The following is a 43,927-nucleotide window of genomic DNA, read 5'->3' as shown; positions in this document are numbered from 1 at the left end:
TTCGAGGCCGAACGGCAACGGCCCGGCACCATTGCCCACGCCGCCGACAGCGAGGGCCGACTGCTATATGCCAGCCCTGGTTCCCCCTTCCGTGACCGCTGGCGTGGTCGGGCGGTCAGCCAATGACGAACCGGCGACTCTCCGCCTTGATGACCGCTGCCGAACGCGACATTGAAGCCGCGCGACGGTTGCTTCCCGAAATGCCCGACCAGGCTATCTTCCATGCCCAGCAGGCGGCCGAGAAGATGACGCGGGCGGTCTGCGAAGGCGAAGGGCTTGCCGTCGGCCGCACACACAATATCGGACAGGCCGCCGGTTCCCTTCCCGACGGCCATGTTTTCAAGGAAGATCTGTTGGGCCTGGATAGCCTTTCAGCGGCGGCCACGGCGTGGCGCTACCCCAGCCCCGGCGGCTGGTTCCCGGCCATGCCCGATCCGGGCGACGTCGAGGCGGCACTGGCCGACATCGAGGCGCTGCTGCCCGAGATCCGCGACTGGCTGTCCGAACGATAATCGCGGGAGGTCATCGTCGTGACATTGCCCTCGCCTTCCGCCATTGACGAACCCGCCCTGCGCTTGACGCCCCACGGACACCTGCTGCTGGACTCCGGCGGCGCCCCGCTGGCTACGGCTTTTGCACGCGGAGCCGGTCACGGCTTGCTGCATCTGGGAGCCGGAACTACCAAGGCGTTGCCGCCGCCCCTGTTGTGGTGGCGCGATTTTGTCCGCCGCGCCGTGTCGGCCTTGTGCCATCAGGCCTCCACCGATATTCCGCCTCCGACCGAGGCCGAACTGGCGACCCTGGCGCTCACCGCGCCGATGATGAAAGGGGCCGAATACCTGACCCCCTCGGTGCTACGCGCCCTGTGGGATGAGATTGTGGCGGCGGTGGCGAGCTCTGCTGGCTCGGACTTGCAGGCCTTTCTGTCTTCCTTGAACCCGACCTGGAACACGGTGGGACGGGTCCATTTCAATCTGGCGGAGAACCGCCGCGACCCCGACTTTCCCTTCGCCTTCATGGCGACCTACACCACCGAGCTGGCGGCCAGCGGCCAGGCGCGCCATGTGCCGTTGGGTCAAGCGCTGCAAGATTATGCCGCAGACCGCCCCCGATTACTGAACCTGCTGCTCCCGGTAAGCCGCGCCAGCCAGTCCTGCCCCTGGCTGAAGGCGATGGTCGAGGACGGAGAAATCTACCATCCCTTGCGCTGGACGCCGTCCGACGCCGCCCGATTCATGGGCAGCGTGCCCGATCTCGACGCCGCCGGGGTGATCGTGCGCATGCCGGCGGGATGGGCCGCCGCCCGACCGCCGCGGCCCAAGGTCACCGCCGCCATCGGCAGCCGTCAGCCCTCGGCGCTGGGCCTGGACGGGTTGCTGGACTTCCGCATGGAAGTGACCCTGAACGGCGAGACGCTGTCGGCCGAGGACATGGATATTTTGCTGGCCGGAACCGACTCGCTGGTGCTGTTGCGCGGCCAATGGGTGGAGATCGACCGCGACCGTCTGGACCGCGAGATGCGACGTTTCCAGGACGCCGATGCCATGGCCGAACGTGACGGACTGACCTTCGCCGAGGCCATGCGCCTGCTGGCCGGCGCCGCGATCGCCGAAGACAGCCCCGACGAGGCCGCCCGCCAATGGTCGCAAGTCATTGCAGGCCCGTGGCTGGCCGAGACCCTGATGGCGTTGCGCGATCCCGCCGCCATCACCGATCCCGCCCCCATGCTGAAGGCGACCCTGCGGCCCTATCAGAAGGTCGGCGTCCACTGGCTGCACCTGCTGACCGGGTTGGGGCTGGGCGCCTGCCTGGCCGACGACATGGGCCTGGGCAAGACCATCCAGGTGCTGGCGCTGCTGCTGACGCATCGGGACAAAGGCCCCTCCCTGCTGGTGGCTCCGGCCTCGCTGCTGGCTAATTGGGCAGCGGAGATCGACCGCTTCGCGCCCGACCTGCGTGCCTTGATCGTTCATCCTTCGGCGATGCCGGCGGACCAGATCAAGCAGATGGATGGCTTCGATGACGTCGATCTGGTCATCACCTCCTATGGCACGCTGTTGCGCTTGCCGGTGCTGACCGCCACCGACTGGACGTTCCTAGTGCTGGACGAGGCCCAGGCCATCAAGAACCCCAAGGCCAAACAGACCAAGGCGGTCAAATCCATCAACGCCGCGGCGCGCATCGCGCTGACCGGCACGCCGGTGGAAAACCACCTAGGCGATCTGTGGTCGATCTTCGACGTCATCAATCCTGGCCTGCTGGGCAGCGCCAAGCAGTTCTCCAGTTACGCCAAGGTCCTGGCCGCGCGCGAACACAACGCATTTGGCCCGCTGCGCGAGTTGGTGCGGCCCTACATCCTGCGCCGCATGAAGACTGACAAATCCGTGATCGCCGACCTGCCCGACAAGACCGAAATCAAGGCTCATTGCCTGCTAAGCCGCAAACAGGCGGCGCTGTACGCCCAGACGGTGGAGGATCTAGCCGAAGCACTGAATAATGCCTCGGGCATTCAGCGCAAGGGGCTGGTGCTGGCCACCATGATGCGGCTCAAGCAGATCTGTAATCACCCCTCGCAATGGCTGAATGATGGGGATTGGGCCGAAGACGACAGCGGCAAATGGTCACGCCTGCGCGAAATCGCCGAGGTGGTGGCTGCCCGCCAGGACAAAATGCTGGTGTTCACCCAGTTCCGCGAGGTGACGGCGCCGCTGGAGGCCTTTCTGTCCGGCATTTTTGGCCGGCGCGGGCTGGTACTGCATGGAGACACGCCGGTCAAGGAGCGCAAGTCCCTGGTCCAGGCATTTCAGGAAGATGAGACTGTTCCGTTTTTTGTGCTGTCGCTGAAGGCTGGCGGGTCCGGCCTGACCCTGACCGCCGCCTCGCATGTGGTGCATTTCGACCGCTGGTGGAATCCGGCGGTGGAAAACCAGGCCACCGACCGCGCCTACCGCATCGGCCAGAAGCGCAACGTTCTGGTCCATAAATTCGTCTGCGCCGGCACCGTCGAGGAAAAGATTGACGCCATGATCGAGGCCAAGAAATCCTTGTCCGAGGATTTGTTGAGCGGATCGGCCGAGATCAACCTGACCGAGATGAAGGATGACGACCTGCTGCGCCTCGTCGCTCTTGATCTTGCCGCCGTCGCGAAGGAGTGACACGCATGGTGCGATGGGCGCCCTATGTCCCGGTGGCCGAACGGCGCAAGAAGGCCGAACGGGAAATGGTCAAGCGGCGCAAGGCCGGCCAGGCGGTGTCGCCGGTGGTCATCACCGGCCGCACCATCGCCTCCTCCGCCTGGGGCAAGGCATGGTGCGACACCATGGAGAGCTTCGGCGATTACGACAGCCGCCTGCCGCGCGGGCGTAGCTATGTCCGCAACGGGTCGGTGGTCGACCTTCAAATCACTGCCGGCAAGGTCACCGCCCAGGTCGCGGGATCGTCCCTCTATGCGGTGACCGTGACCATCCACCCCCTGCCCAAGAGCCATTGGCAAATTCTGCGCAAGGACTGCGCCGACAGCATCGACTCGCTGGTCGATCTGCTGCAGGGGAAACTGTCCAAGCCGGTGATGGAACGATTGTGCCGCCCGGGCACCGGCCTGTTTCCCAAATCCTCGGAAATCAAGTTCTCCTGCTCTTGCCCCGATTGGGCCTCCATGTGCAAGCATGTGGCGGCGACGCTCTACGGCATCGGCGCCCGCCTCGACCACCAGCCCGAACTGCTGTTCGCCCTGCGCGGCGTCGATCACCACGAGCTGATCACCGATTTCGGCCAAGGGGGCCCGCTGGCCAAGGCGCCTCCATCCTCGGCCAACATCCTGGAGACCGACGACGTGGCCGCCCTGTTCGGCTTGGACATGGTCGCCTCACCGGCTCCGCCCATGGAGACCCCGTCCCAGCCGAAGCCCGCTGCCCGCAAGAAGAAATCCGCGCCCGCAAAGGCCGATATGGAGCTGACCGCAGATGGCTATGTGAAGTGGTGGAAGGATTGAAGTCGGCTAAATTCTGTATCGCAATCGTGTTCCAGGGGCATCACAGGTACGCTTATTAGCTGTATTTCCTGGACGATCAGCATTTTGTCAAATTACCTGAAGGTCGTATCCCGGCAAAGTCGCAGAAACGCTGAAATTGCGGCGGCGGGCCTTCGACCGGGAACCGAGGAGGGTTCATAGAACTGCGAAAAATGTCGGATTTCTGCGGGATTGATCGAAAATGCATCCACCGGAAACCCGTATACCATCCGCAGTTCGCCATCATCACCGGCATAATCGAATTCCGCTCCAAGGAATCCGTGAAAGCACTCGATGCTCGGCTTCGACAGGGGCACCGCGGATGGCGGCACAAAAGGAACCTCGACCCGGACCAGGGTTATCCAGGCGTTCGCTACGTCATGCTCCATATTCGTCTTCGGTGGCGAAATGGCGCCAGCAGCGGCGGGACGGCGTGTTGACGCGCTGAGGGCGAACGAATTCCGCCGCCTTCGACCCGGAACACCGCACCCAGCCCGGCCTGCCGCTGAAGCCGGGCAAATGCGCCACCATGACCCACGACAACAAGCGGAACGGCACCACCACCTTGTTCGCGGCCCTGAATATCCTCGACGGCACTGTGATTGGTCGTGGCATGCCCAAGCACAAGCGCCTGCCTGCACCATCTGAATGAATCAGTGCACTAGATTCTTGCCCGTCGAACCAGTTCGGCGACGACGCGTTCGGCGCATTCATCTGGCGATAGGATGGCGGTATCCAGCCTTAGTTCAGGGGCCTCCGGTGCCTCGTAGGGCGAATCGATTCCGGTGAAATTGGGCAATGATCCCGCCCGCGCCTTGCGGTACAGCCCCTTGGGATCTCGCTGCTCGCACACTTCCAGCGGCGTGCTCAGATGGATTTCCAGAAACTCGCCGCCTTCCAGCAGTTCTCTGGCCGTGTGGCGTTCGCTGCGAAACGGCGAAATGAAGGCGGTCAGGACGATCAGCCCCGCGTCTACGAACATCCTGGCGCATTCACCAATACGGCGAATGTTTTCCACCCGGTCGGCGGTGGTGAAACCCAGATCCTTGTTCAGTCCGTGGCGGATATTGTCGCCATCCAGAAGATAGGTGTGGCGTCCCAGGGCCTGCAGCTGCTTTTCCACCAGATTGGCGAGAGTGGACTTGCCCGAACCAGATAGGCCGGTGAACCACAGCACACATGGCTTTTGTCCCTTTAACCGAGCACGAGCGGCTTTATTGACCTCCACATGCTGCCAATGGATGTTCTGGGCGCGGCGCAGGGGGAAGGAAATCATGCCGCCTCCCACGGTCTGGTTGGTCACGCGGTCGATCAGAATGAAGGCACCGGTTTCCCGGTTTTCGCCATAGGCATCGAAGGGAATGGCCGCATCGAGCGCCAGATTGCAAAATCCCACTTCGTTGAGAGCCAGAACTTTGGCCGCAACCTGTTCCAGGGTGTTGACGTTGACCTTGTGCTTGATCTCAGTCACCTGTGCAGAAAACTGACGGGTGCCCAGACGTAACAGATAAGACCGCCCCGGCAGCAGCGGCTCTTCCCCCATCCACACTACATGGGCGGCGAATTGATCCGCCGTATGCGGGCGTTGGTGGGCGGCGACAAGCATGTCGCCCCGGCTGACATCGATCTGGTCTTCCAGCACGATAGTGACGGCCTGCCGGGCCTCGGCTCGCTCCAGATCGCCATCCATAGTAACAATGCGCGCCACAGCACTAGTCCATCCTGCGGGAACCACCGTCACGCGATCGCCCAGCGCCACAGCCCCCGACACCACCGTGCCCGAAAAGCCTCGAAAATCCTGATCAGGACGATTGATCCACTGCACTGGCAGGCGGAACGGCGCGGCCACGGCAAGGTCCTCGACCTGGGTAGTTTCCAAAATCTCCAGCAGTGACGGTCCGGTATACCAGGGCATGAACTGGGAGCGGAAAATGACGTTGTCGCCCCTCAGCGCCGAGACCGGCACGAAAACAGGATCGGGGATGCCCATCCGCGCGGCCATAGCACGGTATTCGGTGGCGATGGCTTCGAATACCCCCTGGCGATAATCTTGCAGGTCCATCTTGTTGACGGCCACCACCACACGGTGGATGCCCAGCAGGGAAACCAGGAAGGAATGGCGCCGTGTCTGGGGCAGCATCCCCTTGCGGGCGTCCACCAGAATGACGGCCAAGTTGGAGGTCGAGGCCCCGGTAACCATGTTGCGGGTGTATTGCTCGTGCCCGGGGCAGTCGGCAACAATGAATTTGCGCAGAGGCGTGGCGAAGAAGCGATAAGCCACATCGATGGTGACGCCCTGCTCGCGCTCGGCTTGCAGTCCGTCCACCAGCAAGGCCAAGTCTAAATCCTTGCCGGTGGTGCCAAAGGCGCGGGAGGCTCCGGCTAGGTCCGTCAATTGATCGTCCAGCAACGCCTTGGAATCGTAGAGCAGCCGTCCGATCAGGGTGCTTTTGCCGTCATCTACACTGCCGCAGGTGATAAAGCGCAGGATATCCTTGGCCTCGTGCCGGCGCAGGACCTCCAGGGTCTCGGCGGCCTCCATCAGAAATAGCCCTCACGCTTCTTGGCTTCCATGGCTGCGGCCTGATCGTGGTCGATCAGTCGTCCCTGGCGCTCCGATGTGCGGGCGGCCAGCATCTCTCCAATGATTTCGGGGAGGGTTTGCGCATGGCTCTCCATGGCCCCGGTCAGCGGATAGCAGCCCAAAGTGCGGAAGCGGACCCAGCGCATTTCCGGCGTCTCGCCCGGCATCAGCGGCAGGCGTTCATCATCGGCCATGATCAGCATGCCGTCGCGCCGGACGACTGAGCGCGGCTTGGCGAAGTACAGCGGTACTACCGGAATGTTCTGGGTGTATATGTATTGCCAGATATCCAGTTCCGTCCAGTTGGACAGAGGAAAGACGCGAATACTTTCGCCCGGACCGACGCGGCCGTTATACAAGGACCATAATTCTGGCCGCTGATTCTTGGGGTCCCAGGCATGGCTGGCCGAGCGGAACGAGAAGATGCGCTCCTTGGCCCGGCTGCGTTCCTCATCCCGCCGTGCACCGCCGAAAGCGGCGTCGAAACCGAACTTATCCAAAGCCTGTTTCAGGGCTTGGGTCTTCATCACGTCAGTATGCACCGCCGATCCGTGGCTGAACGGGCCGATACCGCGCGCAACGCCATCCTGATTCACGTGCACGATCAGTTCCAGCCCCAATTCAGCCGCCCGGCGATCACGGAACTGGATCATCTCGCGGAACTTCCAGGTGCTGTCCACGTGCAGCAGCGGAAACGGTGGCTTTGACGGATAAAACGCCTTCAGGGCCAGGTGCAGCATCACCGCGCTGTCCTTGCCGATGGAATACAGCATCACCGGGTTGCGGCACTGGCCCACAACCTCGCGCATGATATGGATGCTTTCTGCCTCGAGGCGCTGAAGGTGTGTCAGGGGCATCGCAGGTCCCGCGATGCTTCCGCGCGCCTGAGACCTGCAAAATCCACTTCGGTCCTGATTTGCTCGTCGGCCAAGTTCAGCTTCTCACGGTAATTGCGCGGGTGAGCCTGTACCTCGTTAGTATATTTGGCCCCGTGACGTGTCAAAAGGAAACTGGCCGAAGGCCCTTGCGGGTCGGAGCCTCCTGATGACCGTCTTTGGGCACGGGTCTTTCGACGACATATGGGGGGGAGCGGCGCGGCTTACGGGTGCCGGGCGGCTTTTTCGGGGTCTGAGGCGGCCGCGTCGTCATTTCTGGCCTTGAGCCTGCCGGTCGCGCGGGACCGCAGGCGTTCTGCCTCCTCGTGGTTGCCGAGGGTCTCCTCGGCGCGGGCCAGATTTTCGAACCATTGCGGATGGGTATTGAGCAGTTCGAGCGAGCGCCGCATTTCCTTGCAGGCTTCCTCCGGTTTCTGCTGGGCGAATAGCGCCGCCCCGAGGAAATGCCTTGCGGCGGCGTGGGCCGGACGTGCATTCAGCAATGTGCGGAATGCCGTTTCAGCTTCGGCCGGACGATTGGCCTGGAGGTGTTCCATGGCCCCGAGAAAAAGTCCGGAAGGCAGCTTTGGCAGCGGTAGCGGAACGGGGAGCGGCGGAACCTCGGCCAGGGTCGCTTCGAGGGGGGCCAGGTATTCCGCGTAATTCTTCCACTTCGCCTTGGAGCTGGTATAGACAGGCTGCCTGACCTGCCAGACGCTGGCGGTCCGGACCGCGCGATCCAGGTTCTGGAAGTCCAGGATATTCTTTTCCCAGGGCAGATCGAGGAATGTGATGATCTTGCGCGCCCAGCCCTCGACGTCCTCGACAAGGGAGTCGTAATCCACCTCGAGAATCTCGCCCGGAAAAACCTTGTGCCAATGATCCATGAGCCGCTGGTGATCGACCAGCTGTTCGCCGATCCAGGACAGGTCATAGGCGAATCCCATGCCGCCAAACTTGGCCGAGTAGTCGATGAAGTAGTTGGACATGGCGACATCTCGCGGCTCGCGCTTGAGATGCAGGATCTTTGCATTGGGGAAAAGAAGCTTGATCAGCCCGATATGTTCGAAATTGTGGGGCAGCTTGTCGACGATGCGTTCGGCGTCGGGAGAGTAGGCGCGCAACTCGGTGAGATGCTTCTCGGCGAATCGCTTCGATTCGTCGAGGCCGAGATCGTCGATGCACTCGGGATATTCACGCCGACTTCCCAGCTTGGCTTCCCAGGCATTCAGCTTCTGGATCAGTTCGGGGATGAGGGAAAGTTCGCCGGCGCCGAACACCTTGCTGTGGCTGCCGAGAATCTGCTCCACCAGGGTCGTTCCGGAACGGGGCATTCCGAGAATGAATGTCGGGAGCGGACTTGGGCTGCCGAATCCCTCGCGGCTGCGCATGAACTCCTTGGAGAACCGCGCCATCTCCCGTTCGACCTGATGGTGGTGCACTTCGGGGCGATACCTCAGCCGTTCCTTCGAAGCGGTGTTGGCCGCGGATGCGAATTTCCATGCCTGCGCATAGTCCTTCTTGCGCTCCCACGCCATGGCCAGGGTGAAGAGCATGTGCGCCTGTACCGGACCTTCGAGGGACGGGCGAAGCGCGGCCTTCTCGAGCTGCTCGAGAACGGCGGGGTCGTCGGGGACCTCGCGCGCCTGGATTAACTGGCTCCACGCCTGGAGGGGGGCGATCGCCTTAAGGCGCTCGAACTGCGAAAGCGCCTCGTCGACGCGGCCAAGCTGCATCAGCAATTGCCCGAGGCCGTTGAGCGCCGGAACGCAGTTGGGAAGGAGTTCGAGCGCCTCGCGATAGGCGCTTTCGGCCTCCTTATGCTTCTCCTCATTGGCCAGCACATGGGCGTGTGTGGCCAGTGAAAGCGCATGGGCGGGGCCGCCACGTTCGCGAGTCATTTCGAGCGCCTTGTCGGCGGCATCCCGTCCGCTCTTGCCGCTCTGCCGCCGCGCCTCCAGCATCGCGCGGCGCCGCCACAGCGAGGCACGGTCGGGCGCCTCCTTCAGTGCCAGATCGAGGTAGTGGCCGGCTTCGCCGAAGCGTCCCCTGACCTGCGCCACCTCGGCCGCCAATTCGAGTAGGGATGGGGTTGCAGGAGTCTCGTCGAGTGCCTCGCGTAAGATCCGCCAGGCATCATCGTGACGGCCCTGATAGCTGAGAAGGTTGACCAGGGCCTCGACCGCATCGGGACTGTTGCCGCCAACGGTCTGGCGGAGCAGGGCTTCCGCCTCGGAATGTTGCCCCATCCGGGTCAATAGCCCTGCCCTGGTCAGGCTATAGATGGCCTCTTCCTTGTCGGGCAGGGGCGCGGCCTTGTCGAGCGCCACGAGGGCCGCTTCCAATTGTCCGCTCTCGATCCGCGCCTTGGCGAGGTTGAGCCACGCACCGCCCGAGTTCGGCAGTAATTCCACGGCCTTTTCCACATAGGAGAGGGCATCGGTCACGCGCCCGATGGCCAGCAGGCAGGCCCCCAGCCGAGCATTGACCAGAGGGTGCTCAGGGGCCCGTGCGGCTGCGGCGGAAAGAAAGGCTATGGCGTTGGGGGCGACCTCGAGCCGGAACCAGGCGCTGCCTGCCGCCAGCAGGATCTCGGCCTTGCCGATTTTGGCCGGTTCCGGGATTTCGCGGAGCGCCGCCATGGCCTTTTCACGCTCATCGGCAAGGGCGGCGGCTAGGGCAAGCAAGGCCAGCGCGGCGACCCTGGCCGCCGGAACCTGACTTAGCGATTCCGCTTCGGCCATGGCTCCCGCTAGGTCGTTGCTGGAAATCCTCATATTGATGGCGTGCAGTCTTTGATCGAGCGTCTTTGGCGCGATGGCCGAATTTCCGTTCTGCATCATGAAGTTACCGCGAAAGCGTGATGGGACATTGGCGCCTCGACTCTCTACTGATGATCTCGAACGGAAGGTGGTCAACATACATCGGCCTCGGCTTGAGCATGGCCGCCGAACTTGTGGGTAATTGAAAGGCTCACCGGATGCTTACATGGAAACCGAACGGACGAGCGTATTTGCTCTATTGCGAGTCATTGGCCGCCATTGGGGGCCGGTCACGGAGAACAGGTCAGTCGCGAGAATCAACGGGATAATTATCTCTCGGTAAGAGGTCGCACACCGCTGCCGACGAAAGGTTCGAGCAGCAGCGCCATCACCGAGCGCTCTCCTGTGATAATGGCAGACATAACCTGGACGCCTGGGCGCAAGGCATAGCTGTCATTGCCCCGACGGAAGGCGAGCTCCTTGGGGGCGAGGCGGACGATATAGTAGCTCATGCCACCGGCTGCGCCCCCCTGCGCCGGAGCGCCGGTCTTCTCGTCGGACAGGGAATCGGGACTGATATGCACAACAGTGGCTGCTATCGTCGAATAGCCGTTGCCGCCGCTGGCGATCGACAGCCGCGCCTTCGCCCCGATCCCGACATAGCCGATCTCTGAAATCGGCAGCTTGGCCTCGACCAACAACGCCTCACCTTCCGGCACCAACGTCGCGATGGTGCCGCCCGGCGGAACGACTGCGCCCTTGTTCTTGAAAAACAGGGTCAGAATGGTGCCGGAGACGGACGTGCGCACCAGGGTGCGATCATGAGAATCTGCCGGCTTGCGCAGGCGCTCGCGCACCGAAGCAAGCTCGGTGTTCGTATCGAGAAGGTCCTTGCGCAACCCCACATCCTCTTCGTGGCGGAAAGCGTCGAACGCTGCCTCCCCTTCCTCAAACGCCTTGACCGCACGCTGCTCGTTGGCAATGGTGCCTTTCCTGTCGGATTCGATCTGAGATTGCTCTTTCTTTAACTGCAGGTGTTCGTACTCGTTGCTCAGGTCCTGTTTAAGGAGGTCCTCGCTGATCTTGACCTGCTGCCCGATAATTTGGCTGCGCTTCTGCAAGCCGGCCAGTCGCTCCCTCGCCTCGAGAATCTCGGCGCGGCGCTGGGCGGCCTTGGATTCGTGAGTCTGCACCATCGCGTTATAACGGCTTCGGTAGGCATTGAAGGCCGAGCGACCGTCACGAGCGGAATCCGGGAAGCTTTGCTCGAGTTCCGCAGGCAGTTTGAGCTCGGCCTGTCTTTCCAGATTTGCCATTAGCCGCAATGACTTAATTTCCAGGCTTGCTGCCCGTGAACGAAGATCACTGGCATCGGCATCCGAAGCCACATCCTCGAGTTCGACCAGGGCCTTGCCCGCTTCGACCTGCTGCCCCTCGACGACTTCGATGGAGCGGATGATGCCGCCCTCGAGATGCTGGATCTTCTTGAGTTGTCCCGCCGGAATCACCTGACCTTGAGCATAGCTGGCGACGTCGAGTTGGAACAGCGAGGCCCAGAGGATGAAAGTCAGCACGGTGCCAACCATGGACCACAGCAGCGGAGCGCGATTCCACGCCTCCATCATCACCACATAGCCGCGCAGGGACCTGACCCGGTCCAACACGTCAACTATCCACCGAGTGTTCATGGCGTTACCCCTGCTTCAGGCGGGGTCCGATTGGGTCGAACGACGCTCGGCACGGGCTTCTTGGACATATCCACCACCACGTCGGCGGCACGCAGAATGAACCCCTCGTTGCTGGCGATGACTAAAGTGCGCTTCTCGGTGAGTAAGCGGTTGAGCAACTTGGCGACGGCAGCCTGACCGGCCTGGTCCAGGCCCTCCGTCGGGTCGTCGAGGAAAACCACGCGCGCATCGCCCAGCACAGCGCGGAGCAGCACGAAACGGCGCCGCAACCCCGTTGCCAAGCCGGTCTCGTGGCTGGCGATGGGGCGGTCCAGACCCGCAGGATCGCTGGCCAGAAAGCTTTCCAGTCCGATCTCGCGGATGAGTTCGAGAACCGTTTCGTCGGCGATGTCGCGGTCCAGCAGCAGGTTTTCCCGCAATGTACCGTCGAAGAAAACGGCATCCTGTGGTGCGTAACCGATCTGCGAGCGCCACCATCCCTGCGAAATTTGACGCAGTTCGATGCCGTCGGCTCGTATCAGGCCGCGCCCGGGAGAAAGCAGGCCGAGCATTAGCTTGATCAGTGTGGATTTGCCCGAACCGTTCGGACCGGTCAGGACCAGCACTTGGTGCGGCGGCAAATCAATGTTCAGGCTTTCGAACAGGGGCACGGGCTGCTGGGGGTAGGAAAACGACACGTCGGATACCGACAGGTGGCCCTCGAATCTCGCCGGGGTGACACCGGCAGTGGAAGCGGCCTCGGTCACCTCGACCTTACGTAACGCGGCGTCGGCTCGACCAGCGCGCAGCAGCGGATCGGCCAGATACGCGGCCCGGCTGCACACCGCGAAAGCGCGACTGACAAGGATGTTGGCGCCAATCAGGCCGCCGGTGGTGAAGTCACCGCGGACGACCGCCATGGCTCCGACCGCGTAAACGACGACCGAAAGCAATTGCCCGACATTCTGAATCGATTGCTGCAAAAGCGCCTGAAGGTTCATGCTTGTGCGCCGGCTGCCCAGACTTCCGTCCTGCGCCTCGCCCCAGCGCCGCGACAAAGGGCCTATCAGCGGCAGGCAGCGGACCGCCTCGCCGGCGGTGAGGAGAAACTGGCCCAACTGCTGGGCTCGCGAATTGGCCTTGGCATAGTCCTCCGCCGCCCCACGCTGCTCACGTTCGCTCAGAAAGCCCAGCAGCAGCGCCAGCCCGCAGGCCAAGACGCCAAACAGGCCCAGGGGCCAATAGAGCAGCATCGCGCCAAGGGCGAACATCAGCGCATAGGGCAGGTCTAGAATGGCGGCGAGATTGGTGATCGAGGTCAGTTGCTGCATCGTCGCAGGCGCGCCGAGCGCCTCGCGCCGCTCAGCAAGCGGAATTTGCAGCAGCGGCTCATAGCGGGTGGTGGAAAAGGCGCTGAACACTCGGTTGCTGGCGTCGGTATCAGCTTCCTGAATCAGGCTCGTCAGCACATTTTGCCGTTGCTTGCGCAGCAGAACCTCGAAGCCGATGGCCAGCAGGACGCCAAGAGTCAGGGTGATCAGTGTCGGCGCCAGGCCGATGGTGACGTAGCGGTTAAGCAGATGAATGCTGTAAAGCGACGACCCCAATGCCAGGACGTTGATGGCGACCGTCGAGGCTAGAAGCTCGGGGGTTCGCGGCGATGTCAGCAGCCGGTCCACAAGGGCGCGGATCATGGCATAACTCCCGTCACCTCGTCATAGATCGCCTGCGGGCGGGTATAGAATTCGCGGTCCCAGCGGCCATGCTCGGGGCAGCCGCGCCCCGATTCCTTCCATCCCCCGAAGGGTGCCGAGGCATTGATGCGCGGCGGGCCGCCCATGCGGACGATACCCGCCTCGATCCCGTCGAGAAAGGATTGTCGCTCTTGCGGGGTTCCTCCGGAAACCCCCGCGAGCAGCCCCTGTGGAACGGCATTGGCCAGGCGTAGCGCGTCGTCCGCACCCCGCGCTCTCAGCATGACGACGATGGGCGCGAAGCTTTCTTGCTGCACAATATCCAGATCGGGATCGTTGCATTCCAGGATGGTCGGCAGGAAGGCGCCGGGGACATCGGCATGGCAACGGCCACCGGTAACGAGACGAGCGCCCTCGACCAAGGCGCCCTCAACCAATGCCTGGACACGGACGGGGGCCAGGTGTGGCCCGATGATGGTGCCTGGCCGGTCGGGCAAGCCGACGGCCAACGCCTCGGCCGCGCCGACGAAAGCTCTCAGAAATTCGCAGTACACGGAGTCCACCACGATCACCCGGCGCACCGCCGTGCAACGCTGTCCGGAAAAGCCGAAAGCCCCCCGCGCGAGTGATCCGGCGATCATGGCCGGATCAGCCCCTTCCAGCACCACATGCGCGTTGTTGCCGCCGAGTTCCGCCTGCAACGGCTTGCCGCCGATGGCGCAGAGCGCGGTGGCAAGCCGCCCGCTGGCGGGGCCACCGGTCAGCGAAACGGCGTCGATAGATTCGTCGAGCATCAGCCGCCGCGCGGTTTCCGCATCGCCTTCGAGCAGCGTCACAACATGATCGGGCAGTGCTCCGGTATCGCGCAGGCAGGTCAGCAGCGCGCGTGCCGTTCGCGTGGCATAGGGTGACGGCTTCCACACCACCGTATTGCCGAAGGCAAGCGCCGGCGCGATCTTGCCGACGGGAATGGCCAGTGGGTTGTTCCAGGGGGTGATCAGCGCTACCCGGCCCACCGGCCGATAGCGCACCCGCACTCCGTCCGTGACGGCCTCGCTTTCCTGCAAAGCCAGTTCGGCGGCGTCATCGATATGGGCGAGCGCCCGGTCGAATTCCTCGCTGGCGTCACCGAGCGGCTTGGCGATCTCGTCGACCATGCCGGCAATGATAAGGTCACGGCGTTCCTCAAGAATAGCCCTCCAACGCCGTAGCATGTCCACCCGCCGTCGTGGCGGCGTCAGGGGCCATTCGTCCGCGTCGCGACCGGTTCGCTCGACGGCCGCCCACTCCCCGTTCTCAGCGGCGGGTGCCCCGAGGATCTCGGCAATCGGCGCGAAGACCACCCCATGGGTAGACAGGTACTCGCGGGTGATTTCCCCATGCAGCACATCCGTCGTGGCCACGCCGTCATGGGCGATGACCACGCCCAGGCCGTGCGCATAGGCATCCAGTGCCGCCGCACGTACGCAGGCATGAGTGTAGAGCCCGGCGACGACCAGGGTCGTGACCTGGCGATCCCTGAGCCAGGCGATGAGTCCTGGATTCTCGAACGGACTGAAGAAGCGCTTGAAGAACATGCCCTCGCCGTCCAATGGGGCAAGCGATGCAGGCGGCAGCGAGCCCGCCGTGCCGGCGCTGCAAGCCGTATTGCCCTTGGCGCGCCAATGCGGCATCGCATCGGAACCATCGGCTGATACGCGGGTATGGGCATGGCAGACGGGCAAAGCAAGGCGGCGGAATCCCTCGAGCAGAACCGATACCCGTTCTACAACGTCACCGGCCCCGGGCAACAATCCGGGGCGGCACAGAAAGTCTTCCTGAATATCGACGAGAAGCAGAGCGGTTCGTTCGACAGTCATGACTTCGACCTGGACCGCAAACGCGCTCGAAAGGCCTCTTCGACCAGACGCGCCATCTCACGCGTGCCCACTTCCTTGCGGCCGGGCAACATCATGTCCAGCGTACGCCAGCCGGCCTCGAGAACATCGGCGATGGCGGCGTCCAGGCAGCATGCCTGCGCCGTCAATCCATAGCTTTCGCGCAGCATCATGGCGAATGACTGAATCTGGCCCAATGGATTGGCAACATCCTGTCCGGCGATGTCGTAAGCCGCGCCATGGCCGGTCTGGTAGACGGATCGACCGCCCGGACCGTAATTGGCTGAATAGGACAGCCCACGCGACGCAAGCAGGGCACTGGCGCCGTCGGCGAGCACGTCGCCGAACATGTTGGGCGCCACCACTACGTCGAAGCGTCTGGGGCTAGCGATGAGCTGATAGCTGGCGTTGTCCACCTCGAGGAATTCCAGGGCGATGGCCTCATCCGCATTCAACGCCTGGGCGCGCTGCCGCCAAAGCTCGCTGATGGCCTCGACCCCACCAGGCTTGTGGATCACGCAAAGGCGGCCACGCCGCATTCGGGCCGCGTTCAAGGCCACCTGCAAGATACGGTCGATCTCGGGAGCGCGGTACTCGAAGGCATGCCGCGCCACCATACCGTCGGCCTCGCAGCTCAGCGACGAGTTGCTGAAATACAGGCCGCTGACATTCTCTCGCACCACCAGGATATCGACGCCGGCCACATATTCCGGACGCAGCGGACCGGTATCGGCCAGGGCCGGCAGCGGCTTCAGCGGGATCAGCTTGCAATAGAGATCGAAGCGCCGACGCAGATCGTAGACAAAGCGAACACCGCCGGGGCCGCACAGCAGGGAGCCGCCCTCTTCGAACAGCCACTCGCAAAAGCCATCGACTTCGGGGGAGAGCGCGACCCCCGACTCGCGCAGGGCCTCGCTGCCGATTTTGCCGCCGTGGCGAACGTCGAAGACGATGCCCTCGCATTCCGCCAAGGCATGCACCAGCCGGAGGCAGGCGTCGATCACTTCCGGGCCGATGCCTTCACCCTCGATGACACCGAGCAACGGCCGCTCCGGCGCCGAAACATGGCTGGTAAAATCAGGAACTGCTGCCGCGATACGCACTGTTCCGCTCATGCCTTGCTCCATGTCGGATTGCTCAGTGCACGGACTCATCACGCCGTCTCAGCAGTTCGGGCAAAGCCGCCCGCATCAGTTTCCCCGCCTCGTTACGGGGCAGCTCCTTGACGATGAAAAAACGACGGGGTGTCATGCCGCCCAACTTGCGCTCCTTACAGAACTCGACCATATCGCTGACCGGCTGGTCTGCTTGCTTCAAGACCACGGCCGCGACCAGCACCTTGTTGCCGTCCTTGTCCGATACGGTGAAGACACCTGAGTCCCGCACGTCCGGATGGGAATTGAGCACGGCCTCGACCCGCTCGGGATACAGCTTCAGGCCACCGAGATTGATGCGGTCGTCGCTGCGCCCCTCCAGCCGGACGAGACCATCCGAAGTCACCGTGCCGATGTCGTTGGTGTAGAACCAGCCGTCGCGGAACTTCTCGGCGGTGCGTTCTGGATTCATGTAGTACTCGGCCGGCATCTCCGGAACCCGGACACGCAACTCTCCAATCTCACCCGGCCCCAGGACCTTGCCCTCAGGGCTGACGACTTCCACCTGCACGCCCGGCTTGGGCCGGCCCGCGTAATCCGGGTTGGAGTCAAGAAGGGCCGGGTCGGCCATGGAGATAGCGCCGACTTCACTGATTCCGTAGGGTAGCCAGATGTTGGGAGTGAGATGCCGCTTGGCCAACGTCACCAAGTTCTCCGAGAGGCCGCCGCCGACAATGCGCAGATAGCGGATGCTCGGGAAGGCATTGCCCTCTAGCGGCAAGGCCGCCGCCAGGTCCTTGATGGTGGCCGGTGACGTCATGGCATGAGTCACTGCGTAAAGCTGAATGGAACTGATGTACGATTCGATCTGGCGCTGCTTGTGGAAAACAACCACCCCACCCGCCAACAAGGCGGCAAAGGCCGATATGTTGCCCATGGTGAGATGGAGGTTGCCAGGCATCAGGCGCGTCGACTCGTCGCAATGCTCGACAGTGTTCAAGATGCGGTGCAGCCAGTAGGCGTGCGTATAGCACACCGCGTTCGGGAACCCCGTCGTACCCGAGGTCAGGCCAATGCGACCAAGCGTGTCAGGCGTGGGCCAGTAATCGAGCATCCCCCGAAGGTCCATACGTGCGCCGCCTTGCGTCGGTGCCGCCTTCGGCTTCAGTTCGTTGATACGGATCACCTCGACTTCAGGCGATTGAGACGTCCTCTCCGGCGCATTCGCGGGGGGCGGCACCGTCACGACCCGCCGAGCGCCAAACTGCTTCATCAGCCGTAACTTGTTGCGGGGCGGCGAGCGTGGATGAACCGGAAGCGAAATCGCTCCCAGCCGCGCCAGCGCCAGGATCAAGGCCAGATGCACCGGCGCGTGGTGAAGCGAGACGCCGACGGTTTCTCCGGGTTGGACACCCCGCTCGTGAAGTGCCAAGGCGAATTGGCAAACCATGTTCAGAAACTGGGCGCGGCTCATCACCTTGCCCTCAAAGATACAGGCTGGCGCCCCAAGATTTTGGAGCGTTGTTTCGAGAAACTTATCTAATAGCATCATGCGGCAGTCACAAAATATGGTTGAAGTGAATTCAGTGCTTTATCCTACCGCATGTGGATCCTGGATAGGTTCAAGCATCGCAGGGGGCACATAGGGAGTCGGAACATCACCGTCGTCGTTGGATATGGTGCCGTCAGTATAGGCGAACATATCCAACGAGGCACTGTTGGAGTCGATCACCGTATCCCCAATCTGAGTCACCGATGCCAGAACGCAGAAGCGCTCATCGTTCTCGGCCCCGAAGTCGTGGGAAGCCTCAAGCGTAAAGCGCCCGGTCGTCTCGCCCTCAAGGAAGGTGATCGAGCCGCTGATGGAATTGCCCTCAAACGGACGTCCCGTGGTCGGATCGATGAAATCGTCGGCGCTGATGCCATCCCCGGCGTCGGTCTGATCTGGCACACCCACGCTCCATTCCACCTCCATGGCCATGTCCGTCGGGCCGTTGCGTAGCACCTCGAACACGAAGCGGGCCCGGTCCTCGGCCTGGGAAAGGTTCGCCGTGATGATCTGGATGCCGTAATCGTCACCCTCGATCATGCCGGAGACATCCTGGCCACCCTGGGTGATTTCCACCGAGCCGCTCGTGTTGCCATCGTTCTCGGCGCTGTCCAGATGGAACGTGAACCGCTCGTGGCCCTCGACCAAGGCATCGCCCTGGACGTCGAGCTGAACGTAGTAGCGCTGATTGTCGCTATCGTATTGCAGCGTCCTCTCGGAGCACGACAGGGCGTCTTCGTCATCGAACGTGCCTTCGGCGAAATCGGCCGCGTCCACATCTCCGGTAAGAGAGAAGCTGACCAGGACGTCCTCCAGACTGGGGCTGTTCTCGGTCTGACCGAGGACGTCGATGTAGAACCGCATGCTCTGCGTCCCATCATTGCCCTCGATTACCGACATATCGCCGTCCTGGGCCAGGGCGATCAGGATGTCGTCGTCCTCGACGGTCATCAATGCCTCGGCGGTCACGATGCTCGCGCCGATCTCGTTCTGGTTGGCATCCTCGGCCTCGACACTGTCGAGCACCACCTTGAACGCTTCGCTCGGGCCGAACAGGCCGTCGCCGGCCACGCCGATATCGATCAGCACGCTTCCGATGCCATTGCGCAGCGAAATGGTCGCCTCGCCCGACGGCAGATCGCCCGGCTCGAAGTCGTTGCGGTTCATGGGACGCAGGCCGGTGCCCTCGATGTGCCAGTGCACGACCGCCGTCGTGGCGGTGGCGGCGCCACTTGCCTCGATGCGGAAGTAGAACGGGGTCGACTCGCCTGCGTCACCTTCACGGCCAGACGCGGTTCCAGGCGAGGGAGAGTCGCCGCTGCCGTAAGCGACCACGCTGACGCCCAGATCGTCATTTCTGATCGTGGCATCGACCGAATTGGGACCGATGATGTCGGCATCGCTGAGGACGATCTTGAAGTTCTCGTTCTCCTCCCAGTCATTGTCGCCGCCGGTCAGAACCGTCACGGTCTTGACCGACTCACCGTCGCTGAAGGTCACTGTGCCGGAGGGCAGGAAGCCACCGAAATCCTCCTCGTCGATGGGATTGTCGCCGGACGCCTGGATCTGCCAGTTGACCGTGGTTACGCCCGTGGTGTTGCCCTCGCGCGTGATAGTGAAGGTCATGGCGTTATCCGAGCCCTCGTTGCCCTCGTTCACCGTCGTCGTCGCCATGGACAGCGTGATCGCCGCGTCGTCGTTGACGACACTCTGGGTCACCGTTTCGGTGCCAAGGTTCGATCCGTAGCTCGGATTGCTCAGAGCCACCGTGAATCCCTCGTCGAATTCGCCGATCTGATCGTGCTTGACCCGCACCTCAATGGTCCGGGGCGTGGTGTCGCCGGCGGCGAAGGTGATCGTTCCGCATCCGAAGTCGTCGGAGATCACCAGATCGCCGTCAATCCAGATGCTGTCGATGTCGGCGGCCGAGATGGGATGCGCGACACCGGCCGTCTCGACCAGCCAGTCAACGGTCGCCTGCCCGAGGCTCGATCCACTGCGGGTGACGTTGAAGGTGTACAGCGTGTAGCCGCCCTCGGTGCTGCCTTCCACCCGCGCCTCGTTAAACTCGCCGGCGGCAATCGAGATGGTGTCGTCGTCATCGACCAGGGCCACGGTGGCCGAGGGGGTGACGATGGTGCTGGTCGTGTCGCCGGCTTGGCGGCTGAGGGTCATGCGCAAATTGGCCGCACTTTCGACCGCGCCGTCGCCAACCAGCGTGACGGTGATCTCCTTGCTGGTTTCATCGGCATCGAAGATCACCGTCCCGCCCAGGCCATTGGCGGTAACGCCTGTGCCGCTGACACTGACGTCGCCGGCCTGCACCGCGCTTCCATCGCCGCTGGCGGCCGAAAGCGTCCAAGCGACGGTCGATGTCGAATGCAAGCTGGTCGAGTCGGCGGCACGGGTGACCACGAAGGTCACCGTACCGGGCGGCGTTCCAGCCGGCGTAGTGTCAGCGGTTTCATCCGTATTGCCCTCGGTCACCGTCGTCACGCCGTCCTTGATGGCGATGAAGTAGCCGAGGTCGTCATTGCTGACCGTACCGCTGGCCGAGGCCAAGCGAAGCGAGCTGCCTTCGCCTGGGTTGGAAAGCGTCACGGTGTAGGTCTCGTTGGCCTCGTAGGCCGCGTCACCGGCCAAGGTAACTGTGATGTCCTTATAGGAGTAGGTCTGGCCGTTGGCCCCCACCGCCGTGGCTTCGTTACCATCGAAGGTCACCGTTCCGGTCAAGGCGGCGGCGAAGTCGTTGGTCGAATTGCTGGTGCTTGCCGGATTTTGTCCGCTGCTGGTGATCGCCCAATCGGCCGTGCTCCCGCCCGAGAAGTCGCCCTCGCGGATCACGCGGAAGGTGATCTGTCCGGGGGTGCCGGCACTGCCTTCCAGCGCAGCGGTGATGGTTCCGAGCGTGCCGTCGGTACCGGCGACGGAGAAGCCCTCGTCGTCATTCAGCAGCGTTGCCGTGGTCCAGGCCGTCCCGCTGGTCCCATTATTGCGGTCGAAATCCATCTTGAGGGTGAAGAGCTCGTTCTCTTCCCACTGCACGTCACCGCGGACCGGGATGGTGAAGGTGTAGGTCGAGGCGCCGGCCGGGAAGGTGAAGTTGCCGGTCGAAGCGCGGAAATCGTCGGAGGCGGCAAAGCCGACCGCGTCCGAGTAGTCAAGGCTGCCGGCTCCGGCATCGGCGTTATCGCCGAACAGCAAGGTCCAGCTCACCGTCGCAGCCAAGTCGGTCGCCCCGGTGCGGGTGACAGTGAAGGACATGCTGTTGTTGCCGTCGCCTTCGTCCGAACCGGGTGACGTGGTCTGGGCAACCGACAAGGAGTAATCGTCGTCGCCGATCTTGCCGGCGGCGTTGTTCGAACTCTCGACGATGGTGCCGACGCTTGGATTGGACAGGACGATGGTGAACGACTCGGAGGATTCCAGGGTGTTGTCGGGGCTCAACGCGAGCACCACCGTCTGGGTGTCGTAGTTGTCGGCGGTAAACGTGCTCGTGCCCTTGATGCTGTTGGTCGACGAGTCGTACCAGCCCGAGGCGGTCACCGACGTCGGCAGCGAGGCGAAGTCACTGACCTGGGCCGTATTGCCCGCGCCATCCGTTGTCAACTGGACCAGCCAATCGACGGTGGAGGTACCGGTCACCCCAACGCCCGAGCGCACCACATCGAAACGATAATACTGCGTGGAGGATCCAGACCCTTCGATCTGAGTGATTTCCTGGCTGTCGTTGATATAGATGGCCGCGTCGTCGTTGACGACCACTCCCTTGGCGCCGGTGCCCGTGACAGCGAAAGTGTCGTTCTCGGAACCGGTCCCGAAAGCAGTGACCTGGACCGTAAAGACCTCATCCGCCTCGGGCGAGGTGTCGGTGTTCGGTGTCTGGATGGTGATGGTCTTGCTCAGCTCACCGCCGGTGAAGGTGACCTGGCCACTGGGCAGGCTGCCACCGAAATCAGCGGAATCCACCACGTTGCGGCCGCCCTCGCTCAAGACCGTCCATGTGACGGTCTGGTCCTGTGGAGTCGCCACACTGCGGGTGATGGTGAAGGTGAACGTGCCGCCCGAGTTCTCAGTCACCGAGCGGGTATCCGCCTGGACCGAGAAGACTGTGTCATCGTTGAGCACCGTCACATAGGCCGTGGCGCTGGTCGTGCTGCTCAGGGCGTAGGTGCGATCACCCAGGGCGGCCAGCGTGTCGTCAGTGACGTCGCCGTCGGCCTGATCGGTGCTGCTGCCAAGCAGCATCTGATCGATCCCCGTGGATTTGCTGAGAACCAGACGGAAGTCCTCGTCGTCCTCGACCGTGGCGTCACCCTTGACGTCGACCGTGGTGGTGATTGTCTGGGACTGGACTCCGAAGCCGTCGGCCATTGCGCCGACCGTGCCGGAGGTGTTGGTCATGGTCACGGAACCGCCCGTCGTGCCGGTGCCGAAGTCGGTGCTGTTGGTATCGACGTTATATTTGGCCCAGGTAAAGCTCGAACTGCCGGAAAGGTCGCCCACGCGGATCACCGTCGCCTGGACCTGAACGGTGCCGCTGTCGCCTTCGGTCACGCGGAAGTCGTTGACGAGCACGCCGGTGTCATCGTTGACGATGATCGCCTCGACGCTGTCATTGGCGCTATCCACATAGCCGACACTCGGATTGTACAATTCGACGGTGAAGTGCTCGCCGTACTCGACCTGCGAGTCGGGGTTGATGTTGATACGCAGCACCTGGCTGACATCGGGGTTGATGGTCACGCCGTTGACCGCGGCATAGGTGGTCGGGCGTTGCCAGATTCCGTTAACGTCGAAGCTGTGGCTACTGAACGAGATCACGCCACTCGTCGTGCCGCCCAGGAAATCGCTCGCATTAATGTCATAGCCGTCCACTCCGACGATACGCCAGCCCACCGAGGACCCCCCGTGGTAGCCGCCGGTAATGGAGCTGCCCAGGCTGCGGGAGATGTCGAAGTCGATATAGGCCGAACCACTGTCGCCCTCGGTCACCTTGTTGTCGCCTTCGGTCGAGGCCCGAGCAATGCCGTAGGTGACGTCATCGTTCAAGGCGACCACATCCACGGTCATGGTGTCACGACCGGCGAGATTAGTGGTGTGATACGTACTGCCCAGCGCCTCATAGGAGTAATTTGGCGTGAACAGGATATTGCTCGGCGAACCGGCCACCGAGAAGGCAAGTTGGAAGGTCTCGTTATTTTCGACGGTCCGGTCAGCGGCCAGGAGACCTTCGATCTTGGCTGCAAACATGGTCGACAGGTCGGTGGATGCCGAACCTGCGACGGTTACTATACCCTGCACACCGGCCACAGAAGCGAGCACGGTGGTGTGATTGCCACTGCCATCCACCCAGTAATCCGAGTTGAAATCGGCATAGGAGGCGGTGCCGCTCAGAACCACCTGCCAGTTGAGGGCGATGTCGCCGGACTGAACACCGGCACGTGCGAACGTCAGGTTGAAGTCGCCATCGTCACTGGTATAGGCTTGGTCAGCGGTATAGCCGTCCGCAGGATTACCCTCGTTGACGGTATAGGCCTCCCAGGGATCCCAGGAATTGCTCGCATCGACATCGCCATCGGGCGTCCAGTCGTAATTGCCCGAGTAAGAATAGGGATAGGCGGAACGGAAATCGCCCAACCAGAGCCGGATGTCGTCATCCACCACCGTGGCCGTCGCGGTATAGGCGTTCGGATCGCGGATGGTGGTGTTCCAGTCGGCCAGACTGCTGCTCATTCCAATGCCGGCCGTATCGGCGAGTGCTGCACCGGCGTTTATTGACGACGAGGTGGTGTAGACGGATTCAGGCAGATGCTCGGCGTCGTAGAGGGTGACCGAAATCGACTGATTGCCTTCAATCATGTTGTCGTCGGGCACACGGAAGACCACCGTTGCTGTGGTCTCACCCGCCGCAAAATCCACGGTCCCGCGCCAGAATGATGAACTCGAGTAGTCGGTAATCTGCGCGACGGACCCGGTCTCGAGCACCATATCTGAGCTACCATAATTGCTCTGGCTGAGATCGATCTCGAAGAAGGCTTGGCTGGCGGTCGCGTCGGCATGCGACCGGGTGAAGGTAAGAACCAAGCGGTGATCGTTGGGTGTGCTGTCGTTGCTGTAGTCGTTGTCGCCGCTGGTAAGCCAGTCGCTGGATGTGCCCTCAAGGAAGGCGTTGTCGATGGCGGCGTTGCCCACGTCGTTCGAAAGCGTGTTGACGCTTGCATCACTGCTGTTGTCCAGCCAGCCGATGCTGACGGACACGGTGGTCCCGTCGTTATCGCCGACCAGGAAGTCGGCAAAGCCGCGCGTCTCGGACACACCGGGGTTGCCGTCATTGCCTTCCAAGGCCACAGGGTTGGTCAGCACCACGCGGAACTGCTCCGCGTCCTCGACGAGCGAATCGTTCTTGACCGCGATGGTCACCACCCTCTCGGTCTCGCCGGCAAGGAAGGTGATGGTCTTGGCATCGGACGAGGTTACGTCGCCGACGGCCGCCCCCCAGGTGAAGCCCCAGGCGCTATCGTAATTGCCGCTGGTATAGTCCAGGAAGTCGCTGGTCTCGGCCTCATGGGCGCCGGCGGCCTGGGTGTCCAGCCCAGCGGTTTCGACGAAGCCGCCCGAACCATCAACGCCCTTCAACTCGATCACATAATCCACGGTGGCCGCAGCCGACGAATCGCCTTCCCGCTTGATGACAAACTGGTGCAGGGAATAGCCGGCGGGCGCGGTCAAGCCCGTGGGCGTGCCGGCGATAGCCATGCCGTCGTCATCCGCCTGGGTATAATTGTTTGCGTTGCCCGTGACCTTGCTGTTGGTCGCCTCGTTGATCACCAGCCCCTTAATGGTAAACACTTGGTCATCATTGACGATCTTGGCGTAACCGGCCCCGTCGAACACCATGTAGGTCTGGGTGGCATCGGGGTTGCCCAGCAATTGCACGCCGGCAGGCGGCTGGTCGAGCACCACGCGGAAGTCCTCGTCCGCCTCGCCGATATTGTCGGTACGCACGCGGACGGTGATGAAGGCTTCCTTCTGGCCGTCGGCAAAGGTGACGGTGCCGGTGGGCAGGCCGCTGCCGCTCTGGGCGGACTGACCGTCGCTGGTGATGATGACGAAATCCTCGGCATTCACCGTCCCGGTGTAGGACTGGGCGTAATAGCCGTGCACATAATTGGTGGAGCCATCGCCGTCGATGAGGATTTCCGAATTGTCGCCGCCCAGGGCCTGGACCGACCAGGTGAGGGTCAGTTCACCGGCAGTGGCGTATTCGCGGGAAACCACAAAGGTGCGGTCCTCCCAGACGCCGTCCTGGGTCTGAACGTCCACCGAGACACCGTCGCCGATATCGCCGCCGACGACGACGACTTCGATGGTGGCCGTACCGTCGCCTTCGTTCACCGTCGTCTCGCGGGCAACGATGATCGGATCCACATGGGTGACCTGGGCGCTGGCCGCTTCAATCAGTGCCTGGGCTTCCGAGCCGTAAAGCGCGGTGTCGGAAATCGCCGAGCGGGTCAGAATCTGCTTCGTCCCGGCGGGAACATCCACCTCGTAGAGGAGATAGCCGGTCGGCTCGCCGTCCACCATCTCGGCCACGCCGTCGAAGGAGAGGAATTGCGGCGGGCTGCGATGCAGCCGGTCGGTCAGAGTGAATAGTGAATCCTGATTGTAGCCCTGGCCGGTGCCCGGCATATCCTCGTCGATCAGAGCCAGTTCCCACTGGCCCTGGAAGCGCAAGGTTACGGTAAAGGACTGGGCCGCGCCTGCATCATTGGCCAAGCTGTCCGACTGGTAATTCGTGTTGGAATAGGTGGTGGACGGCACATCGCCGTTGCGATTGTTGATGTCGATGGTCTGGACCAGATAGCCCTGGTTCAGTTGCCCATCGACCAGAGTGCTGTAGCCCACCGTGATCTGCGGGCTGTCATCGTCCACGACCACCGATGTCCCGGACTGCTCGGGAACGGTGAAACTGTTGCCCGACTCGGCGGAAACGGTAAGGCCCAGCGTTTCGACCTGCTCGTCGAGATTGTCGTCGATGATGGGAACGCGAATCAGGATCTCGTCCGTGCCAAGGCCGGCAGTGATGGTCCCGTCATAAGCCATCTCACCGCCGCTGACCGAACCGCCCTGATCGAGCGTCAACGCCTCTCCGTCGAAGCCCGTGATCAACTCGCGACCGACGAAGGACACAAGGTTAGAGAACCCACCCTCGAGCATGCTCTGGTTGACGTCCCAGACAGAGCCGGTACCGAAATCGGCAAGCGTCGCCTGGTTACTGCCACAGCCGTCCTCTCCATAATAGCAGTCGAAGACACCGAGGACATTCCTGTCGATCACGCTGCTGGAGCTGGAACAGGAGCCACTGCGTTGGGCAAAAGCACCAAAAAACGTGAAACCACTTTCCCCCTCGCGGACAAAGTTGCGGAAGGCATAAGCGTCATCCACGCTTCCCCACGAACCCGAGTCGCTGCGCGACTCGCTCAGCGCCGCGTGCCAGCCGTTGCCGGCGAAAGCGGAGCGGTCGATTTCGATGCGATCGTTCCAGCCGAAACCAGAGAAATCAAGCGGTGTGTCGGGGGCATCGTTGAAGTGTACCACCACACGATTTTGGTCCAGCCCGATCAGATCCTGGCCGGTAAATTGGTCGAAGGCATAGGCAGCCTCGTCATCGTCCAGGGTGCCGTTGGCATTGGCATCTATGAAGGCACCGTCGGCCTCAACGACCACATGGATGGTGGACGTGACAAAGCTGATGCGGTCCATCAGACCGCCATCGCCATCGATCACCGACGTATTTTCGCCGAAGGTCGCGAGGACGGCGCTTCGTTCCGAGCCGTCGCTCGATGTACAGGTGCCCACCGACAACCGGTTGTCGCCGCTGGCACTGCGCGCCGCATTCACCGCAATGCTGGCACACGACGAGCACACGGTCTTTTGGCTGCTGGCCGCACCGGATCCGCCGGACCAAGCGTCGCTGCTCTGACTCCCCCCCTCGTTCGCGGCACCGTGCCAGCCGTTGACGCCGAATGCGGTGCGGTCGATCTCGATGCGATCATCAAGGCCGAACTGCGACAGGTCGAGGGCCTGGTCGGGTCGATCCTCAAACTGGAGGACCACCTTGCTGTGCGCAAGGTCTATGAGGGCATTGCTTTCGCCAGCACCAACGGTGAAGTCGAAGGCCAGATTGTCGTCGGTCTTCTCGCTGGACTGCAAGATGCCGTCAGCGTTGCTGTCGATCCAGCCGCCGTCGGCTTGGACGATCACATGCTCGACGTGGCTTTGGACGAAGCTGATGCGATTCATCAACCCGAAATTGCCGTCAATGATCGGATTGTTGGCATTATCACAGCCAAACTCGGCTAGATCCGCCCGCATTGAGGATGCACAATCAGCATCGACATACATCCCCAATGTGTTGGAGCTAACATAACCTTCAGAAGATTCGAAATCGGCATAGACCTCGAACTCGTAGGTATTTCCCGCTAGGGTGCGCCCGCTCAATCCAACCGAACTTGAGAAGGACTTAGTGCTGGACGAGAGGGAAATGCTATTGGAGCGCCAGGAATCCGTGAAGTCTGCCCCAACGTGCCAACCATTCGCCCGAAGCGCCGACAGGTCGATCTCGATGCGGTCGTCTTTGCCAAAGCCCTCGAAGTTAAGGGCGCTATCCGGCGCATCGTTGAACTTGATGACCACACTGTTATTAGCCAGGTCGACATGATCGTCGAAATGCCAATTCGAGTCGTCATCCCAGCCGCTCTGGAAAGCACGGTTGGAGTCAACGGCTTCCTCGTTATCAAGCACACCGTCGGCGTCGGTATCGATGAAGGCGCCACCGGATTCGACCACGACGTGAATGGTCGGATTGTGGACGAAGCTGACCTGGTCGTTGAGGCGTCCGCTGCCATCGACGATGGGGTTTCCATGGGAGTTTAAGGGATTGCCGAAACTGGCCAACCCCACGCCATTCGTCCAAGCGAAAGAGGAGTTGGAGCAGGGGCCGTCGCTGTTCATGCGATAACCCGACACTCTCAGCAGCACCGAGCTCCCAGATGAGAACTCGGCATTCGCATAGAAGGAGAATCCGTCACCATGAGCGGTTTGGCCCGAAAGGCAGAGATCGCTGCGGGCATGGGAAATTTGACTGCAACTCGACCAATTCCACCCGCCGGCAGCGGTATCGGTGACCGTACCAAGTTTCCAGCCATTGGCCGCAAATTCGGCGAGGTTGATCTCGATCTTGTCGTCGCTCCCAAAACCGCGGAAATCGAGAACGGTGTCAGGCACGTCGTTGAAGCGAACGGTGACGTGGTTGCTGGCCAGGTCGACGAAGTCCTCGCCTGTTTCGAAATCGAAGGCAATATTCTCCGCGGAGGCCTCGGCGGCGTCGAGCACCCCGTCAGCATCCAGGTCAACGAAAGCACCGACGCCAGTGCCCAGGTCGCCATTGTCGTAATGATCGACGATGACCTGAATGTTCTGTACCGGCTCGGCATCGGGCAGGTTGACGAAGCTGATGCGATTCATCAGTCCGCCGTTGCCGTCAATGCTGAAGTTGATCGCGGTTTCCGACAGATATCCGGTACCAAACTGGGCCAGTTCTAGGCCGCTGCCGCCATTACTCCTAACCGTCAGCCTGTTTACCTCTGCTTGGGCACCGGAAGAACACCAATACCCTGAAGAGTAGCACATGCTGCGAACAGCGGAAACTCCGAAAGTAGATCCATCACTAAAGTACAAAGACCGATTACTGCAGAAAGAGCCAGAATAGTATTCATTGTGGACATTGGCGGACCGCCATTCGTCATCCTTCATGCCGCTGATGGCGTCGTTCCAGCCGTTCGCCTGGAAGGCAGAAACATCGATCTCGATACGGTCGTCCCGGCCAAAGCCGGTGAAGTCAAGCGCCTCATCCGGAGCGTCGTTGAAGTGGATGACGTAGCTGCCGTACTCCAGTCCGACAAGATCGGAACCATCGCTGGTGGAAAAGGCCAGCGTGCTCTCGTTATCATCCTTGATCCCGTCCGCATCGCTGTCGACGTAGGCGCCATCGGAATCGACCACGATGTGCTGGGTCGGGTTGTGGACGAACGAAATCTGGCGATTGAGGCTGTTCTCGCCATTGACCAGTGCCAGAGCAGTCTCACTCCCGCCTAAAGTCGCGACAGCTTGGCTTGTCCAGCTTCCACTGCGGGAGCCTCTGAATTCGAGCGTTTGGGCCCCGTTGCCGCTCGCCTCGGCATACGCGGTTACATCGAATGCATCGCCATGTATGGTCAGCCCAGAAACCTCTTGCGATGAACAGGCCCTATAACGCTCTCCGCCCCCCGACGAACTATGACAGCCGCTTGCCGAACGCGCGGTGATGTCACCCAACGCCCAGCCGTTGCGAGCCATTTCGTCAAGGTTGAATTCGATCCTGTCGTCGGCCCCGAAGCCGCTGAAATCGAGCGCGCTCTCGGGAAGGTCGTTGAAACGCACGGTAACCCGATTAACGTCCAAACCGACGAGATCGTTGCCGTCCGCGTCGAAGGCAAGGTTGTCTGACGTTGCCTCGCTCGCGTCGAGCACGTGATCCTGGTCGGTGTCGATGAAGGCGCCGAGGCCGCCATCAGCATCATAGCCGACAATGACCCCGATATCGCGATGGATGGGCGCCGGGGTGGAATCGTCGCTGACGATGGCGTTGAACTGGAATACCAGCTCCTGGGTGCCCTCCCCGGCGGCGAAGCCAAGCCGGCCTGCCATGGAATCCGAGCCGTTCAGGAAGGCGGCATCGGTAAGCTGCGGCACGTTCAGCCGGTAGTTCACCACGTCGTCGAGACTGTCGTCGGGGCGGGTGACGGTGACGTGCACGGTCCGGATGCCGGTGGCGGCATCAATGCTGTCCTCGGTCACCTCGAAGGTCGGCTGCAGGCCTTCGGGCTGGAAGGAGTCGATGGCCGACATACCGTTGGAGACGTTGAACACGGCCTGCGCGCCAAGCGCGATGTCGGCCGCGACCGTCGTTTGGCCCGCGTCAAGGGTGACGTCCTGGACCACGCGCAAGTCGCTGAACACACCACCATCCTGCGGAGCAACAACCATGGCGGGATCGAGCCCCTCCACGCTCCACGTCATGTCGCCGTAGCCGTCCCACTCCATGTCGAAGCGCAGGAACTGGACCGCGACCGCATCGCTGTTTCGCATGGCGAATTCGGCGAAATACTCCTGAACGTCCTCGACCGAAACACCTTCTTGTTCGAACTGGGTGTTCCACCAGGCCAGCAGGGCCTGGGTGGTCTCGGAATCGGGCTCGCTCAGCGAGGCCAGTCCGGCATAGTCACCGCTAAGGCTGCCGCCGCTGCCAGCGATGCTGACCCGCAAGGCATCAGTGTCGATCTCTACGTCGGCACGAACCGGTATCCAGACGGTAAAGAGTCCGGCACTGCCCGAACCACCTTCGTCTCCCGCCCCGACGAAGGAAACCGCCTGGAGCATATCGACGGAATTGAAGTCGCTGTTGCCTTCGCCCAAGCTATGAGCCAACTGGGCCTCGGAGCAGCTGTACCAGAAACCACTGCAATGCGCCCGAACCCCAAATGACGAACCGTTCTGGTAGGCAAGGAACGCGGTAGAGGCATAGCCGTTATCGGTGCAGCCGGTGTTATAGCCCTTGCTGTGGCAGTATGGCCCGCCGTAGTCGTCGGGGGTGGAGTTGGCGAAGGTGGTATTGGCCCAGTCTGCAGTCCAACCATTATCGTGGAACGCGGCGCGATCGATCTCGACTCGGTCATCTGCGCCAAAGCCGCTAAAATCGAGTCCCTGATTCGGCCTGTCGTTGAAATGAATGACGACAGTATTGTTGGCCAGATCGACGGAATCGTTGCCCCCGCAATCAAAAGCTTCGGTATCTTCACCCTCGTCATGCACGCCGTCGGCATTGTCGTCGACATAGGCACCGTCCCTGTCAACGACGACGTGGATCGTTCCTCCGGCGTTGGGGCCGGCATGGCTCAGCCCCTGCAGCACACCACCAACCCGATAGCCGGAATCCGCCTTAAGGTCCGAGAATTCGAGCCAGCTGTCGAAGGATTCCCCGCTTTCACTATTGTCGAACTGGTAGGCGACGGAGACCTGATCGTCGACGCTGCTTGATGCGGCCGCGTAGTTGAATTCGAACACCGGGGCGCTGGTCTGCCAAGTGGCGCCGCCGTCGGTGCTGTACTCGAAATAGCGGGCGACGTCGCCGGCCTCGCCTGCCGAAGAGGATTGGGCGGCGGTTTGATCGGACAAGGCGACACTGAAGGTGCTGTCCTGGGTCAGAGCCTTGCCGAGATCGACGGTGAATTGGACGGCTTCGTCCATGCCTTCGATGGCAGTGCTGCCATTCACATTGACGCGGTAGCTTGGCTGGGCGCTATCGTCGTCCGCGACAGTGACCACAACCTCACGGTCGGCCACCGTGGCACCCGAGGCATTATCGAGGAACAGACTGAAGCCTTCACGGGTCTCGTAGGTCCCGTCGGCAAGCAGGTTGACGGTGACGGTACGGCTGAGATGCTCGGCATCGAAGGTCAGCGTGGTCGCCGGCACGGCGGTATAGTCGGAACCGGATGTGGCCGAACCGAGCGAGCCCTCGACGTTGTCGGCATTACTACCGCTGTAATTGATATGACCTTCGTGACCGGGGACATAGGCATTGCCTGACCAGGGATCCGAGCCAGAGTATTGCTCGGTTGTGGAGGTTTGCTGGCTGTCCCAGGCGTCGTAGTGGATCTGCACCTCGTTGGTCACCCAGACCCCGGCCTCGTCACGCAGGACGTTGAAGGTGGCCAGCGGGATCGAGTCCGAGTTCAGGGTGTTGTTCCGCACCGTATTGGTGCTGGTGCCGTAGCTGAACTCATCGATGGCCGCACTGTTGCCGGAATTGGCGACGCTGAGCACGAAGGAGTAGTTGGACTCGACGGCGTCGTCGCCCTGCGGGCGGAAGGTGATGGTCTTCGGGGAGGTGTCACCCGCAGCCCAACTGACCGTCCCGGTGGCGGCCTGCCCCGACATCATCTGGTTGGAAAAATTCGTGGCGTCGGACACGCCCCAATTGAACGATACGGCCTGGCGCGGATCGCCGACGCGTTCGAAGGTGATCGACTGCTCGATATAGGTCTGCACCCCATCCTGGCTGGGGTTGACGTCGCCGTCTTGGTCCGGCACCGTGCCTTCCGCCAGGTTGGTTCTGATATCGGTGATGTGGATCCCGACATCGTCGTTGAGGATGGTGCCCGCCGCCTCATCATTGTCACCGATGGATGTGCCAATGGAGGGGGTGTTGTTACCGTAACCGGAGTTGCTGGTTTTAACAGTGGCGCCGTTGCTCAGGGTGACGGTGAAAGTCTCATCGCCCTCGAGCGAACTGCCCTGGGTCGTGGGATACCTGTTCAAATAGTCGTGCCACTCGGTGAAGGTATCGGCCCTGACGTTGACGGTGATGGTCTTGGACGTCTCGCCAGTGTTGAAGGTGACCTGGCCGGTGGGCAGCGCAGAGTAGTAATCGATGGTGTTACTGCTGAAGTCGCTCGAGTTAAGGGCGCCGTTCGGCGCGATCGACCAGGTGACGGTCGAGGCGAGATCTGCGGTGTCGCCAGTACGCTGGATGGTGAAGGTGAACGCGGTTGTGCCACTGTCGCCTTCGTCGTGGCTGACGGCAAGCGATCCAGCGGCAAACTGGACAGTGACGTCATCGTTCTCGATGACGGTCTGGGCGCTCTGGCTGCCACCAGCCAGCGACGTACCGGCGGAGGGCGTGCCGAGAGTAACGGTGACCGTCTCGGAGCTTTCTTCCAACCAGTCCTTCTTGACCTTGAGGACGATGGTCTTCTCGATCTCGTCGGCGGCAAAGGTCACGGTGCCGGAGGTGACGGCGTCAGAGAAATCCTGTGCCGTCAGGCCATTGGCGAGATTGACACTCCAACCGACGGAGGAAACCTGTTCGGTTTTACCCTCACGATTGACGGTGAAGGTCAGCGTCGTCCAGCTGTCGGTGTTGGCGCTGTTCGATGGCGTTGGGTCCGAACCCTCTGCGAGGCTAGCGCCATCGCTGGCGACCAGAGTCAGCTGGGCATCGTCATCAATCAGATCGGTCTCTGCCGTAAGGGCAAGCGACTGGTCGTCGGTCAGCGGGGTCGAGAAGCCGGAATCCGAATACAGGGCGATCGTCGCCGTCTTATCGGCATCGACGATGGAATCCTGCTTGACCTTCAGGGCGACGACGGCGTTTTCGGTTGTTCCCGAAACAAAGTCGTAATAGCCCTTGATGGAGCCGCCGCTGCTGCTGTCATACCATGCGGCGCCGGTACCGGGATTGCTGGTCGGCAGATCATCGATATCGGCGTTAGAAGCGCCGGTGACCTGCCAGTAGACACGGCTATTCGCGCCGATCGCGGCGAGGTCGAAATAGATGTAGCTCGAACCGCTGGCGTCATTGCCCTCGGACAGTTCGGCATCTCGCGCGATGACGTTGTAGCCGGCGTCGTCGGCAATCACTGTGACGGCATAGTCACTGGCCTGAAGGTTGCCGCTGACATCGGTCAGGTGCAGGGCCAGAGCCTCGGTCGGCTCGATGATACGATCAGCGTCGAGGGTGACGGAAACGGTGGCGGTCGTCGCCCCCTGGGCAAAAGACACCGAGCCGGTCGGCAAATCGCTATCCAGAAGTTGTCCCTGGCCGGAGGGGAAGTCGCCGGCCGTGACCGGGAAATTGCCGCTGCCGACAATGCGCCAAGTGACGGTTTCCGCCGCCAAGGTGCCGGTGGCATCGCGAGTCAGGGTGAAGTGAATGGTATTATCAGGATCATTCGGGCTGGCCGAAGTGGCACCTTCCACGACTTCATTGCGGGAGGTGGAGGCGTTCCAGGTGGCGTCGCTGGAGATGGTGATCTTGTTGTCGTCGTTGGTGATCGTGGTGCTGGCGCTAGCATGAGTTCCATCAAGGCTGGCCTGATAGCCATTCTGCGTCGTCAGCGCACCCAGCATGAGCGTCAGCGCCTCGCCGGATTCGAGGGTGTCGTCGCCGCTGACGGTATAGGTGATGTCCACCCACTGCTTCGGCTGGGCGCCTGAGGCATAGACGGTGTCATCATCGGTGGCGGCGTGGAACGTCACCGACGACGGCCCCGAAACCCCCGAGGCGCCACTCGGCGACAGCGCCACCGTCAAATCGGACTCGATGTCGCCCTGACGGAAGATGCGGAAGGTGACGTCGCGCGACTGCCCGGACTTGCCTTCGGAGATCGCACTCACCAGCTGCTCGACCCAGACGGAGGCGTCGTTGTCGTGCAGGGTGGCCATGGTACCTGTGGCCGCGCTCAGATCGGCGACGCTGGCGCTGCCGCTGTTAGCCAGGGTAAGGCGAATCGCCTCGTCCCCCTCGATCAGGACATCGCCGTTCACGGTGACGGTGATGGTGCGGGTCGAGGTGTCGCCGGCATCCCAATGCAGGACATTGTTGCCGTCCTGATCGGCGGCGGTGAATTCGCCGGCCGAAAGGGCGTCGGCCAGGCGCAGACCATTTACGACGATGGTCGAGCCGGCAACCGACCACGTGAGGTCCGTCGCCTGATTGGCGGTGTCGCCGCTGCTGCGGCTTACTGTGAAGGTCAGCGTGGTGGTCTGGCCGTCATTAGCCTCCAGCGTCGTGCCGCTGACCGCCGCCGAAATGGCGACGTCGTCATTGACCAGGGCACCCTCGGCGGTGATGTTGCTGGTCGCTAGGCGAGTGCCATTGGCGGACAGACCGGTGGTGTCGAGGATAACCGAGAAGGTTTCATTCGACTCGACGGAGGTGTCCTTAACCGGGGACAGGACGATGGTCGCCGTGGCCGAGCCGGCGGCGAACACGGCCGTGCCCTCGACCGTCCCGGAATAGGGATCGCCGTTGGCGTCCTTGAAATCCGGCGGTGCGGCGGTCTTGCCGTCGAAGCCCAGGTGCCAGTCGACCGAGGTCTCCTTTGACAGGTCACCGCTGCGGGTCAAGGTGTAGGTGATCGTCTGGCCGGCATGGCTGGCGCCATCCTCGCTGACCGACTGGCTGAGATTGCCACCGCTCGTGCTGAAGGACACCAGATCGTCGTCGTTGGTCAGGGTGACGGTTGCGGTGAGTTGAGCCGGATCGGTACTCAGGCTGTGCTGGGCCGCCGTCGTGCCGACCAGGGCGACCTGGAATGATTCATCGCCTTCGACGACATCGTCGGCGGCTACAGTGAAGGTGATCAGGGCGGTGCTGCTGCCGGCAGCAAAGGTGACGGTGCCGCCGGGGAACCGGTTGCCGACAAAATCGGCGGCGGTGGCATCGTCGGCTTCGATGCCGCTGGCGCTGGCAAGCCACTGAACCGCTGCCGAGGGCAGCGAGGCGCCGTGCGTATCGCGGACGATTGTCAGCGTGACGGTCCGGCTGCCACCCTGCCCTTCATCTTCACTGACGACCAGCGAATCGGCATCGATGGAGATCACCGCGTCGTCGTTGGCAATGATGCCGGTGGCGACATTGTTGTCGGACAACTGCGCGCCGCCCTGGATGGTATCGCCATCAAGGACAATGCGGAACTTCTCGCCGTATTCGAGCGCGTTGTTGCCGGTCAGCGCGAAGCTGATATCGGCCTGCGTCGCCCCCGGAATGAAAGTGACCCGACCGCTGGGCAGCGCCCCGGACACGAAGTCTTCGGCCGAGGCGCGCTGGTTGGACGGCACCGAGCTATCGGAGATCAACTCGACATACCAGCCGATGCTGACCTCGCTACGGGCGAAGCCGTCGCGCACGACTGTCACCGCAAAGTGTCCGTCCTGCCCGGTGGCGCCTTCCCACGCCGAGGCCGGATCGGTGCTGGCGAATCCGATAAAGGCATCGTCGTTGACGATGGTCCCGACGGCGCTGATGCCACGCACCTCGGCCGGACCGCTGGCGACGTCGATATCGACATAATACTTCTCGTTCCGCTCCACCGCGCCGTCGGAGGCTGGAGTAACGAAGATGGTTCCGGAATGGGTCTGGCCGGCGGCAATGGTAACCGTACCGTGCTGGAACGCCCCTCCGACGAAGTCGGCGGCGTTCGCCGCGTTATCGCCACCATAATCGGAAACCGTCCAGGTTATGACGACATCCTCGTCGGTGGCCTCGGACAGTTGGACCTGGAAGGATTGTGCGAAGGTCGTGCTGTTAGAGCCCTCGATGAGCTTGGCGCTGACGGGTACGATCGTGGCGGTGACGCCATTGGGCACGAGTTCACCGCGCGCGGCCGAAACGCCGATGACGACACGGTCGGCGGTGCTGCCGGCCAGGTCGGAATCATCCTCGGCAATGCGGACTTCGAAGTGGCGGATACCCTCGGTCTTGAGGCCGGGGCGCGCCTGGAAGGTAAAGGTGACCGTATCGGAGACGGCATCGGGATCGTCGTTGGCGGCAAACACCACCCGGCGGTCATCCTCGAGCAGAAAGTTCTCGGCCTGGGCCGGATTCTCTCCGATACCAACCAGATCGAAGTTGAATGCGTGCTCGAATCCCAGGCTGCCCGTCCGCTCGACGGTAACGGTATAGGTGGTGATTCCGTTCACCGTCTGGCCGGCCTCGACGTCGGTCACGCTGATGCTGGCGTCATTGCTGACGACGATGCCTTCCGAGGCGAACTTCGAAATATTGACCGTACCGTTCTCGTCGGACAGGGCGAGGTAGAAGCGCTGCGGATCGGCGATGGACTCGTCGTCGACGGTATGAAGAGTGATGGTCTTTTCGGTCTCGTTGATACCGAAATACACGGCCCCCGATGCGGCCGTCTCGTCGGAATCCAGCGCCGACCCCAGGCCCTCGCCGCCCGTTGCCGACAAGACGTCGTAGCGCAGGGTGACCGTCTCACCCATGCCGCTGATACGGCGGATGGTAAAGGTGATGTCCTGGCCCTCGACGACGGTCTGGGCTGCGGATGCGAAGGCAAGAGTCGGGTCGTCGTTGATGATCCGGGTTATCGCGACGCTGTCTTGGCTGAGGCGCCCCTCGCCCGCGGGCGCGCCCAGCTGAACGACCACGTCCTCGTTGGCTTCGCGCGTCGCATCGCGGACTACGCGAATCTGGATCGCCTTTTCGGTCTCACCCTCGGCGAAGCTGACGGTACCGCTGTAATCGCTGGCCTTGAGGTCGCTGATGGCGCCGCCAACCTGCCAGGCGACAGTGTCAGCAGGATAATATTCGGCAGTGCTGACACGGCTGACCACGAAGGTCATGATGGAATATTGGCCCGTTTCGTCACGCACGTCCGGGTCGTCGCCCGGATTACCCTCGAGCACGGCGGCACTGTCGGCGATGATAGAATAGACCGGCAGATCTTCCGCGTTGGTAAGTATGCGGACCGTGGCGGTATCGGTGGCCGCCGAGAACGCCGTGCGGCCGCCGACCGATGCTCCGAGGGAGAGATCGAGGCGATCGCCGGCGCTGTGGCTGCTCTGGTCCCAAGCGCGGAACGTCAGACTCGCCGATCCGGGCAACGCCCCGTCTTCCGGCACGAAACGCAGATAGTCGTCCGGGCCAAGCAGCAGCGCATGCTTGGTCAACGTGCCTGTATCGGGAAGCAGAGCACTCCAACCCTCGCTGTCGGCAAGGCGATATTCCCAATGCCCGCTGGCGCTGATGCCGCCACCGACCACCGCGATGGCATGCGGCGTTTCGTCTTCGGCTGAGAGATCCTTGTCGGTGATGGCGCCGGTCGCCAAAAGGTCCCCGACACGGGTGCCTTCGTTGTCCTGGTCCGTGCGGTCGATGACGCTCAGGTTAGCGTCGTAACTGACGTCGAGCACCGGAGCGTCGTTGAGGCCCGAGATGCTGACGGTGAGGGTGATTGTGGTATGGCTGAACGGCGTGCTACCACCGCGGCCCGTGACATTGATGCCACTGTCCTCCGAGTTGAGGACGGAAAGGTCGTAGGTGGTCTGACGACCGCTGGTGAAATTATCGATGCTGGTGTCAATCAGATAGGCGGTGACACCGCCCGAGATACTGGTCTTGCCAGGGGACGGCACGAAGCGGACTTCGTCATCGATGGCAAGAAAGATCGGATCGGCGTTGCTGCCGTGACCGTCACCGGCGCTGCGCAAGTTGACCCAGGTCGAGGTGCCGGCCACACGGTACTGCCAAGCACCATCGGTGATCGCCGTGCTCAAGCCGGTGATGGCGATGCCGGCCAACGCATTCATGTCGTCGGAATTCTCGCCGGCATCACTGAACGCGGGCAGGACTAGGTCGCCGACGATCTGTCCCACCGGATTGGGATCACTCTCGGTAACGCTCACGGCCTCGGGAGTACCGCCGACGATAGGAGCATCGTTGAGGCTCTCGACCTCAATGACGACGTCGGCCACATCGGTATCCACGTCACCGGCCGTGGTTGCGAACCAGCTAAAGCTGACCGGGCCGTTGTAGTCCTGGCTTGGCGTGAAGTTCAGGTTGCCAAGATTAGCGACGGTGATGACATCACCATCCGACACCTCGGTTCCGCCCAGCCTGAGCGTACCATTGCTCGGCAGCGAGGTGACGGTGATGCTGGCCAGCGAGCCGCTGGTCGAGCTGACCGCGCCCGTGAAGTCGGCTTGGGAGAACTGAAGGACCGTATCCTCGGTGGCCGTCTTCTCGAGCGTATAAGCCAGCGCCGAATCATTGGCCAGTACAGTTAGTTCCGCCCTGTTGGTATCCGCCGAAACATGGCCATCCAGCGAGGCCAGGGTAACGGTGCTGCCAGCGGTGTTGCCACTACCATCCCAGGCCTTGAAGGTGATACTCGGCGTGCCCTGCCCGTTCGGCACATAGCGCACGGAGGTGTCCGAATCGAGCAACGTGGCGCTACCCGACGCCGGGGCCGCCAGCGTGGTCCAGCTTCCGCCCGAGAGCTTGTACTCCCAATGACCGCCGTTGATGACGGTGAGATCGGTGACGGCGACGCGTTCGGGCGTCTCGCCGGGAAGAAAATCGACGTCCTCCAGGGTGCCGGGAACGACAAAGTCGCGGACCAGCGTCCCCGCGTTCTCCCCATCGGTCACGGTCGCGTCGATATCGGCAAGGCGCGGACTGCTGTCGGCCAGTGTCGGCGTGTCGTTGACGGCGGCCACGGCGAACGTGACGGTCTGGGTCGAAACGGACAGCGGCTGCCCGTGACGGTCGTTGATCTCGACCTCGACGGATGCGCTCGGATAGAGGCTGGTATTGAAATCAGCGTCGAAAACGGCCTTTACCAGATTGCCGGCAGCAAGAGCACTGTCGAGAGCGGAACGGCTGCCCAAGAGGGTGATCGTGTCCGTCTCCTCGCCTTCCACCGTGACTCCGGCGGGAGCGGCGCCGACCAAACGCAATTCGCCTTTCTCGGCCGCGCTGTTACTGAGGGTCAGGCGGACGGAAATGGTCTCGGTGATGTCGAAGCGGGTATCCCGGTCGATATTCATCGACGGCAGGACGACCGATACCGCGTCCTCGGTCCCCCCGATCTTGCCGCTGCCGTCCAGTTCACCGCTGTCCACGGTAATGTTCGGCGTTTTAAGGACGGTGATGGTCAGAGTGCCTTCGTAGGCGGTGGTGCTGTTGTCGGTGGTATCGGTGTACGAGGCGTCGATATCGAGGACGACGTCTTCCGCAAGTTCGGCCTCGGACACTGCCGCCAGGTTGCTGATCCAGGTGTTGCTGACGGTGTAGCTACCGTCGCCAGCTATGGGCAGATCTATGGTCTTCGAGGTGCCGTCCTGGTTGACGTTCGCCTCATCGAAATAGACCAGCTTCATCCCGGCGGGAACGCCTGAGATGACGATTTCGTCGAAGGACTTGCCGACACCGAGCACGGGCAGACGGATGTCCAACGGAATCGGGGCGTTGGCATAGCCCTCCGCCGGGGTGGTGTTGAACATCTCCAGCGTATTGATAATGCTCTCGACCTGATCGCTGACCGCCGTCGGGTCGCTGTAAACGACGGTCTGGACCAGCGACGGGGCCAGCGAGATATCGCCACCACGTCCGGTGGCCGCTTCCTGGCCAAGACTGGCGAAGGCTTCGGCCAGCACGCTTTGGCCAAAGCGCAGAGACGCCTCGGAATCCTTCGAGGTCGGATCGGATCTGGCGCTGTCGTTCACCGACTGCAAGACGTTCGCCAGGACGACGCCGAGCAGGTTCGCGTCACCATCGACACCACTGACGCTGGCATGAAGGTTGCTGGTGATGCCGTCATCGTTGGCCGTCTCGATGGCGTCGTTCAGAACGGCGGTCAGATCGGCGGGCGAACCGAGATCCAGTGTGCCATTGACCATCTTGTCGATGACCGCGGCATAGGCGATGTCGATACCGGCGTCGCTTTCCTCGTTGGAAGCGCCGTCGATGAGCGCGCCGATGGCGCCGATCAGTACGCTGACCTGCCGGACATAGGCAACGATCTGGTTCTGAAGGGTCGCGTCGATGTCGTCGTCGGGATTGTCCTCACCCGGGTCAAATTCATTGAGCGATTTGCCGCCCATCGCTTCCTTCGAGGGCAGGCCAAGCTCGTTGCGCACGAAGTTGTCAGCCTGGTCCGAGGTGAACCCCTGGTCGACATAGGTCGTAAGCAGGGTTGACAGCGACGAGACCGCCACACCAGTCTTGCCGTCCTGACCCGCACTGGCGTTATCGATAATCGCCTTGAACGATACGCTGTTCGGAGCGCCGGACCGGGTATCGACGCCGCCGACACCAACGATACGCGAGCCCTGGGCAACGCCATAAAGGGTGAACTGCCCCTTCGAATCGGTGATCGAAAACTGCTCTCCGGCGTCCAGCCGCCCGTTATTGTTGGTGTCGATGAAGACCTTGGCGCCGGCGATGTAGTCGTCGAGGATAACGCCCGTGAAGCCGGCGCCCTGGCCACCCGACGTCGTGCCGGAACTGGAGGTGGTGTTGGAGGAAGATTGCAGGTTGGTGGAGAACACGCCATCACGACCGACGTTGCCGCGCCCTAACTCTCCGATGCCGAACTGCGTCTTGCTGCTATCCGTCCCAAGGACCGTCGTGCCCTGGAAGGCATCGGCGGTAATTAGAGTGTTCTCGGTCTTGGAGCCACCGATCAGATTGGCGTTCGAATAGCCGTCACCGGTCAGCGCTGTGACTTCCGGGGGAGCGAAACGCCCGGAGGACTCGTTATTGGACCTGGAGACGTCGTTGTAGGTAAGGCCGGTGATCTCTGGCCGCTCGACAAGGCCATAGCCACGACCACCTTCCGAACCTTTGGCCTGCGATCCGGTTTGCTCGAAAAGAGAGGCGATATTTACGGGGGGGGCCTTCGCCGCCGTTTCAAAGTGCGGAGTGGCGCTGGTAACCTGAGGCTCGGGCTGGGTTGAAGACGACGGCCGACCAGACGACGCGTCCGGAGTGTTCGCCTTCGTTCCGTCGCTGCTTTTGATGCCCTGCAACGCATTAGGCCCGCTGCCGATAGTTGAATCCTGCGGCGGGACGAGCGTGACCAGAGCCTGCGCAACCATGTTGCTGAGCTGGGCGATCAAGTCCTGCGACAGGCCCGAACGGGCGCTTTCCGATTGCAAAGCCTCAAGGGCGGCTACGACGGCATCCTTGCTGCCCGCTGCTTCCGCTTTCTGATAGGCGTCGAGGACGGCCTTCGCGGCTTCCTCGGAGATACCCTGCTGGCGCAGGGCAGCTTCAACTTGCGAGAAACGCTCCGATTTTTCCATGGCATTACCTCGCCGGTCCGGCTAATTCCACGGACACGGCATTGCCGCCCGACATCGCGGCTTTCCGCTTGTAAGCCGGCACGTACTGAGCCAAGGGCACGATCGGCTTGGGTGCGGCGACAACCACCTGCCCAGCATCAAGGGCGCCGATGGCACGCAGCATGCGGAAGGAGGCGAGCACCACGTCCGTTTCCGCCGCCGAGGCGTCGGACAGTGCGTTGATCAGGTTGGTTTCGCCCGACAACACGTCGAGCAATGACCGCCGACCGAGCTCACGCTCCTTGCGCGCCAACTCGAGGAAATGCCCTGAGATCTCGGCTTGGTCGTTGAGATGGGCCTGTCGGTCCCGAGCCGCCTTGAGGTCAGTCCAAGCGTTCTCGGCTTCCTCAATGGCCTGCCGGCCCACATAGAATGCCTTATTTCGCTCGGAAGCGGCGGCAAGACTGGCGGCTGAGGTGGCGTAGTCCGCCTTCAAGCCGGCATCGAAACTCCATGACACCTGAACAAGCACCTTCATGTCATTACGCGAACCCGCGGTGCCGTCGCTATCGCCCCGCTTGCTCACATCACCCACAAGCTCGATACGCGGCATATATTCCTTGGTGCTAATCGCGTCACGCTCGGCATCCTTGAGAGCCGCACGGGAACGGGCGGCGATAATGTCCGGATTTTGCCTTTCGACCTGATGCAGGGCCTGTTCCAGCGAAGGCGGCAGCACGGTCTGCGGCTCGAGCACCGCCTCGAGAGTGGCCGGGACGTTCACGACCCCGAAGACCGCGCGGTAGCGGTTCACCGCAGTATCGACCGCACTCTGGGCCGAGACGCGGCGAGCATGGGCCCCTGCCAGTTGCGCCCTCGCTTGCAGCAGATCGGTCGTCAGACCTTTGCCGGTCTCGATGCGGTTACTCTCGAGCTGGGTCTGCAGCTTGATGTTTTCCACGGATCGGTTCGCGTATTCGAGCTGCTGGCGCGCCTTGAGGAGCTTCAGGTGGGCCTCGATCCCCGCGAGCAGCAGATTGATCCGCTGCGTATCCCGCTCCTTTTCCTCCTTGGTGTAGTTCACCTCGGCCCGCGTGACGGCGGCGCTGGTGGCACCAAAGTCCCAGAGTAACTGGGTCACGGTGAGCCCGACCTCGCGCGGATCGTAATTCTTCTGCATCGTCCCCGCGCTATCCAAGGTGCGGTCACGGTCAACACGCTGCTTGCCCGCATTGGCACGAACCCCGACGCGCGGCATGAAGGAGCTGTAATCGACCCCGATCTGCTCGCGCGCGGACGCGACGTCGTTATTGACGCTCTGCATTAGCGGATGGTCGCTCATGATGCGGCCAAGCCCCTGCACGAGCCCCCCCCCTGCTACCGGAGCGCCATCTGAGGCAGCGATACTGACTCCAACGGCCGTTGAAGGCGGTACGGTAAACGGCGGGGAGGCGTCGGAAACGGCCGGGACGGAAGCGAGTTGGGCGGGCCTCTCGGTGAATATGTTGTCTGCCACGGCCTGAGCGGGTACGGCCTGCGCCAGCTGGGTTGCCCCCTGCCCATCTTGCGCGGATTGGCTGGCTTTGGCGCAAAATTGCCCGGCGCCACACTTGATCGGCTTAGCCGAAATCACCGGCGCATACAGCAACGGCACAAGCGCAAGCGCCAACACACGATACGCCCCTAAAAACATGGCAGCCCCCTATGGCATTAGATCACCTATCGTAGGTATGAATTTGAAAAGGAGCAACATGAGTAACAATAAGTCACATCTCAGAACAAATCAGCGACCCGAGCGCACCATTCAGGCCGATTGGGAGGCCGACGACAAGGCAGCCGTCAGAGGACGCTTACGCAACTTCGGTCTCAGGGCTGCCGTCACGTTTACGGGTCTTGCCTGAGCATGCGGGTGCTTGCATTGCGGTGCTTACCCTGCGCTTACCCGGCCGGCGCGGGGATGACGGGGCCCAAGAATCCAGAAGCCCGTAAGTCGTTGGACTTACGGGCTTAATTTTTGGTTGCGGGGGCAGGATTTGAACCTGCGGCCTTCAGGTTATGAGCCTGACGAGCTACCGGGCTGCTCCACCCCGCGTTAAGCATGTTCCAGGCGTGACGCCCGGTA

The 43,927-nt window shown here is 62.2% G+C and carries 14 protein-coding genes, 1 tRNA gene and 1 pseudogene; 4 read left to right on the top strand and 12 right to left on the bottom strand.

Going from position 1 to position 43,927, the window contains the following annotated elements; translation table 11 throughout:
* Positions 1 to 149 precede the first annotated feature (149 nt).
* The 3 genes from A6A05_RS09200 (at position 150) to A6A05_RS09190 (ending at position 3,991) form a co-directional block, all read left to right on the top strand.
* Entirely contained in the window at positions 150 to 512 is a 363-nt protein-coding gene (locus tag A6A05_RS09200) for a HEPN domain-containing protein (protein ID WP_068499657.1), read from the top strand.
* 144 nt (positions 513 to 656) lie between these two features.
* The gene (locus tag A6A05_RS09195) at positions 657 to 3,155 is read left to right on the top strand and encodes a DEAD/DEAH box helicase (RefSeq protein WP_245644246.1); all 2,499 of its coding nucleotides are present in this window, start codon (positions 657 to 659) and stop codon (positions 3,153 to 3,155) included.
* Between the two features lie 5 nt (positions 3,156 to 3,160).
* Entirely contained in the window at positions 3,161 to 3,991 is an 831-nt protein-coding gene (locus A6A05_RS09190; protein ID WP_068499653.1) for an SWIM zinc finger family protein, read from the top strand.
* Positions 3,992 to 4,083: 92 nt separating this feature from the next.
* Here A6A05_RS09190 and A6A05_RS20800 read toward each other — a convergent pair whose 3' ends face one another.
* A complete protein-coding gene (locus tag A6A05_RS20800) occupies positions 4,084 to 4,398 on the bottom strand; it encodes a hypothetical protein (protein WP_156520984.1) in 315 nt (104 codons plus the stop codon).
* 95 nt (positions 4,399 to 4,493) lie between these two features.
* Between A6A05_RS20800 and A6A05_RS20140 the strand changes: the two are divergent.
* Positions 4,494 to 4,637, top strand: a pseudogene (locus tag A6A05_RS20140) (IS630 family transposase); the annotation flags it as partial.
* Between the two features lie 33 nt (positions 4,638 to 4,670).
* Here A6A05_RS20140 and cysN read toward each other — a convergent pair.
* The 11 genes from cysN to A6A05_RS09130 all read right to left on the bottom strand — a co-directional run bounded on the left by cysN (position 4,671) and on the right by A6A05_RS09130 (position 43,897).
* Positions 4,671 to 6,551, bottom strand: coding sequence for a sulfate adenylyltransferase subunit CysN (gene cysN, locus A6A05_RS09180; protein ID WP_068499649.1), 1,881 nt, complete (start codon positions 6,549 to 6,551; stop codon positions 4,671 to 4,673).
* Complete coding sequence (gene cysD, locus A6A05_RS09175; protein WP_245644247.1) at positions 6,551 to 7,444, bottom strand: sulfate adenylyltransferase subunit CysD; 894 nt, start codon at positions 7,442 to 7,444, stop codon at positions 6,551 to 6,553. Before cysD ends, cysN begins: the two co-directional genes overlap by 1 nt.
* A gap of 248 nt (positions 7,445 to 7,692) precedes the next feature.
* Positions 7,693 to 10,311, bottom strand: coding sequence for a tetratricopeptide repeat-containing sulfotransferase family protein (locus A6A05_RS09170; protein ID WP_068499645.1), 2,619 nt, complete (start codon positions 10,309 to 10,311; stop codon positions 7,693 to 7,695).
* A gap of 248 nt (positions 10,312 to 10,559) precedes the next feature.
* The gene (locus A6A05_RS09165) at positions 10,560 to 11,894 is read right to left on the bottom strand and encodes an HlyD family type I secretion periplasmic adaptor subunit (protein WP_172822251.1); all 1,335 of its coding nucleotides are present in this window, start codon (positions 11,892 to 11,894) and stop codon (positions 10,560 to 10,562) included.
* Between the two features lie 20 nt (positions 11,895 to 11,914).
* Positions 11,915 to 13,591, bottom strand: a complete 1,677-nt coding sequence (locus A6A05_RS09160; protein WP_068499641.1) for an ATP-binding cassette domain-containing protein — start codon at positions 13,589 to 13,591, stop codon at positions 11,915 to 11,917.
* On the bottom strand, positions 13,588 to 15,450 hold the full coding sequence (locus A6A05_RS09155) for an aldehyde dehydrogenase family protein (protein WP_082910832.1): 1,863 nt from the start codon (positions 15,448 to 15,450) through the stop codon (positions 13,588 to 13,590). The genes A6A05_RS09160 and A6A05_RS09155 overlap by 4 nt, the downstream gene beginning before the upstream one ends.
* On the bottom strand, positions 15,447 to 16,583 hold the full coding sequence (locus A6A05_RS09150) for an isocitrate/isopropylmalate family dehydrogenase (protein WP_082910835.1): 1,137 nt from the start codon (positions 16,581 to 16,583) through the stop codon (positions 15,447 to 15,449). Before A6A05_RS09150 ends, A6A05_RS09155 begins: the two co-directional genes overlap by 4 nt.
* A 22-nt stretch (positions 16,584 to 16,605) precedes the next feature.
* Entirely contained in the window at positions 16,606 to 18,111 is a 1,506-nt protein-coding gene (locus A6A05_RS09145) for a class I adenylate-forming enzyme family protein (protein ID WP_281193263.1), read from the bottom strand.
* Positions 18,112 to 18,153: 42 nt separating this feature from the next.
* Entirely contained in the window at positions 18,154 to 41,826 is a 23,673-nt protein-coding gene (locus tag A6A05_RS09140; RefSeq protein ID WP_068499634.1) for a Calx-beta domain-containing protein, read from the bottom strand.
* Between the two features lie 4 nt (positions 41,827 to 41,830).
* On the bottom strand, positions 41,831 to 43,147 hold the full coding sequence (locus A6A05_RS09135; RefSeq protein WP_216635781.1) for a TolC family protein: 1,317 nt from the start codon (positions 43,145 to 43,147) through the stop codon (positions 41,831 to 41,833).
* Between the two features lie 673 nt (positions 43,148 to 43,820).
* Positions 43,821 to 43,897 (bottom strand) — tRNA-Met (locus A6A05_RS09130).
* Positions 43,898 to 43,927: the final 30 nt, after the last annotated feature.

It is taken from the genome of Magnetospirillum moscoviense (assembly GCF_001650635.1).
Taxonomy (GTDB): Bacteria; Pseudomonadota; Alphaproteobacteria; order Rhodospirillales; family Magnetospirillaceae; genus Magnetospirillum; species Magnetospirillum moscoviense.
This window is presented reverse-complemented; position numbering and strand designations above follow the sequence as displayed.

Coding starts and splice junctions, on each gene's coding strand:
- A6A05_RS09135 (WP_216635781.1), bottom strand. CDS start 43,147: ATGAGCGACCATCCGCTAATGCAGAGCGTCAATAACGACGTCGCGTCC.
- A6A05_RS09200 (WP_068499657.1), top strand. CDS start 150: ATGACCGCTGCCGAACGCGACATTGAAGCCGCGCGACGGTTGCTTCCC.
- A6A05_RS09190 (WP_068499653.1), top strand. CDS start 3,161: ATGGTGCGATGGGCGCCCTATGTCCCGGTGGCCGAACGGCGCAAGAAG.
- A6A05_RS09170 (WP_068499645.1), bottom strand. CDS start 10,311: ATGATGCAGAACGGAAATTCGGCCATCGCGCCAAAGACGCTCGATCAA.
- A6A05_RS09150 (WP_082910835.1), bottom strand. CDS start 16,583: ATGAGCGGAACAGTGCGTATCGCGGCAGCAGTTCCTGATTTTACCAGC.
- A6A05_RS09155 (WP_082910832.1), bottom strand. CDS start 15,450: ATGACTGTCGAACGAACCGCTCTGCTTCTCGTCGATATTCAGGAAGAC.
- A6A05_RS09140 (WP_068499634.1), bottom strand. CDS start 41,826: ATGGAAAAATCGGAGCGTTTCTCGCAAGTTGAAGCTGCCCTGCGCCAG.
- A6A05_RS09145 (WP_281193263.1), bottom strand. CDS start 18,111: ATGCTATTAGATAAGTTTCTCGAAACAACGCTCCAAAATCTTGGGGCG.
- cysN (WP_068499649.1), bottom strand. CDS start 6,551: ATGGAGGCCGCCGAGACCCTGGAGGTCCTGCGCCGGCACGAGGCCAAG.
- A6A05_RS20800 (WP_156520984.1), bottom strand. CDS start 4,398: ATGGAGCATGACGTAGCGAACGCCTGGATAACCCTGGTCCGGGTCGAG.
- A6A05_RS09160 (WP_068499641.1), bottom strand. CDS start 13,591: ATGATCCGCGCCCTTGTGGACCGGCTGCTGACATCGCCGCGAACCCCC.